Origin of the sequence: Actinosynnema sp. NPDC020468, from assembly GCF_040642015.1 — a bacterium.
GTDB lineage: Bacteria > Actinomycetota > Actinomycetes > Mycobacteriales > Pseudonocardiaceae > Actinosynnema.
The window spans coordinates 1-57,315 of record NZ_JBFAEO010000029.1 but is presented as its reverse complement, the minus strand read 5'-3'; the positions used below and the strand labels follow the sequence as shown (position 1 = coordinate 57,315).

The 57,315-nt window shown below is 71.2% G+C and carries 51 protein-coding genes and 1 pseudogene (1 of these 52 only partly in view); 20 read left to right on the top strand and 32 right to left on the bottom strand.

Going from position 1 to position 57,315, the window contains the following annotated elements; translation table 11 throughout:
* Positions 1–311, bottom strand: the 5' end (the start) of a protein-coding gene (locus AB0G50_RS21450) for a CoA-transferase (protein ID WP_360111298.1). 454 nt of this gene lie to the left of the window's left edge; 311 of the gene's 765 nt are visible here — the first part of the coding sequence; it begins with the start codon at positions 309–311; the stop codon falls past the left edge of the window.
* Entirely contained in the window at positions 308–1,159 is an 852-nt protein-coding gene (locus AB0G50_RS21445) for a CoA-transferase (RefSeq protein ID WP_360111295.1), read from the bottom strand. Before AB0G50_RS21445 ends, AB0G50_RS21450 begins: the two co-directional genes overlap by 4 nt.
* Positions 1,160–1,257: 98 nt before the next feature.
* Between AB0G50_RS21445 and AB0G50_RS21440 the strand changes: the two genes are divergently transcribed.
* Positions 1,258–2,007 carry an enoyl-CoA hydratase-related protein gene (locus tag AB0G50_RS21440; RefSeq protein WP_360111292.1) on the top strand — a complete coding sequence of 250 codons (750 nt, stop codon included), beginning with the start codon at positions 1,258–1,260 and terminating at the stop codon, positions 2,005–2,007.
* A 16-nt stretch (positions 2,008–2,023) separates the two neighbouring features.
* Here AB0G50_RS21440 and AB0G50_RS21435 read toward each other — a convergent pair whose 3' ends face one another.
* Genes AB0G50_RS21435 through AB0G50_RS21425 form a run of 3 tightly spaced genes read right to left on the bottom strand, consistent with a single transcriptional unit; the run spans position 2,024 to position 4,853 of the window.
* Positions 2,024–2,776: a TIM barrel protein gene (locus AB0G50_RS21435; RefSeq protein ID WP_360111290.1), complete on the bottom strand. Its 753-nt coding sequence runs from the start codon at positions 2,774–2,776 to the stop codon at positions 2,024–2,026.
* Entirely contained in the window at positions 2,773–3,636 is an 864-nt protein-coding gene (locus AB0G50_RS21430; protein ID WP_360111287.1) for an SDR family oxidoreductase, read from the bottom strand. Before AB0G50_RS21430 ends, AB0G50_RS21435 begins: the two co-directional genes overlap by 4 nt.
* Complete coding sequence (locus tag AB0G50_RS21425) at positions 3,633–4,853, bottom strand: ABC transporter substrate-binding protein (RefSeq protein WP_360111284.1); 1,221 nt, start codon at positions 4,851–4,853, stop codon at positions 3,633–3,635. The genes AB0G50_RS21430 and AB0G50_RS21425 overlap by 4 nt, the downstream gene beginning before the upstream one ends.
* 270 nt (positions 4,854–5,123) lie before the next feature.
* On the opposite strand from AB0G50_RS21425, the gene AB0G50_RS21420 reads away from it, so the two are divergent.
* Positions 5,124–5,708 carry a TetR/AcrR family transcriptional regulator gene (locus AB0G50_RS21420; RefSeq protein ID WP_360111281.1) on the top strand — a complete coding sequence of 195 codons (585 nt, stop codon included), beginning with the start codon at positions 5,124–5,126 and terminating at the stop codon, positions 5,706–5,708.
* 41 nt (positions 5,709–5,749) lie between these two features.
* Here AB0G50_RS21420 and AB0G50_RS21415 read toward each other — a convergent pair whose 3' ends face one another.
* From AB0G50_RS21415 to AB0G50_RS21405, 3 genes are read right to left on the bottom strand one after another with little or no spacing between them, the layout of a single operon-like run.
* Positions 5,750–6,466 carry an ABC transporter ATP-binding protein gene (locus tag AB0G50_RS21415; protein WP_360111278.1) on the bottom strand — a complete coding sequence of 239 codons (717 nt, stop codon included), beginning with the start codon at positions 6,464–6,466 and terminating at the stop codon, positions 5,750–5,752.
* Positions 6,463–8,262 (bottom strand): branched-chain amino acid ABC transporter ATP-binding protein/permease, encoded by a 1,800-nt coding sequence (locus AB0G50_RS21410; protein WP_360111275.1) that lies wholly within the window; start codon positions 8,260–8,262, stop codon positions 6,463–6,465. Before AB0G50_RS21410 ends, AB0G50_RS21415 begins: the two co-directional genes overlap by 4 nt.
* Before the next feature lie 3 nt (positions 8,263–8,265).
* Positions 8,266–9,123: a branched-chain amino acid ABC transporter permease gene (locus AB0G50_RS21405; RefSeq protein WP_360111272.1), complete on the bottom strand. Its 858-nt coding sequence runs from the start codon at positions 9,121–9,123 to the stop codon at positions 8,266–8,268.
* Positions 9,124–9,241: 118 nt separating this feature from the next.
* Here AB0G50_RS21405 and AB0G50_RS21400 point away from each other — a divergent pair, with 118 nt between their 5' ends.
* Complete coding sequence (locus tag AB0G50_RS21400; protein ID WP_360111269.1) at positions 9,242–10,252, top strand: phosphotransferase family protein; 1,011 nt, start codon at positions 9,242–9,244, stop codon at positions 10,250–10,252.
* A 9-nt stretch (positions 10,253–10,261) separates the two neighbouring features.
* Here the strand turns inward: AB0G50_RS21400 and AB0G50_RS21395 are convergent, their stop codons facing one another.
* Together AB0G50_RS21395 and AB0G50_RS21390 are read right to left on the bottom strand one after the other, a co-directional pair.
* Positions 10,262–11,932, bottom strand: a complete 1,671-nt coding sequence (locus AB0G50_RS21395; protein ID WP_360111266.1) for an alpha/beta-hydrolase family protein — start codon at positions 11,930–11,932, stop codon at positions 10,262–10,264.
* A gap of 33 nt (positions 11,933–11,965) precedes the next feature.
* Positions 11,966–12,343 carry a hypothetical protein gene (locus AB0G50_RS21390; RefSeq protein ID WP_360111263.1) on the bottom strand — a complete coding sequence of 126 codons (378 nt, stop codon included), beginning with the start codon at positions 12,341–12,343 and terminating at the stop codon, positions 11,966–11,968.
* A 98-nt stretch (positions 12,344–12,441) separates the two neighbouring features.
* Between AB0G50_RS21390 and AB0G50_RS21385 the strand changes: the two genes are divergently transcribed.
* Positions 12,442–14,241, top strand: a complete 1,800-nt coding sequence (locus AB0G50_RS21385) for a hypothetical protein (RefSeq protein ID WP_360111260.1) — start codon at positions 12,442–12,444, stop codon at positions 14,239–14,241.
* Positions 14,242–14,273: 32 nt separating this feature from the next.
* Here AB0G50_RS21385 and AB0G50_RS21380 read toward each other — a convergent pair whose 3' ends face one another.
* Positions 14,274–14,840 (bottom strand): dihydrofolate reductase family protein, encoded by a 567-nt coding sequence (locus AB0G50_RS21380; protein ID WP_360111257.1) that lies wholly within the window; start codon positions 14,838–14,840, stop codon positions 14,274–14,276.
* A 172-nt stretch (positions 14,841–15,012) separates the two neighbouring features.
* Here AB0G50_RS21380 and AB0G50_RS21375 point away from each other — a divergent pair, with 172 nt between their 5' ends.
* Complete coding sequence (locus AB0G50_RS21375) at positions 15,013–15,420, top strand: RidA family protein (RefSeq protein ID WP_360111255.1); 408 nt, start codon at positions 15,013–15,015, stop codon at positions 15,418–15,420.
* An 85-nt stretch (positions 15,421–15,505) separates the two neighbouring features.
* Here AB0G50_RS21375 and AB0G50_RS21370 read toward each other — a convergent pair whose 3' ends face one another.
* The 3 genes from AB0G50_RS21370 to AB0G50_RS21360 form a co-directional block, all read right to left on the bottom strand.
* Positions 15,506–16,045, bottom strand: a complete 540-nt coding sequence (locus AB0G50_RS21370; RefSeq protein ID WP_360111252.1) for an AAA family ATPase — start codon at positions 16,043–16,045, stop codon at positions 15,506–15,508.
* Positions 16,046–16,131: 86 nt separating this feature from the next.
* Positions 16,132–16,449 carry a hypothetical protein gene (locus AB0G50_RS21365; RefSeq protein ID WP_360111249.1) on the bottom strand — a complete coding sequence of 106 codons (318 nt, stop codon included), beginning with the start codon at positions 16,447–16,449 and terminating at the stop codon, positions 16,132–16,134.
* Positions 16,450–16,596: 147 nt separating this feature from the next.
* The gene (locus tag AB0G50_RS21360) at positions 16,597–17,556 is read right to left on the bottom strand and encodes a 2-dehydropantoate 2-reductase N-terminal domain-containing protein (RefSeq protein ID WP_360111246.1); all 960 of its coding nucleotides are present in this window, start codon (positions 17,554–17,556) and stop codon (positions 16,597–16,599) included.
* A 90-nt stretch (positions 17,557–17,646) separates the two neighbouring features.
* On the opposite strand from AB0G50_RS21360, the gene AB0G50_RS21355 reads away from it, so the two are divergent.
* A complete protein-coding gene (locus AB0G50_RS21355; RefSeq protein ID WP_360111243.1) occupies positions 17,647–18,243 on the top strand; it encodes a TetR/AcrR family transcriptional regulator in 597 nt (198 codons plus the stop codon).
* Positions 18,244–18,585: 342 nt separating this feature from the next.
* Entirely contained in the window at positions 18,586–21,087 is a 2,502-nt protein-coding gene (locus AB0G50_RS21350; RefSeq protein ID WP_360111240.1) for a hypothetical protein, read from the top strand.
* Positions 21,088–22,053: 966 nt separating this feature from the next.
* Here the strand turns inward: AB0G50_RS21350 and AB0G50_RS21345 are convergent.
* From AB0G50_RS21345 to AB0G50_RS21325, 5 genes are all read right to left on the bottom strand, one after another.
* Positions 22,054–22,617, bottom strand: a complete 564-nt coding sequence (locus AB0G50_RS21345) for a hypothetical protein (protein WP_360111237.1) — start codon at positions 22,615–22,617, stop codon at positions 22,054–22,056.
* 156 nt (positions 22,618–22,773) lie between these two features.
* On the bottom strand, positions 22,774–25,146 hold the full coding sequence (locus tag AB0G50_RS21340; RefSeq protein ID WP_360111234.1) for a tetratricopeptide repeat protein: 2,373 nt from the start codon (positions 25,144–25,146) through the stop codon (positions 22,774–22,776).
* Positions 25,143–25,502, bottom strand: coding sequence for a hypothetical protein (locus AB0G50_RS21335; protein ID WP_360111231.1), 360 nt, complete (start codon positions 25,500–25,502; stop codon positions 25,143–25,145). The genes AB0G50_RS21340 and AB0G50_RS21335 overlap by 4 nt, the downstream gene beginning before the upstream one ends.
* A 353-nt stretch (positions 25,503–25,855) precedes the next feature.
* Positions 25,856–27,478: an IPT/TIG domain-containing protein gene (locus tag AB0G50_RS21330; protein ID WP_360111228.1), complete on the bottom strand. Its 1,623-nt coding sequence runs from the start codon at positions 27,476–27,478 to the stop codon at positions 25,856–25,858.
* 275 nt (positions 27,479–27,753) lie between these two features.
* A complete protein-coding gene (locus AB0G50_RS21325; protein WP_360111225.1) occupies positions 27,754–28,272 on the bottom strand; it encodes a hypothetical protein in 519 nt (172 codons plus the stop codon).
* A 424-nt stretch (positions 28,273–28,696) separates the two neighbouring features.
* Between AB0G50_RS21325 and AB0G50_RS21320 the strand changes: the two genes are divergently transcribed.
* Positions 28,697–29,521, top strand: a complete 825-nt coding sequence (locus AB0G50_RS21320; protein ID WP_360111397.1) for a DUF72 domain-containing protein — start codon at positions 28,697–28,699, stop codon at positions 29,519–29,521.
* A gap of 83 nt (positions 29,522–29,604) precedes the next feature.
* Here AB0G50_RS21320 and AB0G50_RS21315 read toward each other — a convergent pair whose 3' ends face one another.
* Positions 29,605–30,189 (bottom strand): hypothetical protein, encoded by a 585-nt coding sequence (locus AB0G50_RS21315; RefSeq protein ID WP_360111222.1) that lies wholly within the window; start codon positions 30,187–30,189, stop codon positions 29,605–29,607.
* Between the two features lie 886 nt (positions 30,190–31,075).
* Here AB0G50_RS21315 and AB0G50_RS21310 point away from each other — a divergent pair.
* Positions 31,076–31,771: a tetratricopeptide repeat protein gene (locus tag AB0G50_RS21310; RefSeq protein ID WP_360111219.1), complete on the top strand. Its 696-nt coding sequence runs from the start codon at positions 31,076–31,078 to the stop codon at positions 31,769–31,771.
* A gap of 190 nt (positions 31,772–31,961) precedes the next feature.
* Here AB0G50_RS21310 and AB0G50_RS21305 read toward each other — a convergent pair whose 3' ends face one another.
* Complete coding sequence (locus AB0G50_RS21305) at positions 31,962–33,872, bottom strand: hypothetical protein (RefSeq protein ID WP_360111216.1); 1,911 nt, start codon at positions 33,870–33,872, stop codon at positions 31,962–31,964.
* A gap of 731 nt (positions 33,873–34,603) precedes the next feature.
* Entirely contained in the window at positions 34,604–35,206 is a 603-nt protein-coding gene (locus AB0G50_RS21300) for a TetR/AcrR family transcriptional regulator (protein ID WP_360111214.1), read from the bottom strand.
* An 87-nt stretch (positions 35,207–35,293) separates the two neighbouring features.
* Here AB0G50_RS21300 and AB0G50_RS21295 point away from each other — a divergent pair, with 87 nt between their 5' ends.
* The 3 genes from AB0G50_RS21295 to AB0G50_RS21285 all read left to right on the top strand — a co-directional run bounded on the left by AB0G50_RS21295 (position 35,294) and on the right by AB0G50_RS21285 (position 38,196).
* The gene (locus AB0G50_RS21295; RefSeq protein WP_360111211.1) at positions 35,294–36,076 is read left to right on the top strand and encodes an MBL fold metallo-hydrolase; all 783 of its coding nucleotides are present in this window, start codon (positions 35,294–35,296) and stop codon (positions 36,074–36,076) included.
* A gap of 26 nt (positions 36,077–36,102) precedes the next feature.
* Positions 36,103–36,948 (top strand): SDR family oxidoreductase, encoded by an 846-nt coding sequence (locus tag AB0G50_RS21290; protein ID WP_360111208.1) that lies wholly within the window; start codon positions 36,103–36,105, stop codon positions 36,946–36,948.
* Positions 36,949–37,062: 114 nt separating this feature from the next.
* A complete protein-coding gene (locus tag AB0G50_RS21285) occupies positions 37,063–38,196 on the top strand; it encodes an epoxide hydrolase family protein (protein WP_360111205.1) in 1,134 nt (377 codons plus the stop codon).
* A 418-nt stretch (positions 38,197–38,614) separates the two neighbouring features.
* Here the strand turns inward: AB0G50_RS21285 and AB0G50_RS21280 are convergent, their stop codons facing one another.
* Positions 38,615–39,118: a MarR family transcriptional regulator gene (locus AB0G50_RS21280; RefSeq protein ID WP_360111202.1), complete on the bottom strand. Its 504-nt coding sequence runs from the start codon at positions 39,116–39,118 to the stop codon at positions 38,615–38,617.
* A gap of 91 nt (positions 39,119–39,209) precedes the next feature.
* Between AB0G50_RS21280 and AB0G50_RS21275 the strand changes: the two genes are divergently transcribed.
* Positions 39,210–39,746 (top strand): dihydrofolate reductase family protein, encoded by a 537-nt coding sequence (locus AB0G50_RS21275; RefSeq protein ID WP_360111199.1) that lies wholly within the window; start codon positions 39,210–39,212, stop codon positions 39,744–39,746.
* A gap of 200 nt (positions 39,747–39,946) precedes the next feature.
* On the top strand, positions 39,947–40,600 hold the full coding sequence (locus AB0G50_RS21270) for a hypothetical protein (RefSeq protein WP_360111196.1): 654 nt from the start codon (positions 39,947–39,949) through the stop codon (positions 40,598–40,600).
* On the opposite strand, the gene AB0G50_RS21265 is transcribed toward AB0G50_RS21270, so the two are convergent.
* Complete coding sequence (locus AB0G50_RS21265; RefSeq protein ID WP_360111193.1) at positions 40,597–41,109, bottom strand: DUF6790 family protein; 513 nt, start codon at positions 41,107–41,109, stop codon at positions 40,597–40,599. The genes AB0G50_RS21270 and AB0G50_RS21265 overlap by 4 nt on opposite strands.
* A 56-nt stretch (positions 41,110–41,165) precedes the next feature.
* On the opposite strand from AB0G50_RS21265, the gene AB0G50_RS21260 reads away from it, so the two are divergent.
* Entirely contained in the window at positions 41,166–41,579 is a 414-nt protein-coding gene (locus AB0G50_RS21260; protein WP_360111190.1) for a MarR family transcriptional regulator, read from the top strand.
* Positions 41,580–41,606: 27 nt separating this feature from the next.
* On the opposite strand, the gene AB0G50_RS21255 is transcribed toward AB0G50_RS21260, so the two are convergent.
* The 5 genes and pseudogenes from AB0G50_RS21255 to AB0G50_RS21235 all read right to left on the bottom strand — a co-directional run bounded on the left by AB0G50_RS21255 (position 41,607) and on the right by AB0G50_RS21235 (position 48,813).
* Positions 41,607–42,404, bottom strand: a complete 798-nt coding sequence (locus AB0G50_RS21255; protein ID WP_360111187.1) for a leucine-rich repeat domain-containing protein — start codon at positions 42,402–42,404, stop codon at positions 41,607–41,609.
* A gap of 133 nt (positions 42,405–42,537) precedes the next feature.
* On the bottom strand, positions 42,538–44,295 hold the full coding sequence (locus AB0G50_RS21250) for a hypothetical protein (RefSeq protein WP_360111185.1): 1,758 nt from the start codon (positions 44,293–44,295) through the stop codon (positions 42,538–42,540).
* A gap of 43 nt (positions 44,296–44,338) precedes the next feature.
* Positions 44,339–45,199 (bottom strand): annotated as a pseudogene (locus AB0G50_RS21245) (hypothetical protein); the annotation flags it as partial.
* Between the two features lie 92 nt (positions 45,200–45,291).
* Complete coding sequence (locus tag AB0G50_RS21240; protein WP_360111182.1) at positions 45,292–45,705, bottom strand: hypothetical protein; 414 nt, start codon at positions 45,703–45,705, stop codon at positions 45,292–45,294.
* A gap of 378 nt (positions 45,706–46,083) precedes the next feature.
* Complete coding sequence (locus AB0G50_RS21235) at positions 46,084–48,813, bottom strand: choice-of-anchor P family protein (protein WP_360111180.1); 2,730 nt, start codon at positions 48,811–48,813, stop codon at positions 46,084–46,086.
* Between the two features lie 258 nt (positions 48,814–49,071).
* Here AB0G50_RS21235 and AB0G50_RS21230 point away from each other — a divergent pair, with 258 nt between their 5' ends.
* A complete protein-coding gene (locus AB0G50_RS21230) occupies positions 49,072–50,319 on the top strand; it encodes an FAD-dependent monooxygenase (RefSeq protein WP_360111177.1) in 1,248 nt (415 codons plus the stop codon).
* Here the strand turns inward: AB0G50_RS21230 and AB0G50_RS21225 are convergent.
* Complete coding sequence (locus tag AB0G50_RS21225; protein ID WP_360111174.1) at positions 50,316–51,080, bottom strand: helix-turn-helix transcriptional regulator; 765 nt, start codon at positions 51,078–51,080, stop codon at positions 50,316–50,318. The genes AB0G50_RS21230 and AB0G50_RS21225 overlap by 4 nt on opposite strands.
* Before the next feature lie 88 nt (positions 51,081–51,168).
* On the opposite strand from AB0G50_RS21225, the gene AB0G50_RS21220 reads away from it, so the two are divergent.
* Positions 51,169–51,939 (top strand): TSUP family transporter, encoded by a 771-nt coding sequence (locus tag AB0G50_RS21220; protein ID WP_360111171.1) that lies wholly within the window; start codon positions 51,169–51,171, stop codon positions 51,937–51,939.
* Here AB0G50_RS21220 and AB0G50_RS21215 read toward each other — a convergent pair whose 3' ends face one another.
* Positions 51,940–53,148 carry an acetyl-CoA C-acetyltransferase gene (locus tag AB0G50_RS21215; protein WP_360111168.1) on the bottom strand — a complete coding sequence of 403 codons (1,209 nt, stop codon included), beginning with the start codon at positions 53,146–53,148 and terminating at the stop codon, positions 51,940–51,942. It lies immediately after the preceding gene.
* Positions 53,149–53,174: 26 nt separating this feature from the next.
* Positions 53,175–54,770 carry a FadD3 family acyl-CoA ligase gene (locus AB0G50_RS21210; protein ID WP_360111165.1) on the bottom strand — a complete coding sequence of 532 codons (1,596 nt, stop codon included), beginning with the start codon at positions 54,768–54,770 and terminating at the stop codon, positions 53,175–53,177.
* A gap of 119 nt (positions 54,771–54,889) precedes the next feature.
* On the opposite strand from AB0G50_RS21210, the gene AB0G50_RS21205 reads away from it, so the two are divergent.
* Genes AB0G50_RS21205 through AB0G50_RS21195 form a run of 3 tightly spaced genes read left to right on the top strand, consistent with a single transcriptional unit; the run spans position 54,890 to position 57,200 of the window.
* On the top strand, positions 54,890–56,044 hold the full coding sequence (locus tag AB0G50_RS21205; RefSeq protein WP_360111162.1) for an acetyl-CoA C-acetyltransferase: 1,155 nt from the start codon (positions 54,890–54,892) through the stop codon (positions 56,042–56,044).
* Positions 56,041–56,787, top strand: coding sequence for an SDR family oxidoreductase (locus AB0G50_RS21200; protein WP_360111159.1), 747 nt, complete (start codon positions 56,041–56,043; stop codon positions 56,785–56,787). Before AB0G50_RS21205 ends, AB0G50_RS21200 begins: the two co-directional genes overlap by 4 nt.
* The gene (locus tag AB0G50_RS21195; RefSeq protein WP_360111156.1) at positions 56,784–57,200 is read left to right on the top strand and encodes an acyl-CoA thioesterase; all 417 of its coding nucleotides are present in this window, start codon (positions 56,784–56,786) and stop codon (positions 57,198–57,200) included. Before AB0G50_RS21200 ends, AB0G50_RS21195 begins: the two co-directional genes overlap by 4 nt.
* Positions 57,201–57,315 lie beyond the last annotated feature (115 nt).

Sequence of the window (57,315 nt, the reverse complement as noted above, 5' to 3'; positions counted from 1 at the left end):
ACGTCGAGCTGGCTCGGGATCATCATCACGTGCCGGCTGCCGTGCCACACCAGGTCGAAGATCGTCCGGAACGGGACCCACGCCTCCAGGTCGCCCTCGGGCCGGGTGCCGACCGCCCACGTGCCGCCGACCAGCCGCGACTCGCCGTCGGAGATCATCAGGTCCGGCGCGTAGAGGTGTCTGGCCAGTCGGACCCCGATCGCCGGGATGGTGCCGAACGCGCTGGCGAGCACCTCGCCGTCGTCCCGGAACGCGTCCACGACGGCGGTCACGCACACCTCGGCGCGGGTCGCGGTGCTGTCCCCGGTCATGCCGGCACCTCCAGGTTCGGGATCGGCCACCGGGACTCCGGGCCGGTCAGGTAGCGCCGTTCGAACTCGCGCCACGACTCCGGGTCGCCCGCCGCGCGCACGTACTCGCGCTGGAACTCCTCGTCGCGCTCGTAGTCCGGGGTGCACGAGGTGAAGTGCGCGCCACCGGGCGCCTCCACGACGCCGGTCACCGCCATCCGGTTGATCCGCAACGTCGCGGGGTGCGCGGTCGCGGTCAGCTCGGCGGTCGGCACGACCTTCTCGCAGGACACGAACGCCTGCTCGGCCGCGAGGCAGTACAGGTCGTCGAAGTACGGGTCCGGGCCGAGGAACTGGGCGTTGCCGGCCGCGTCCGCGCGGTTCATGTGGACCAACGCGACGTCCAGGCGCAGCGCGGGCATCGCGACGAGTTCGTCGCCGCCGTACGGGTCGGCCACCGTGCGCAGACCCGGGTTGTAGGTCATGACGTCCGAGCCGAGCCCGGCCCGGGTGGGCAGGAAGGGCAGCTTGAGGGCCGCCGCGTACAGGCCCCACTGGAGCATTCCCTCGTCGTACTCGGCGACCTCGATCGAGCCGGACTGGCGCGCGGCGCGGAAGTGCGGGTCCAGCGCGATGGAGTCCAACGACACGAACCCGAACACCAGCTTGCGCACCTTGCCCGCCGCGCACAGCAGGCCCACGTCGGGTCCGCCGTAGCTCACCACGGTCAGGTCGGTGACGTCCGACCGCAGCAGCGCGCGCACCAGGGACATCGGCTTGCGCCGGGAACCCCAGCCGCCGATGCCGACGGTCATGCCCGAACGGAGGCGGGAGATCACCTCCGCCTCGGTCATCCGCTTGTCAGCCATTCGTGTCCGCCTCCCGTCGAGCGCTATGTAGCAAGCGCTTGGTTGGGTACCGTACCAGGTAGGCACCCGCCGTCAAGCGATCCGCACCGGAGGCACGAATGTCCTTGCTCACCACCGCTTTCGGACCCGTCGCGGTGTTCACCGTGGACCGTCCGGAAGTGCGCAACGCGTTGGACCGCGGCACGTTGACCGCACTCCACACCGGACTGCTGGCCGCACTGGCCGACCCGTCGACGCGCGCCGTGGTGATCACCGGCTCGGGCGACCGGGCGTTCAGCGCGGGCCTGGACCTGCGCGCGGTGGCCACCGAGGGGATGCCGGACCCGGCGCTCAGCCCGGTGACCCTGCTGCGGTCCGGGTACGCCAAGCCGGTGGTGGCGGCGGTGAACGGCGCGGCCGTGGGGGGCGGGTTCGAACTCGCGCTGGCGTGCGACCTGCGGGTGGCGGCCGAGCACGCGGTGTTCGGGCTGCCCGAGGTGAGCCGGGGCATCGCGGCCAGCGAGGGCGGCACCGACCTGCCGCTGCACCTGCCGTTGGCCGTGGCGCTGGAACTGGGGTTGACCGCCGACCCGCTGACCGCACGTCGTGCGCACGAGTTCGGCCTGGTCAACCGGGTGGTGCCGGCCGGGGAGGAACTGGCGGCGGCGGTCGCGCTGGCCACCCGGATCGCCGAGCACTCCCCCGCCGCCGTGGCCGCGACGAAGCGGTTGATGCGCGCCTCGGTGACGGCCGACCCGCGGGCGCAGCGGGCGGCGAACGTGGCGGCGACCGCCGAACTGCTGGCCGGACCGGACGCGGCCGAGGGCGCGCGGGCGTTCCTGGAGAAGCGCCCGCCGCGCTGGGCCTGATTCCCCTGGACGTGACTCACCGGACCCGCGCGGCGGTCCACGCCACCGCGCGGGTCAGCGCCGACCGCGGGCCCTCCGCGTCGATGGCCGGACCGGTCAGCTCGACGTCGACCACGCCGTCGTAGCCCAGTGCCAGCACGTCGGCGAGCAGTCGGTCCAGCGGCAGGTCGCCGTCACCGGGCACCCAGCGGTTGGGGAACGTCAGCGTGCCCGGCTTGAAATCGCTCACCTGCACCAAGGCGATCCGGTCGAGGTGGGCGGCCAGGGTGTCGCGCAGCCCGGACTCCTGCCAGCAGCAGTACAGGTCCACGCACAACCCGATGCCGAGCCGGTCGGCGACCGCCGCCGCGTCCCGCACCGAGTGGGTGAAGCTGAGGTCGCACCGGACCGACAGGGTGTTCTCGATCGCCAGTCCGACGCCGGCCGCGCGGGCGTGCGCGACCACGGGCGTCAGCCGCTCGACGAACCGGTCGGCGGCCTCCTCCCAGCGCAGCGCGCCGGACGGTCCGGACGTCACGTAGACCAGCGGCGGACCGAGGTCGATCGCGTCGACCAGCGCCGCGCACTGCGCGTCCCAGCCGGCGTCGTCGGTCGGGTCCGCGGTGAACGGGTGCACCAGGTAGGCCGGCGGCAGCGGTGCCTCGGGCAGTCCACCCGCGACCTTGGCGGCGGCCAGGCCGAACGCGTCCGCGCCCGTCTCCGGGTACAGCGCGAGTTCGTCGGCCAGGTCCCAGGACGCCGCCGCGATGCCGTGCACGCTGATGATCACGAGGGCACCCGGCGCAGCCCGAACGGTTGGCGCACCGACCGCAACGGGCCGTCCACCGCGTCCTCCACGGACGCGACCGTCCACTCCGGACAGCGCGCGACCGGTTCCAACACCGCCGGCCGGGACATCAGCATCAGCTCGTCGCCGTGCAGCCGGAGCACCTGGCCGGTCACGTGCGCGCGGTCGGACAGCAGGTAGACCACGAGCGGCGCGTTCACCTCGGGCGTCAGGCCGTCGTTGCGGGTGTCGGTGCCCCGGAACGCCGCGTTCACCTCGGCCATCGCGGTCTGCGCGTTGGGCGACACCGCGTTGACCCGCACGCCGTGCGCCGCCACGTCCTGCGCCCAGGAGGCGGTCAGCGCGGCCACCGCGGCCTTCGTCGCGCCGTAGACGGCGGACGCGGAGTTGCCCGCCTGCTCGCCCGACGTCACGTTGACCACCGCGCCCCGGCCGCGCGCGACCATGTGCCGCAACGCGTGCGTGCCGCAGGCGATGGCGCCGAACAGGTTCACGTCGACCAGTCGGCGGGCGTCGGCCTCGGACTGCTCGTGCGGCCAGGACAGCGCGAGCACGCCGGCGTTGTTGACCAGCCCGTCGATCGCGCCGAACTCGGTCACGCACCGCTCGACCAGCGCGCCCGCCGCGGCCCAGTCGGAGATGTCGGCCGGGTGCGCCACGGCCCGGACGCCGAGCGACCGGGCCACGGAGGCGGCCCGGTCGGCGTCCACGTCGTTCACGACCACCGAGCCGCCGTGCGCCACCACGGCGCGGGCGTAGGACTCGCCGAGCCCTCCGCCCGCGCCCGTGACGACGACCGCGCGACCGGCCAACGCGGTGTGCTGCGCCCCGGTTGGGGTCATCCGGCGTACCGGCCGTCGCTCAGCACCGAGGCCGGGACGACCGCCACCGTGGCCGGGTCCACCGCCGGGCCGTGCGACTTCGTGGTGAAGGTGTAGTTCGCGAGCGCCCACCGGCCCTTGGTCGACGGGGTGAGCTTCTCGAGCCACTCCGACTGGACCTTGGCGTCGGTGATCGTCTTGGTCTCCTCGGCGGCCTTCGCGGCCAGCATGACGCTGTCGTAGGCGAAGTAGGCGTTGAGCGGCAGCGTGATCGTGCCCTCCTTCTTCAGCGCCGCCAGCATGTCGTTCAGCGCGTCCGGGTTCGGGCCGCCCGTCGTGCCCACGGCCGCCGCGAGCACCTGCACGAAGACGTTCTTCGTGGCGTCGGTGCCGACGAGGCCGTCCGGCGCGCCCTTGGTCAGCAGCGAGGTGACCGCCGAGGTGGAGTCCGCGACGAGCGGGACGTCCGTCCAGCCGATCTTGACCCGGCTCTGGAGCACGTAGCCGACCGACGCGCCCGCGCCCTGCATGAAGACCAGGTCCGGGTTGCCCGACCGCAGCCGCTCCAGCTGGGCGGTCATGTCGAGGTCCTCGGCGGCGTAGGTCTCCTCGCCGGTGAGCGTGACGCCGGCCGCGGCCAGCGCCTCCTTGGTCGCGGCGACGGTCGCCTGGGCGAACGCGTCCTTGCCCGCGATCATGGCGACCTTGCCCGCGCCGACCTTCTTCACCTGCGCCAGCAGGCCCTGGGCGAACGTGGCCGGGATCGGCGGGGTTTTGAACAGGAACGGGAACTTGGCCGGGTCGTCGAGCGCGTTGGCCGAACCCTGCTGGACCGAGAAGATCCCGGCCTCGGTGATGACCGGCGCCATCGGCAGCGCCTCGGCGCTGGTGTTGCCCGGCAGCACCATGTTCGGCTTCTGGCCGCTGTTGAGGCGTGCCTGGAGCTTGGTGACGGCGGTGGTCGGGTCGCCGCCGCTGTCGATGATCTCGAGCTCGACCCGGTGGCCGAGGATGCCGCCGTTGGCGTTGAGCACGGCCACGGCGGCCTTGGCGGCCTGGGCGGCGGCCTGCGCGTTGATCGCCGCGGGGCCCGCCTGGTTCTGGCCGACGAGCTGGACGATCCGGTAGGGCGAGCCGGTGTCCTCCGAGGTGGACGCCTGTTCCCCGGTGTCCGGCGCGCAGGCGGTCGCGGCAAGCGCGACGGCCACCACGAGGCACGCTCCCAGTCTCCTTGCCACGGACTGGCCTCCTTCCACCTGCCTGCCACCACGGTGTAGCAAGCGCTTGGTTGGCACCGTAGAAGCCCGTTGCCGCCCCGGTCAAGACCTGAGTGGACAGTCGGGACATCCGGGTCGGAACGGGTTCACGCACCGCGCCGGACGTGACACCATGTGCGACTGCCGGACTCCCGGCCCGATCGTCCCCGACCTGCGCCGGGTTCGCCCGATGTGGTAAAACAAGCGCTTGATTGGCGGTCGCGCGCGCGGCCCACCGAAGGGGGACACGAGATGCCAGGGTCGCAGGACCGAAGGACGGCCATCCTGGAACACGCGGCCGACCTGTTCGCCGCCAAGGGGATCGTGGCCACCACGGTGCGCGAGATCGCGGACTCCGTCGGCATCCTGTCGGGCAGCCTCTACCACCACTTCAAGTCCAAGGACGAGATGGTCGGCGCGATCATCACCTCGTACCTGGACGACCTGGCGTCGCACTACGCGGAGATCACCGCGAGCGACACCGCGCCGCGCGCGAAGGTGGCCGAGCTGGTGCGGGGCTCGCTGGCGGTCATCGAGGCCCACCCGCACGCGACGGAGATCTACCAGAACAGCGGCAGCTACCTGACGTCGCTGGAGGGCTACGACCACATCAAGGTCGTCGCGAACACCATCCAGAAGACCTGGATCACCGTGCTGGACGAGGGCGCCGCCCACGGCGAGTTCCGCTCCGACATCCCGGCCCGCGTGCTCTACCGGATGCTGCGCGACGCCCTGTGGCTCTCGGTCCGCTGGTTCAAGCCGACCGACGAGTACCCGATGTCGAAGTTCGCCGACGACTTCTGCTCCACCTTCCTGGACGGCATCGTGCCGCGCTGAGCCCGCGGGCCGGGTCCGCGGCGGACCCGGCCACCGTCGGCTCACCGCCCGAAGTAGGCCTCCGCGATCGCCTCCGGACCGTCCACCTCGGACGCCGGCCGGTCGAGCACCACGCGGCCCACGTCGAGCACCACCACGCGGTCCGCGTGCGGCAGCACGGACGCGGCGGCCTGTTCGACCAGCAGCACCCCGATGCCGGTCTGCTTCAGACCCGCCACCGTGTCCATCACCTCGGCCACGATCGCGGGCGCGAGGCCGCCGGACGGCTCGTCCAGCATCAGCAGCGAGGGCGAGGACATCAGCGCCTGGCCGATCGCGAGCATCTGCTGCTGACCACCCGACAGCGCGCCCGCCACCGCGTCCCGGCGCTGCGCGAGCACCGGGAACAGCGCGTAGATCGGCTCGAGCTCGGCGGTCAGCTTCCGCTTGCCCAGGCCCCGGACGTACCCGCCGAGCAGCAGGTTCTCCTCGATCGTGCGCCGCCGGAAGATCCGCTTGCCCTCCTGCACGAACGCGATTCCGGCCGCGACCCGGCGGTGCGCCCGCACGCCGGTCACGTCCTCGCCGCGGAACCGGACCACGCCGGCGTCCGCCTTGTTCAAGCCCGCGATGGCGCGCAACGTCGTGGTCTTGCCCGCGCCGTTGCGCCCGAGCAGGACGGTCAGCTTGCCCGGCAGCACCTCGAGCGACACGTCCCACACCGCCCGGATGTCGCCGTAGCCGGTCGCCAGGCCACGCACCTCCAGCAACGCGGTCACCGCTGCACCTCCTCGCGCACGCCCAGGTACTCGGCCAGCACCCGCGGATGGCGTTCGATCTCCGCGGGCGGCCCGCTCGCGATCAGCTCGCCCTGCGCGAGCACCCGGATGGTGTCCGCCAGGTCCAGCACGAGCCGGAAGTTGTGCTCCACCAGGATCACCGCCGCGCCCGCGTCCCGGATGGACCGCACGAGGTCGGCCAGCCGGGCGATCTCGTCCTCGTCCAACCCGGACGCGACCTCGTCCAGCAGCAGCACCGCGGGCCGGGACACCAGCGCCCGCGCCACCTCGAGCATCCGCCGGGTGCCCAGCGGCAGCGCGGCGGCCTCGGCGTCCGCGCAGTGCCCGAGGCCGGTGAGCGCGAGCACCGCGTCCACCTCCTCGTCCACCTCGCGGCGCGCCTTCCGGTAGCGCGGCAGGCGCAGGACGGACGACGGCATGCCCACGTACCGGGTGGTGTACGCGCCGGCGGCGACGGCCTCGCGGACCGTGACGTCCTCCGGCACGAGCGGGGTTTGGAAGGTGCGGGCGACACCGGTGCGGGCCACGTGGTGGGTCGGGCTGCCGGTGACGTCCCGACCGCCGACCCGGATCACGCCCGCGTCGGTGCGGTAGTAGCCGCAGATCATGTTGAGCAGCGTGGTCTTGCCCGAGCCGTTCGGCCCGATCAGGGCGGTGATCTCGCCGGGTTCGGCGGTCAGTGTCACGTCCGCGAGCGCCCGGTTGCCGCCGAAGCTCTTGCCGACGCCGACGACCTCCAGCCGGGCGCCCTCCAGCGGCGGCACGGCGCCCACGTCGTCCGGGACCGGGGTGGACACGTCCCAGCCGCGACGCCGGGACACCTTGCGCAGCAACGACTTCGCGATACCCGCGAGCCCGTTGGCGACCAGGGTGCCCGCGATGATCAGGAAGACGCCGTAGAAGACCTGGGCGAACTCCTCGAAGTCGGTGGACCGCAACGGCCCGTACTGCATCACCAGCGCGCCGAGGAACGCGCCGTAGACGCTCTTCGCGCCGCCCAGGATGCTCGCCGCCAGCACCGTGACGGCCATCGTGAAGCCGAACGAGTGCGGCGACAGGTACTTGTCCACGTAGGCGAACAGCGCGCCCGCGATCCCCGCCGGCACCGCGCCGACCGCGTAGGCGGTGAGCTTCATCCGGTACACCGGGATGCCCAGCGAGGAGGCCAGCACCGGGCTCTGCCGCAGCACCTGGAACGCCACGCCGTGCCGCGAGGTGACGAGGTTGCGCAGCACCGCGAACCAGGCGACGGTGATCACCGCGACGACCACGTAGAAGCCCACGGTGGACAGCTTCGAGCCGAACAGCCGCGGCGCCGGGATGCCGACCATGCCGACCGCGCCGCCGGTGTAGTGCTCCAGCAGGTCGAGGAACTGCGGCACCAGCAGCACCAGGAAGAACGACGTCATGGCGAGCGACCAGCCGCCGAGCCGCAGTCCGGGCACGCCTGACACCAGCCCGACCACCAGCGCCGCCGCGGCCGCGATCACCACCAGCAGCGCCAGGTCGTTGACCCAGTTCATCGCGAGGTAGCCGGTGAGGTAGGCGCCCGTCGCGTACATGGCGGCCTGGCCGAGCGCGAGTTCGCCGGTGTAGCCGAAGCTCAGGTTGAGGCCGCTGGCGATCAACGCCATCACGCAGGTGAGCAGCAGCAGTCGCCTGCTGTCCGCGCTGATCCCGAGCCAGGGCGCGGTGATCAGCAGGACGCCGAGCACCAGGGGCAGCACCCAGCTCGGCACCCGCCGCAGCGCGGGCACGATCCGATCGAGCGACACGGTTCAGACCACCCTTTCCCGAACGGTCCCGAACAGCCCGGTCGGCTTCAGCAGCAGGATCAGGACGAGCACCGCGAACACCGCGATGGTCGGGAACTGGCTGCCGAGCCAGCGACCGGCCAGCGACTCGACCAGGCCGACCGCGAACCCGCCGACCAGCACGCCGGGGAAGCTGCCGAACCCGCCGATGGCGACGACCACGAAGCCCTTCAAGGCGAGCGCCGCGCCGAGCGTGGCCACCGCGAACGTCTTGGGCCCCACCAGCGGTCCGACCAGCCCGGCCAGCACGCCGCTGAACACGAACGCGCCCAGCGCGAGCCTGCGCACGTCGATGCCGCGCAACCGGGCCGCGTCCCGGTCCTCGGCCATCGCGAGCAGCGCGAGCCCGGTCAACGACCGGCGGCTGTAGACGATGATCGCGGCGGTCACCAGCACGACGCCGACCACCAGCGCGATCTCCACGACGCTGACCCGCCCGCCGAGCAGGGTGAGCGTCGTGTCGGGGAACGGCGAGGGCACCTGGAGCACGTTGTCGCCCCAGATCAGCCGGGTGACGCCGTCGAGCAGGGTCGCCATGCCGAGCGTGGTGACCAGGTGCGCGTGCATCCCGGTCACCGGCCGGATGGCGACGAACTCCTCCAGCAGCGCGATCAGGCCGACGCCGACCGCGCAGATCAGCAGGATGAGCACCACGGGCAGGTCCGCGACGACGAGACCCCAGTAGGTCACGAAGATCGCGAACATCATCAGCTGCGCGTGGGCGAAGTTGAACGTGGTGTACGCGATGAACACGACGTTGTAGCCGAGCCCCACCAGGGCGTACACCGCTCCGATCGACAGACCGGACCAGATCGCTGTCATCGAACACCACCTTCATTGGTGACCTCGCGGTTCGAGCACTGTAGCCCACCAAGCAAGCGCTTGGTACCCTCCAAACGCGAACTTTTGTCCGATCCGCGATCCCCCGACTGGAGCACAGATGAGCGCACGACACCAGCCCGGGTTGTCCGATCTCCTGACCGGGTGGTTGCGCGACGCGGTGCCCTCCCTGGGCTCCCCGCTGCGCTACGACCGGCTCCCCGGCGGCCGCTCGAACCTCACCTACCTGGTGAGCGGACCGTCCGGCCGCGCGGTGGTCCGCCGGCCGCCGCTCGGCGCGCACCCGGGCAACGCGCACGACGTGCTGCGCGAAGCCCGCCTGCTGTCCGGGCTCGCGGGCGCGGTGCCGGTGCCGGCCGTGCTGGCGACCTGCGAGGACACCTCGGTGCTCGACGCGCCGTTCGCGGTGCTGGAGTTCCTGGACGGGCTGGTCGTGCGCGAGCCGTCGGACGTGCCGGCCGCGGTCGCGTCGATCGGACCGTCCCTCGTGGACACCCTGGCGGCGCTGCACGCCGTCGACCCCGAGCGCGTGGGCCTGGGCGGCCTGGTGTCGCGGAAGGATCACCTGTCCCGGCAGCTGGCCCGGTGGTTCGGCAACTGGCGCCGGACGTCGATCCGGCCGCTGCCGGCGTTGGAGCGCGCCCACGACGTCCTGGTGCGCCACGTGCCGCCGCAGCTGCGGACCGCGATCGTGCACGGCGACTACCGCCTGGACAACTGCGTGCTGACCCCGGAGGGCGAGGTGCGCGGCGTGCTGGACTGGGAGCTGACCACCGTCGGCGACCCGCTGGCGGACCTGGGCCAACTCCTCGTCTACTGGGCCGAGCCCGGCGACACCGACACGGCCCTGCACACGCCGCCCACGGTCGTGCCGGGATTCGCCACGCGGTCGGAGTTGCTCGAGCGGTACGCCCGCTCGGGCGCGTCGGTGGCCGGCGTCGAGTACCACGTGGCGTTCAACTGGTGGAAGACCGCGTGCATCGTGGAGAACGTGTACACCCGCGTGAAGTCCGGCGACCTCGGCGCCACCGACCGCTCCCCCGACTCCTTCGCCGCCCAGGCCGAGCGCCTGGCCGACCGGGCGTGGCGCGAGGCGTCGGCGTTGCGCTGACACCCGCGGTCAGCGGGTCGCCGCGTACCGCTCGGTGTCGGCGGCCGTCCAGTCGGGCGGGGACAGGATCGTCACCCACGCCTGTGCCGCCTCGCCCGGGCCGTAGTGGTGGCCGTGCCCCGGCGGGACCGAGCTCGAGAAGACCATGTCCATGGTCAGCTGCCAGAACGTGACGGCCGGGAGCCAGGTCATCTGCGGGCTCACGTCGGGGCCCCGCGGTTCGGCCAGCCAGTCCGGGCGACGGGTCAGGAGTCGGGGCGACCACCAGACGACCGGATCCGTGGCGTGTTGCAGGTAGACGACCCTCGCGGGCGCCGTGAGGTCGTTCGCGCCCTGGGCGAAGCGCACGTCGTCACCGGTGAGCGGCAGGCGTTCCGGCGAGCCGGGTTCGCGGTCGGCCACCAGGTCGCGCCACACCTCCGTCGAGTTCGGGGTGCCTACCCACAGCGCGCCGGACGTGCGGGCGGTCATGTCCTGCGGACCGCTGAACGCCGCCTGGCCCCCGAAGGCGCCGAGGCTCTCGCCGAACGCGACCAACCGGGGCCTCCGCGCGACCGGATGTCGTTGCCACGCCGCGTAGACCTGGTCGAACAGCTCCTTGCCCGCGTCCCGCGGCGCGGCCCGGTCCACCACGAACGCCGCCCAGCTCGGCAGGTACGAGTACTGGAGCGCGGCGATGGCCGTGTCGCCGCCGTTGACGTACTCCAGCGACTCGGCGATGCCCGGGTCGACCCAGCCGGTGCCGGTGGTCGTCGCCACGGCCAGCACGGCCCGGTCGAACGCGCCCGTGCGGTCGAGTTCCGCGACGACCAGCGCGGCGACGTCCTTCAGCGACGAGGCGGACGACAGGCCGCCGTACGCGCGGATCGGGGTGAGCGCGGAGCGACCGGTGAACGCGGCGATGTCGGCGGCGGTGGGTCCGCCCGCGACGAACGACCGCCCCTCCTTGCCCAGCGACTCCCAGCCGACCGGCGACGCCGGCGAGCCCGTGCGCTCGGCGGCGACGGGCCGGACCACGCCGGGGAAGTCGCCCCGGTCCGACACCGCGGCGAAGGCGTTGACCGCGGCCAGGAACCCGCCGACGAGACCACCGTCCACCAGCAGCACCGCGGCCACCGCCACCACCACGACGGCCACCAGCCGCGCGACCCGGGCGGACACGTACCGGCCGCAGAACCCCGCCACCCTCCGGGACGCCACGACCAGCAGGTTCCCCGCGGCGCGCAACGCCACCGCCACCAGGACCGCGACCACCAGCACGAGGACGTAGTAGGAGCGGGCGTCGGTCTCGACGCCGACCAGTTCGCGCACCTGCTCCTGCCACCGCGCGCCGAGGATCAACGAGGCAGGCACCCACACCGCGGCGAGGAACCCCAGCAGCACGTTCCCCCGGTACCGCGCGAGCGCCGACCACTCCGGGTGGAACCCGAGCCTGCGGACCAGCCGGGAGCAGGCCACCCCGAGCAGGTAGCCGGTGACCGTGCAGATCCCGGTGGCGACGCCCTGGAGGTACCACGCGCGGGGCAGCAGAGAGGGTGTCGTCGACCAGCCGAAGAACACCAGCGCGAACACCAGGCCGACGGTGTCGGCACCGCGCCGGTACCGGAGCAGGGCCGCGCCGATCCGGCGGGCCCACTGGACGGCGGACGTGACGGCCTCCTCGGTCGGCGGATGACCCACACGGTAGGTCGGACCGCCGGCACCGGCAGGGCGTCATCCCGGGCTCCTCCCGGACGTCACCTGAACCGGTGAGAGGTGTCGGGCCAGGTTCCGCGCGCCGACCAGGACCACCAGGCCGAACGCGGTCAGCGGCACGAGGCGCCACCACGGGTCGACCGGCCAGGACAGCACCCAGTTCGCCGGCACGTCCACCAGCACCACCGCGAGGCCGAGCCACACGCCGACCGGCCTGCGGACCGCCACGAGCAGCGCCACCAGCGGGTCGATCGCGGTCAACGACACGAAGAACACCTGCAACCACCACGGCGCGTAGGTCGCGTACACGTCGAGGCCGCCGCGGATCAGGTCGGCGGTGTGGGTCACCGCGCCGATCGAGAAGCCGATCACCCACACCCGGCGCAGCGACGACATGATCACAGTGTGCCGTCCGGGGTGACGCCGCCGGGGCGCACGCCCGCCGTGGTGCCGTCCGGGTGAAACGTCCGGGACCGGCCGGGGGATGTGGAGGTGTGCGCACGCGGTGGTGGGTGGTCCTGGTGGTCGTGGTCGTCCTGGTGGCGGCCGGAGTCGTGGCGGTGTGGCGGTTCGGGGGTTCGGGCGGCGGCGCGGAGGCGTCGGCGGTGGTCGGCCCGAACGGGGTGGTACTGGAGTACGAGGGGATCACCGTGCGCGGACCGGCCGGGGTCGCACCGGTGGGCACGCGGCTCAGCGCCGGCAAACCCGGCGCGGCGAGCGGGTCGGCGCTCGACTTCGCGACCGCGGTCGGCGACGGGATCGCGTTGGACCTCGGTGGCGCGCAACCCGCCGCGCCGCTCACGATCACCATGCCGCTGCCCGATTTCCCCGGCGGGGACACGGCCGGCGTGCTGGTGACGCGGCCGTCCGGCGCGACCGACACCGTGCTGGTGCCGGCCACGTACTCGGCGGCGGACCGGACCGTGACGGCACAGGTGCGGCACCTGAGCGATTTCTGGGCCGCGTTCGCGCCGTTGTCGAAGTTCGTGGACGTGATCGGCCGGACGACGACCCAGGCGCTCGGCATCACCACGCCGCGCCCGGACTGCGCCGGGAAGGACGTCGCGGCGCCCGACGGGTCGACCATCGCGGTGAGCGGCGTCGACGCGGCGGAGGGCGCGTCGCCGACCGTGTGGCCGTGCGTGGCGGTGGACGGCGACGACCTGGTGCTGACGTTGACCTCGAACACCCCGCTCGCCTGGCAGACCACGCCGAAGCCGGGCGCGACGCTGGTGCGGCCCACCACGACCGACGTGTCCAAGGGCGTCACGATCGCGTTGTTCCAGACGCTGACCGGCCGGCCGGACCAGGAAAGCCTGCTGCCGCCCGGAACCTCGCTGTCCTACCGGTTCCCGCTCACCGCGCTGCCGGCCGAGGTGACCGGTGACGACCACCCGATCGCGCTGCTCGGCATGGTGCTGCTGCTGGGAGTCGACCTGGTGCTCAAGACGTTCGGCGTGGACAGCAAGGGGTTGCTGCGCACCGCCGAGACGGTCGGGTGCGTGGCCGACGCGTTCGGCGCCGCGACCGCGAAACCGGACGAGGAGGCCGTGGCGGCGATGATCCGCGCGGTGTTCTCGTGCGCGGGCAAGATCGGCGAGGCGCTCACCGGCGCGGCCCTGGTGCCGTTGGAGATCGTGCTGACGTTGTTGGGCAGCGCGGTGTCCCTGCTGGCCGGCAACCTGATGGGCATCCTCGCCACGGCGCTGGGCGTCGACAAGTTCACCGTGAAGGTGGCCCGCACCGGCGTCCCGACGACGGTGGTGAACGTGGTGGCGGCCCGCGCCGGGCAGCCCGCGGCCGGCTACACCGCCGGGCCCAGGTCCTCGGCACCGCTGGACAACTGCTTCCCGTCCTCGGCGGCGGTGACCCCGGACATCGTCTCGTGCGGCGCGACGGCGGCGGGCGCGGACGTCTGCTGGATCGCACCGGACCGCCGGGGGCTGCTGTGCGGCACGAACCCGTGGGAGAAGAAGCTCCTCTCCTACACCGCCGACAAACCCCTCCCCCGCACCGCACAACCCGACGCCCCCCGGCCCTGGGCCCTGGAGCTGTCGGACGGCTCCCGCTGCCGGCTCCGCAACGGCGGCGCGTGGCCGGGCCGCGCGGACGGCTACGCCGGCGCCTACAGCTGCACCGGGCCCACCGAGTTCGTGCTCGCCGACTCCGACACCGCGGTCGACCGCTCGGGTCCGGTGTGGACGGTCCTGGTCGGCGACCTCGGCGCGGACAACCCGGTGTTCCCGCCTCCGACGACGATGTCCGTCACCACCGCGTACTTCGCCTCGACCTGAACCCGTCCCGGTCGCGGTCGTCGGCCGGTCCGCTAGTCGCGGACGGACCGGTAGCGCAGGAGGACCGCACCCGAGCCGAAGGTGCGGTTCTCCACCAGTTCCAACGTCAACCACCGGGTCAGCGACGGGAAGAACGGCGTGCCGCCGCCGATCGCGACCGGCGTGACCAGCACGTGGAACTCGTCCACGAGACCGGCCTGGACCAGGGGCGCGGCGAGCGTGGCGCCGCCCACCTCCATCAGGCCGTCGGTCTCGGCCTTCAGCCTCCTGGCGGTCTCGACCACGTCACCCCGTTCCAGCCTGGAGTTCCAGTCGACCGAGTCGAGGGTCCGGGAGAAGACCACCTTCGGCATCGCGAGCCACAGCCGGGCGTACTCGGCCTCCACCGGTGGCACGTCGGGCGCCTGGCCCGCGGTCGGCCAGTGGGCCGACATCAGCTCGTAGAGCCTGCGCCCGTACAGCGACAGCGCGACCTGCCCGGTCCGGTCGTTCCAGTACTGGTGCAACTCGTCGTCCGGCGTGCCCCAGCCGAGGTCGCCGTTCGCGTCGACGGTGTAACCGTCCACAGAGACGTTCATCCCGTAGGTCAGCAATCCCATGGCGGTACAGACTGCCGGACCGCGAGGAGCCCATCGCGTCGCCACGCCGGCCGGGCACGTCACCTCCGCGGTGGGCCGCGCTGCCCGATCGACGGCGGGAGCCGGTCGTGCGATCGGGCCGGGAGGCGACGGGATAGGGTTCCGCCCAGCCCGACCTAGATGAGGAGAACTCATGATCCGGCGTTGGAACCCCGAGACCGTGGCCGCGCCCGCCGGGCCGTACAGCCACCTGGCGCACGTGTCCGCCGACCACGACGTGGTCGTGCTCGCGGGCCAGGTCGGCACGCTGCCCGACGGCAGCCTCGCGGGCGAGGACTCGCTGTCCCAGGCACGGGCCGTGTTCGCCAACATCGAGCGCCTGCTGGAGGCGGCCGGCGCGGAACCCGCGCAGTTGGTGAAGCTGTTCAGCATGGTGTCGGGCACCGAGCACCTGCCCGGCTACCGCGCCGCGATGACGGAGACGTTCGCCCGCTGGTTCCCCCACGGCGACTTCCCGCCCCAGACGCTGATCGTCGTCGCCGCCCTGGCCGCCCCGCCGTTGACCGTCGAGGTCGAGGCACTGGTGGCGATTCCCCGCTGACCCCGGTCGGGTCCGCGGTCCGGCGGACTCGCGCGACACCGACGCGGGCATCGGCGGCACGCGGGTCCGCCGCCGATGCCCGCGTCTAGGCGCGGTGGTGCCGAGCCGCCGCGAGCACGACGTGGGCCCTGCCGGCAAGCGGCCCGTCGAGTTCCACCACCGGGACGTCCGGCCAGGCGTCCAGCGGGTCCGCGTGGACCAGGTCGAGCAGCGCGTCGTTCGTCGCCGACCGGAGCCCGGGCAGTTCGGCGCCCGGCAGCGTCCGCTCCGTCTCCGGCGTGATCACCGTGACGACCAGCAGGTCCAGGCTCGCGAACACCGACCGGAGCACCTCGGCGTCGACCTCGCCGGCCGGGTCGCGGCCCAGCGCGGCCAGGTAGGCGAGGTAGTCCACCGGCGTCCGGTCGAAGACGACGTCCGGCGACGACGTGCCCAGGCACCGCACCGACCGCGCCAGCATCGCCCGGTAGTCGTCGACCGACGGCGGGAACCCGAACTCGTACCCGTCCTCCTCGAGCAGGTGGTACGGCTCGTCCTCCAGCACGTGGCCGGGCAGACCCGCGCACACCACCTCGGCCAACGTCGTCTTCCCCGTGCCGTGCGCACCGGAAATCCCGATCCTCATCCGCGCTCCCCCGCCCCCGGTCGCCGCGGTGATCCTACGGACCGTCGACCTCCGGCGGTGTGCCCATCACTGCCGGGTGGTGGACGTCAGCAGGCCCGGACGATGGCCGAGTGGGCCTTGGGGCTGAGGTCCAGGATCTTCACGGTGCGCTGACCCGCGGGCACGCGGACCAGGTAGGTGCCGGGGTCGACCGGGTACGAGAAGTAGCTGCCCGCCGGCGCGGCGCCGGTGCCCGCGATCTGCGAGCCGTCGGTGCGGTGGATCGTGGTGGGTACCGCCTTGCCGCAGTTGTTGGAAATGATGATCTTGCCCTTGGTGGCGGCGGTGGCGGAACCCGCGCCGAGGGCCGAGATGACCAGACCTGCCGTGGCCAGAACGGTGACAACGCGCCGGGTGGTCGTCATGGTGCTCCTCCGGGTGTGATGGGACTCTGCCGCAAGGTAGCGACGGGCACGGTCGCGTACTGCCGGTCGAACAACCGACAGCGCGGCGGGTGGGCGGGTGATGTCGATCTCGCGCCGACCTCCTCCGGGGTGTCCCGGCACGCCCGTTCAGCCTGTCGCCTCTCGGGCGAAGTGCGGTTCCGCCGCCTCCAGTCGCGGCACCCGGATGCCCAGCCGTCGCGCTTCGGCCAGGGTGTCCCGGCAGACCTCACGCGGCTCCTCGGCGTCGGGGTCGGTGTGTGCCGCCACGCTCGCGCGCGCGAGCGCGACGTGAGCGGTCAGCCAGGCGAGCACGGGTGCCGTCAGCCAGGTGGGAGCCCGGAACAGCAGCACGCCGCCCCGATGACGCCGCAGGTCGACGCCGCGTGCCTCCAGGAGCGGCAGGAGTTCGCGGCCGGTCAGCAGGCCCTCGCGCAGGTCGCCCGACGCCCCGGCGAGCCGGGACAGGGAACCCAGCCGCAAGCCCTGGGAGAGCAGTCCGGCGTCCGACACGAAGTGGACCCACAGCCAGCCGCGGAAGTCGGGCCGCTCCTTGAGCCGGAGCCCGGCCTCGCGAAACGCTTGGCGCACAGCCTGTTCCCGGTCGGTCGGGGGTTGGCCGAGGGTGCCGAAGAGGACCGACGGCAGCAGCGCCCCGCGGAGCACGCCGTCCGCGTCGAAACCGCCACCGGCCTGCGGAAAGCCCCAGGCGACCCGGTCGAGCGGGAGTGCGCCGATCGCGGCCGCCGGCTCGGTCCAGACGTTGCCGAAGACCAGCACCGTGGCCCGGCCGACGCGCGGGGCCAGAAAGTCCGTCGCCTCCGGGAGGCGGTGGTGCGACACGCTGAGCACGATCAGGTCGAAGTCGTGGTCCGGCTCCAGCGCCTCGCGGTAGCGCACCGGCCACTTCTCCACCACGCGTTGCCCCCACACCCGGCGACGCGCGTCGAGCAGGTCGAGGTCCACCACGTCCCCGTACGTCGCCGCGCGGCCCGGCCGGACGTAGAACTCGACGTCGTGACCGGCCCGTTCCAGGGCCCAGCCGTAGATGGTGGCGATCACGCCTCGGCCGAACATCAGGATCTTCACGCTGCACCTCGTGGGGTACGATCGATCTGGAGGTCATCTCCATTTGCCAAAATATGGAGATAATCTCCATATGTCAACGCGAGGTGGCGCATGCCCGTCGACAAGCCGCTGCGGGCCGACGCCCAGCGCAAGCGCGAGGCCCTGCTCGCCACCGCTCGCGAGGTCTTCGACGCCGGCGACTTCTTCGACCTGCGCTTCGACGACTTCGCCCGCTTGGCGGGGGTGGGCACCGGCACGCTGTACCGCCACTTCCCCACCAGGGAGGCACTGGCCGAGGCGGTCTACCGCGATGAAGTCGCCGCACTGGCCGCCCACGCCCACCGGCTGCGGGACACGCTGCCCGCGGCGGAGGCTTTGGCGACCTTCCTGCGCGGCGTGGTCGACCACATCGCCGCCCACCAGGGCCTGGCCCGGACGCTGGCCACGCTCATGGCCGATCGCTCGGGTGCGCTCGCCGAGGGCAGTCGCGCACTGGAGGACGCCGTCACCGACCTGGTGGCCGCCGCCGTGCGGGACGGCGCGGTTCGCGACGACGTGGACGCCGGTGCCGTGATGATGGCGCTGCACGGCATCGGCGCGGCCCACGACCGGCCCGAGTGGCGAACCGAGGCCGACGGCGTCATCACGCTCGTGCTCGACGGGCTCCGACGCCGGCGACCCGCTCGTGGCCAGGAGAGCGCGAGGTGAAAGCCCGCCACGACAGAACGAGATCCGTAATTCGGCGGTTTTGGTGCGATTCACGGCGGCATAGGCGTCACGGTCGAGCAGTAGGCGCATCCCCTAGGGCATGATCGCGGCATGCACGAGCCTTCTCGGCGGTCTCGCCCTGACACTGAGGATGTAGGCCCGCGAGGAGGTGAAGCGACACCACACGGCGGCGAAGGCGTTCAACAGGTGGCGCACGCCTCTTCCGGAGGCGCTGTGGTGCAAGCCGCGGGTGACGTGAATCTGTGGACCCGTACATCGGTGCGGACACGTTACCGGCACCAGGTCGAGCGGATCGCTCCCGCGGAGTTGGTCGGCCGCGAGGTGGAGCTCGCCGAGTTGGCGGAGTTCTGCACGGACCCGGCGACCGCCGGTTCATACCGCTGGTGGCGGGCAGGTCCGTGGGCCGGCAAGTCGGCGTTGATGGCGACCTTCGTGCTGTCCCCACCAGCCGGCGTGCAGGTTGTTTCTTTCTTCGTCACCGCCCGTTTGGCAGGCCAGTCCGATCGCAGCGCGTTCGTGGACAACGTGCTCGAACAGTTGGTGACGCTGTTGGACGAGCAGCTGCCGCCTTTTCTGACGCCGGCAACCCGAGAGGCGCATCTGCTGGGTTTGCTCGATGACGCCGCGAAAGCCTGCACAGAGCGCGGGGTGTCGCTGACCTTGATCGTCGACGGCCTGGACGAGGACCGCGGTGTCACCACCGGTCCGGACGCGTACAGCATTGCGGGACTGTTGCCGTCCAGGCTGCCCCCGAACATGCGCGTGGTGGTGGCCGGACGCCCGGACCCGCCTGTTCCCAGCGATGTCAATCCCGATCATCCACTACTGGATCCGAAGATTGTTCGGGTGCTGCGACCATCACCGCAGGCACGGTTGTTGCGGACGCAGATGGAGAACGAACTGCTGAGCCTGCTGGACGGAGCGGAAACAAGTCGGGACGTGCTGGGATTGCTCACCGCCGCAGGCGGTGGTTTGACCGCGGAAGATTTGTCGAACTTGAGCAAGCAGCAATTGTGGCGGGTCGAACGACAACTCCACGCGGTTACCGGGCGCAGTTTCACCCGCCGCAACAGCCATTTGAGCTCCGAATCCGCACCCGAGGTGTACCTGCTAGGACACGAACAACTCCAGATCACTGCCCTGGACATGTTCGGAGCAATGCAAATCGGCGAGTATCGAAGCAGAATTCACGCGTGGGCTGCCGAATTCGCCGACGCAGGCTGGCCCCACGACACGCCAGAATACCTTTTGCGTGGTTATCACACGATGCTGTTGAGCACAGGCGACCTCGACGGCGCGACCGACTTGTGCATCGACCGCCGCCGACACGACCGACTTTTCGCCGTTACCGGCAACGACAATACTGCCTACACCCAGATTGTCGCCACACTGGATTCCCAGATTGCCCACGATCCGGTGAATATTGTCGCCACTGCACGTTTGGCACTACATCGTGACCGTTTCTACGACCGCAATAGCAATATCCGCCCCGAGCTACCCATGGCATGGGCAGACTTGGGTCGTCATCCTCGCGCCGCAGGCCTGGCTCGTTCCATAACCGATGCAAAAGATCGCAGCGATGCTTTGAGGTATGTCGCACTGAGATCGGCCGCAGCCGATCACCCAGAGTTGGCCGCCGAATTACTCACCGAAGCAGTCGGCGCCGCCAATACGATCACCAGCGACAGCAACAAGTCATTCACATTGAGGCTCCCGATAAATCCGCTTACGGAGATCAGTGGGCACGACAAGGCGATTGCGATCGCCCGCTCGATCACCGAACCAGGCCATCGATGCGACGCCCTGTCAACGGTTGCGAAGGCGCTGAGCAACGCCGACCACCAAGAGCTGGCAGCCGAATTACTCACCGAAGCAGTCGACGCCGCCAATACGATCACCAGCGACAGCAACAAGTCATTCACATTGAGGCTCCCGATAAATCCGCTTACGGAGATCAGTGGGCACGACAAGGCGATTGCGATCGCCCGCTCGATCACCGAACCAGGCCATCGATGCGACGCCCTGTCAACGGTTGCGAAGGCGCTGAGCAACGCCGACCACCAAGAGCTGGCAGCCGAATTACTCACCGAAGCAGTCGACGCCGCCAATGCCATCACCAGGGGCAGCGGCAAGTTATTCGCAGTGAGGCTCCTGGCAAGGCCTCTTGCGGAGATCAGTGAACACGACAAGGCGATTGCGATCGCCCGCTCGATCACCGAACCAGACCATCGATGCGACGCCTTGTCAAGGGTCGCCAGAGCACTGAACAACGCCGACCACCAAGAGTTGGCCGCCGAATTACTCACCGAAGCAGTCGACGCCGCCAATACGATCACCAGCGACAGCAACAAGTCACTCATATTGAGCTTCCTGATAAATCCGCTTGCGGAGATCAGTGGACACGACAAGGCGATTGCGATCGCCCGCTCGATCACCAAACCAGACCATCGATGCGACGCCCTGTCAAAGGTCGCCAGAGCACTACCACCAAGCGCTGGCAGCCGAATTACTCACCGAAGCAGTCGACGCCGCCAATGCCATCACCAGGGGCAGCAGCAGGTCATTTACATTGAGGCTCCTGACAAGGCCTCTCGCGGAGATCAGCGGACACGACAAGGCGATTGCGATCGCCCGCTCGATCACCAAACCAGACGATCGATGCGAGGCCTTGTCAAAGGTGGCGAGAGCGCTAAACAGCGCCGACCACCGAGAGCTGGCAGCCGAATTACTCATCGAAGCGGTCGACGCCGCTCGCGAGATTACCAATACGCAATTCCTGTGCAGCTCACTGGCGGCACTTGCAGAAACGCTGACCGAAGTTGATCGGCGGGATACCGCATTCGACCTCCTTGCCGAAGCGGCAGAAACTGCCGCATCTCTTACTGATACCAAAGAATCGGGATCTGCTTTATGGCAACTGTGTATTCCCATGGCGAGAATCCGGGGTCATGACAAGGCAGTCGAACTGGCACGTGCTATCGTCGAACCAGATTATCGCGGCCGCGCCTTGATAGCGGTCGCGCTCGAGCTGTCCAGAGCGGATCGTCAAGATCTGGCGGCCGATTTACTGGACGAGGCGATCCAAGTCGCCCATGCCGGCGTAGAGCCTGAACAGCAATATCAGGCCTTGGCGACGACAGCCGAAGTTCTGGCGAGCGCCGGTCGTACCCAACAAGCGATTAGTACAGCTCGTTTCATCGCCGAGCCGGGCCACCAGGCCAACGCTTTGACGACAGTGTCCAAGGCGCTGACACGGAGCGGCTATCACGACTTGGCAATCGAGATTCTGAATGAGGCGGCAGGCGTGGCCGGCCTCGTCGCCGACCCCGACCGTCAGGGCCCCATTCTTGGGGCAATAGCCGAAGCGCTCGTGACCGCGGGACGAGTTGAGCGGGCGGTCGCCGTTGCCCGGTCCATCACCGATTCAGGCCGTCAGGACGACACCCTGAAGAAAATAGCAGAATCACTGGCGACAGCGGGAGAGGTCGAGCAAGCGATCGACGTGGCCCGGTCCATCTCCCAGCACGAAGAACAAAGCTCGGCACTGATGGCGCTGGCAGAAATCTTGCTCCAAGCCGGAGATGCGCGATCCGCCGTGCGAACGGCGGCACTGGCTCTTCAATCCAGCCGATGGCACGTTGCCTTGAACTTCCTGCATCGGGTCTCGGCCGACAATTCCTTGCAGATTATTGACGAATCGATGAAACAGTAGGACAAGGCTGTCACCTCGACGGGTTTTCACAGCCCTCTCCGCAGGGCGCGATGGCCGGGTTGTCGGCACGGCACCGTTCACGCCTGGAGCCCGGCGGCCTCGAGCAGGTGGGCGGATTCGTAGTCGCGCAACTTCGCGGCTGTCAGCAGGGCGGTGTCGGCGAGCAGCCGGCTCACCAGATCCGCGTCGGCGGTGAACGCCGCCCGGCACTCGGCCCGTTCGGGGTGGTCCTCTTCGCGGCCGTCGATCGCCAGCGACCAGGCGCTGTCGGGATCGGTGGGCCTACAGAGGCCGGCGGCCAGGAGCACCAGCTCGAACAGTTCGTTCCGCCGGGGCACCGAGGGATCGGCCACCAGGCGCAACAGGAACGGCACGACCGCCGGCATCGCGGCACCGATGCGCATCGGCCCCGCCATCACCAGACTCCCCAACACCCGCTCGGCCTCCTCGGCCGCACCGGCGTCGAGCAGGCCGCGCAGCACGACCGGCACCTCCCCCGGACATCCGGCGATCGCCGCCCACGCCACGTCCTCGCACCCCGCCAACGCGGGGTGCGTCGCCCCCTCCCCCGCCAGGTGCGGGTACGCCGCCGCCAGCGCCCCGACCGCCGCCGCCACCGCCGTGTGATCGATCCGGCACACCTCAACGCCCCTTTCCCCCGACGAAACGCGACACGGGAACCTCCACCCGACCGACGCCCCGCGTCACCCGACGAACATCGTCCCGACATCGGCCGAGAAGCCGCAAACCAGTTGCCCGGTCAGTCGAATCGTCGACACCCGGCGGTGGGATCCGCGTTAGTGGGAAGGTCCGTCCGCCTTCCGGTAGAGGGCGAGTTTGGCACGTGCCGTGAGGGTGTCCGGGTGCTGTTCGCCGAGCAGGCGTTCCCGATCCGCCAACACCTGCTCCTGGATGCCGATCGCGTCGGCGACGCGACCCGCCCGCTGGAGAGTGGCCGCGAGGTTGGCCCACTCCGTCAGGATGTGCGGGTGCTGCTCGCCCAGTAGCCGTGTCCTGTCCACGATCACCTGCCTTTCGATGGTGATCGCTTCGTCCGTGCGACCCGCCTGCCCGTACGCGTTGGCGAGGCTGCCCCGCGCCATCAGCGTGCCGGGGTGCTGCTCGCCCAGTAGTCCCGCCATGTCCACGACCAACTGCTCCAGGATGGCGATCGCGTCGTCGGTGCGACCCGCCTGCCCGTACGAGGCGGCGAGGTTGTGCCGCGCGTCCAGGGTGTCCGGGTGTTCTCTGCCCACCAGGTGTTCCATGTCCACGACCAACCGCTCCAGGATGGCGATCGCGTCGTCCGTCCGACCCGCCTGCCCGTACGAGGCGGCAACGTTGAGCCGCGCGGTCAGGGTGTCCGGGTGTTCCTCGCCCAGCAGGTGTTCCCGAGTTGCCGACACCTGCTCGTCGATGGTGATCGCGTCGGCCATGCGACCCGCCTGCCCGTAGGAGGCGGCGAGGTTGCCCCAGCAGGTCAGCGTGGACGGGTGGTGCGGGCCCAGCAGCCGTGTCATGTCCACGACCAACCGCTCCTCGATGGTGATCGCGTCATCCGTGCGACCCGCCTGCGAGTACGAGACGGCGAGGCTCCCCCGCGCGGTCAGCGTGTGCAGGTGCTCCGGGCCGAGGATGCGTTCGGATCTTGTCATGGTGTTGTGCCAGTAGGTGATGGCCGGGGCCTGGAGTCCGGTGTGGAGCAGGCCGTTGCCCGCCTCGTAGAGGAGCGGGTGGCCGTCGGGGTGCCAGAGGAGGTCGCCGGCGACGGTGGCGAGGGTGGTGGTGTTGGCGATCAGGGTGGTGAGCAGGTCGGTGGTGGCGCGGTCGTTGTCGGGCCACAGGTGCAGGAGGGCGTCGGCGGCGGCGCGGGCGACGGTGGCGGGGTCGGGGGTGGCGGTTTCGCGGGTGGCGCGGGCGGTGAGGGCGTGGATGCGCACCGCGTGGTGGTCGGCGGCGGGGGTGTGGACGAGCAGGCCGTAGCGGTGCAGTGTGCGCAGCGCCTTGCGGGCCTGCTCGGCGGTCACCGGGCCGTCGTCGGACGGGCGGGTGCGGTGGGCGGTGAGGTAGTCGGTGACCGGCGGGGTGGCCCAGAGCGTGTCGGGGTGGCCGTCGGGGTCGCAGACCGCGGCCAAGGCCAGGGCCGGTCGGGCCAGCCCGACCGGGGGTCGGGTGTCGGCGGCGTCCAGGGACAGCAGGAGCGCGACGGCCACCGGTCTGCCGTAGGCGTCCGGGTCCACCCCGGCGGGCATCAGCTCGTCCAGGCGTTGGTCTCCGGCGGTGTAGCGGGCCAGGTAGGCCGCGCACGTCACGTGCTGGTCGAGCAGGTAGGCCGCGGCGTGCGACAACGCCAAGGGCAGGTGCCCCAACGCGTCGGCCAACTCCGTCGCCCGGTCTTCGAGCAGGTGGGCGCAGTCGTCGCCGGTGAGCCGGTCGCGCAGGTACCGGACCGACTCGGCGGGGGTGAACGTGTCGACGTCCACGCGTCGACGCCCGGATCCGGTGAGCGCGGCCTCGCGCAACCGGGTCGTGGCCAGCGTCCACCCGCCCTCGCGGTGCGGCGGCCACAGGCCGGTCAGGTGGGCGGAATCGGTCACGTCGTCGAGCACGACCAACCAGCTGCGGTCGGTGGTGCGCAGCCACTCGGTCAACGCCTCGGCGTCCGCGGCGGGGTCGGAGCCGTCCGCGCCGGGCGCCCCGACCCGCAGCGCCGCGGTGGCGTAGGCGGTGATCACCTGCTCCGGTGTCGAGGCGTTGACCCACACCACCAGGTCCGCACCCTCGGCGACGGCCCGTTCGGCGAACCACGCCGCCAACTGCGACTTGCCGACGCCGCCCCCACCCGCCAACACCCGCGTCCCCGCTCCACCCCGGCCGGCGGGCTCCCGGCCTTCCTGTGTCAGCACCACGTCCTCGCCGTGGCGACGCGCGGCCAGCACCCGCTCCCGCACCTCGACACGCGGCTGGAACGCCGAGGCCAACGGCGGCGGCGATCCCACCACCACCGGCCACACCCGCCCCGCAGCGGGCGGATGGTGGTGATGCTCGACGCGCACGTCACCCATCACCCCGGTGTTCGCCACACCGCCGTTGTCGGCCGTGGCCGCACCCGAGTCGTGGACCTCCACCACGTCCCGCGCCCCTTCCGGCCGGGGCTCGCGTGCGGTCACGAGCGCGGACGCCGGACGCCGGTGTTGGCCACCGACCCCGAGCCGTTCGCGACCGCCTTCCCCGACCCGGTCACGCGGATCGCCCCCGTGCCGTCCCGCGCGGTCTCGACGCCGGTGTTCGCCTCACCACCGCCGGAGGCCTCGGCACTCCCGGAACTCTCCACGACCGTTCCGTCCGACTCGTCGCCCTTCGACGCCACCGTGCCCCTCTCGCCCCGCCCGCCACGCGCCGGCGGCAGCAGGTACGGCGCCACGAGCGCCGCCACCGCCACCACGCCGCCGATGCTGCTGCCCACCTTGTCCGCCTCGTCCAGGCCCACCACGAACAGGTACACCGCCAACCCCGCCACGATCACACCGAAAACACCACGCCCCACCCACCGAATGCCACGCGGAGAAACCACAACCCACCCCCACTGAACACGACCGACCCGGCCGGCGCCGCGAACTCCTGCCGCCCGCGAAGGCACCGGTCGACACAGGTTCCCGCACCCGACGTTTCGCACACCCCGGGGCACGCATTACACCCGCGTCCGGTGTGACGGGATTCGCCCTGCCGGACGGAGAAGGGCTCAGGTTCGCGTCGGCGTTCGCCGACCTCGGCGTCGCCGTGGAAACTCCCGACGACGAACGTGACCGGGCGCGCCGTCCGCGGAGACGGCACGGCGGTGCGCGGACGGGTCGTGCGCGCACCGCCGTGCGGACCGGGTCAGCAGCCGGTGGTGGTGTCCGTGCCGTCGACGGTGCAGGTGTCGGTGCCGAGGCCGCCGTTGGCGGTGTCGCCGCCGGTGCCGTCCTGGACGTCGATGGAGTCGTTGCCGTTGGAGCCGCTCATGATGTCGGTGCCGCCGAGGCCGCAGATGACGTCGTTTCCGTTGGTGCCGTTGAGGGTGTCGTTGCCGGGGGTGCCGGTGATGGTGCACCCGAGCGCGTTGTTCACCGTGGTGGACTGCGCGGCGGTGTTGTCGGCGGCGTTGGGGTCGTTCTCGGTGGCCGACGCCGTCGAGGTGGCGGTGATGGTGCCGGTGGTCGACGGGGTGACCGTGATGGTCACGGTGGCCGTGCCGGACGCGGCGACGGCGCCGAGCGAGCAGGTCACGGTGGGCGCGCTGATCGTGCAGGAGCCCTGCGAGGTGGCGGCGGAGTCGATGGAGCGCGCGGTGCCGGACAGCGTGGTGGACACCGAGACCCCGGTCGCGGCGGCCGGTCCCGCGTTGGCCGTCGTGACGGTGTAGGTGTAGGGGTCGCCGCCGAGGGCGACCGGGTCGGCGGAGTCCGCCACCGTGACCGACACGTCCGCGTCGGCGTAGGTGTACCGGTCCGCGGTCGAGGTCGCGCTGGTGCCGCCGACCGCGGTCACGGTGACGTCGACGGTACTGACGGCGTGGGCGGGTGCGACCGCGGTGATCGAGGTCGGGCCGACGACGGTGTACGAGGTCGCGGCGGTGGTGCCGAACAACACCGCCGTGGCGCCGGTGAACCCGGTTCCGGTGACGGCGACGGTGGTGCCGCCCGACGGCGGGCCGGTGGCCGGGCTGAGCGCGGTGACCCTGGGTTGGACCACGTTCGCGGTGGTCAGGCCGTAGGGCCCGGAGCCGACGCCGAAGGTGGAGGTGTCGGTGTTGGTGGAGGTGTCGATCACCGACACCGTGTCCGGGCCGATGTTCGCGACGTAGGCGCGGCTGCTGTCGGGACTGACGACCACGCCCGCCGGGATGGCCCCGACGGTGACCGTGGTGGTCAACGTGGTGGTGGCGGTGTCGATCACCGCGACGGAGCCGGAGCCGTACCGGGCGACGTAGGCGGTGGCGCCGTTCGGGGCGACGGCCACTCCGGTGATCTGGTCGGAGGGCCCGCCCACGGTGGCGGTGACCGTCGCCGTCGCGAGGTCGACCACGGAGACGGTGCCCGCCCCCAGGTTGGCCACGTACGCCGTGGCGCTGTCCGGCGTGATCGCGACGGTGACCGGGATGGAGCCGACCCCGACGGTCGAGGTCACCGCGTTCGTGGCGGTGTCGATCACCGACACCGAGTTGGAGCCGGTGTTGGCGACCACGGCGCGGGACCCGTTCGGCGCGATCGCGATGCCGAGAGGGCCGGACCCGACTGGGGTGGTCGTCACGACGCTCGCCGCGGCCGTGTCGACCACCGCGACCCCGCCGCCGTTCCTGGTCACGTACAGGAAATCGCCGTCCGGGGTCGCGCCGACGACGATCGTCCCGACCACCGCGGACGTGGCGGCGTCGTAGGCGGTCAAGGTGTTCGAGCCGCTGTTGGCGACGTAGACGAACGGATGCCGTTCCACCGCCGCGGCGGCCGGCTGGGCAGTCACGGCCAGCGAGGCGCCCACCGCCACGGCGGCATCGCGGAGCTTTCCACTTCGTGCGCGCGGCACCGGCAACACTCGCGAAATACGAACGCGCGAAGATAATCGCAGTGCGTGGGCGAATTCCCACCCGGACCCACCGCACCGTGTCCGGCGAAGTCGCCTCCGCGGTGCCGGACAAGCATCATCCGCCCCGCACCGACGGTCAGGTGCGACCGGGCACCCGAAGGAGTGGTCGATCCCGGCGAACGAGTGACTCCGGAAAGACGAGATTCCGTGCGTCAGGTGATCTCGAGGGCGACCACACCGGAACGGCCGGCCAATCCGGGCGCGTACAGGCAGGCGAGCAGGTTGACCGCGGGCCCGATCACGACCATCACCGCCGCGGCGCCCGCGAACAACCCGGCCGTGACGGAGCCGGTGAGGGTGACGACCGTCGAACCGCCGACCGTGGTGACCGTCCGGTCGTAGGTGAAAACACTGCTCTCACCGGTGTTCCAGTGGAACGTGAGCACCGCGCTGTCGGACTCGAGCAGGTCGAGGCACGACGCGGACCTGGTCGCCGTCCCCTCGCTGAACCCCGCGGTCAACCCGGGCACGGTGGTGGACGAGCACGGGGCGAGGACGTGCGAGAAGTGGATGGTCTGAACCGACGGCTGGAGAACGATCCCCGGCGAATAGGTGACCGTTTGCGTACCGGCACAAGTCACACCGCCGGTGTCGGCCACCGCGACGGCGGGCGCCAGGAAAAACCCCGCCACCACGGACGAAACCACGGCCAGGACAACGAATCTTCGCATCACGCGCTCCTTCGATCACGATGGGAGGTGACGGTAGATTCCTATCACGAGCGGCGCACCCGGAAACCCACCATTCAGGTCTGCGCCACCACACTCGAAATCACACAGAGTGTGCGGTAAGACCCGTCGATTCCACGGTAATCCATTCACCGGCGAACCAATTCACGCGACGAGGCCGCTCGCAACCGCCCGCGAACCGGGCGACCACCCGCGCCGGGCGGGGCTGGACGTGGAGAATGCGACCGCTCACCGCGGCATGAGAGTGCATTCCGGGTTGTCCGATGTGGTGGTCGCGGGCATTGGACTACGATCTCCGAGGCTGGAGCGGATGTCCGGTTGCTGCTGTCGATTGGACCCGCGTGCTGTCTTCACTCCCGCGATCGATGGAGTTGATGGGGTGGCGTGTCTTCACGTCGGCTGCGCGATGTGGTCCCACAAGGCGTGGCGGGCGCGGTTCGTGCCGCGGTCGTTGCCGCCCGGCGAGCGCCTGCGGGCCTACGCCGGTTGGTGCAACGCGGTCGAGGGCAACACCACCTTCTACGCGACCCCCGCGCGGGACACGGTCGTGACGTGGGCGCGGCAGACCGGTCCCGGTTTCCGCTTCGTGGTCAAGCTGCCCAAGATCGTCACGCACGAGCGCCGGTTGGTCGGTGTCGAGGCCGAGATGCGGGCGTTCCTGGACGCGGTCGAGCCCCTCGGCGAGCGGGCGGTCCTGTGGACCCAACTGCCCGGCTCGTTCGGCCCCTCGGACGTCGACGCCTTGGCGCGGTTCCTGCGCAGACTCCCCGCCGACCGTGAGCGCGCCGTCGAGGTGCGCCACCCCCGGTTCTTCACCGAACCCGGCTCGACGTCCCTGCTGGAGTCCGTGCTCGCCGACGCGGACGCCGAGTGGATCCCGTTCGACACCACCGTGTTCTTCCAGAGCACCCCGGCCAGTGACGCCGCCCGGGACGCCTGGGCGAAGAAACCGCGACTGCCGCGGCGGACGCGGGCGCTGACCGACCGGCCGATCGTCCGCTACCTGGGCGGCGACTCGGTCGAGGAGACGGTCCAGGGGTGGCAGCCGTGGGTCGCGACGGTCGCCGACTGGCTGCGCGAGGGCCGGTCGCCGACCGTGTTCCTGCACACCCCCGACAACGACGACGCACCCGCGCTCGCCCGCCGGTTCCACGACGACGTCCGAACACTCGTACCCGACCTCGACCCCCTGCCCGAACCCGAGCCCGTCGAACCCGCGACCCTGTTCTGAAGCGATACCGCAACCGCGCGGGACACCCTCCACAAGTCGCATCGCGACCACTGGCCTCGTGCCCCCGCCGGTGGGCGGGTTGTTCAGAGGCCGAGGGGGTGGTGTGAGAGCCAGTCCGCGTGGTTCTGCCTCAGGGTGTCCCGTTCGCCGGTCGTGGGCAGGAGTACGTCCGCGCCTCCGTCGTAGGGGTGGTGGACGCGGTCGAAGGACAGGCTGGTGATCATCACGTCGTGGGCGGTGTCGTCGGCCGCGGCGCGGAGCAGGTCGTCGACGAGCCCGGGCCGCCATGGCCTGCGGGCGACGTGGAGGTGGGTGTAGGTGATGAACTCCGGGTCCGTCTCGGTCTCGTCGGTGGGTACGGACGTCCAGTAGCGGGCATCCGGGTTCAGGCTCGCGTGCCGGTCCGACAGTCCCGGCGGGCGGGGCGTGGTCGACCAGTCGGAGGTGACGATCCGGACCTCCTGCCCGCGGAACAGTTCGTCCAGGACCGTGTTGTAGCGGTGGAGCACGATGTCGTACTCGGTGTCGTCGTCGGGATAGCGCTTGGACCCGGGCAGGCTGTGGAAGCGCACCCATCGGTCGCCGTGGGCGTGCTTCAGGGTGTCGGCCAACGGCGGGCACCCTGGCCACCGCCGCCGCCACAGGGAGGACAGGTCCTCCTCCGACACGCGATCACCTTCCCGGACCGGTAGTCGACTGGGACCCGCTGAACCTACGCGCGAAGACATGACGCACGCAGCACGTTTATCCGCTCCTCGGCAAAGGCGCACGTCGAATCAGCTGCCCTGTCCGCAGCACGAGCGGATGTTCGTCCGGTCTCGAAGTGGTGGTGTCGGCAGTTGTGCGTTGTGTCCGGTGGCAGTGCCGGATGTGGTGACGGCCGGTGGTTCTGGCATAGGGGCGGATGGTGGCGGGGGGACGTGACCTTTGCGCAGGCGCCGGTGGTGCCGGCGATGGAGGCCGTGGCCGCCGCAGTGGGCGTGGGCCGTGTGCCGGTGGGTTCGGGTGTGTTCGTGGGCCGGTCGGGCGAGTTGGCACGGTTGGACGCCGCTGTCACGGGTTCGGGTGGTCGTGCGGTGGTGGTGGCGGTACACGGTTTGGGTGGGGTGGGGAAGTCGACGTTGGCGGCCCGGCTCGCCGAGTTGCACGCGGACAGGTTTTCGCCGGTGTGGTGGGTGATCGCGGATTCGCCATCGGCTGTCGAGGCGGGGGTGCGGACCTGGCGGTGGCGGTGGCGTCGGAGGTCGCAGTGTTGCCGGTGGAGCAGCGGGTGGAGTTGGGCATCCGGTGGCTGGGCCCGCCACGACGGGTGGTTGGTGGTGTTGGACAACCTGACCACCCCGGCGGACGCGGCCGGGGTGTTGGGGCGGGTGCGGACGGGCACGGTGGTGGTCACCAGCCGCCAGGCTCGTCTGGTGGTGGCGGAGTGGTCGGACGCGGTCCTGCCGGGAGTGGGTGACCTGTGCGCGGAGTTGGGGTTCCTGCCGTTGGCCGTCGAGCAGGCCGGGGCCTACATCGCCCAGAACCGCATCACTCGACAGGTTCCCGGCCCGGATGTTCACCGCGACCGGGGAGGGCGGCGACGCGCGACGCACGATCGCCCGGGTCTGGCACGTCACCCTCGACCACCTGACCGACACCCCGCTCGCGGGAACGGTGTCGCGGGTGCCGGCTTGGTGGGCCTCCGACCAGGTCCCACGCGACTTCCTCGCCGGCCTCGGCACGGAACCCGACATGCACGAGGCGTTGGGCCGTCTGGCCGCGCACAGCATGATCAGCCTGACCGGGTCCACTGTGTCGGTGCACCGCCTGGTACAGGCCGTCACCCGCACCCCCGCTGACGAAGATCCCCACCGTCTGCCCGGCGACATCGCCTCCGCACGCGACACCGCCACCACCACCCTCGCAACCGCCCTGGACGGTCCTGACCCGTGGTCACCGGCGGATTGGCCCACCTACCGCCTGGTCCTGCCCCACGCCCGCGCCCTGCTGGACCACACCACCACCGACACCGCCACCACCCACCACGCCCGAGCCACCCACAGCCGGCAACGCCTCCTCGGGCCCGACCACCTGGACAGCCTGACCTCCCGCAACAACCTCGCCGTCGCCTACGGGTCCGCCGGTGACCTGGGCAGGGCGATCCCGCTGCACGAAGCCACCCTCACCGACTGTGAACGCGCCCTCGGACCCGATCACCCCACCACGAAGATCATCCGACAGAACCTGGGCCAAGCCCGCCGAACCTGATCAACAACTCCGTCGGCGCGACTGGTGTCCGTTCCGCCTGAACCCTTCGGGGCAGGAGCGCGTTGAGCTGCGGTCCGAAGGCTTGGTCCGGGCGTGGGTGCGCCGGGTTGTTCGGGTCTGGTTTTCGGATCGCGGGATTCGGTGGTCGACAGCCCTGTCGCCGCAGTGTTGGGCGTCGGTTGGGGTGTCGTCAGGCGGGTTTGCGGATGAGGCCGGTGTAGGCGGCGACGGTGAGGGTGGCCAGTGCCCAGACGAGGGCTTGCAGTGCCCACAGCAGGTAGGTGAAGGCCTGGCCCTTCCGGCTGCTGGTGTCGAGGTCGCAGCGGGCGCGCAGGCCGGTGGCGCCCAACGGCAGGCCGCGGTCGATGCCGAGGCCGATGAGTTCGGCGGTGGAGCACGGGACGCCTGCCGCGGTGGTCGGGGTGGTCGGGGGCGTGACGCGTTCGGCGGCGTGGTGGTCTGGCCGGGTGGGGACTTGTCCGGCGGTGTAGCCGGTGGCTCCGGCGAGGAGCAGGACGGTGAGCAGTGCGGTGACGAGGCGGTGGGCGCGGTAGCCGTAGCGGCCCAGCCGGCCCCACAGCCGGTGCCGTGCGCGGGCGAGGTGTCCGCCGAGGGCGTCGGGGGCGCGTCGGCGGAGGTCGTCTTGTTGGGTGATGAGGATGTGGCGGGCGTTGTTGTCGTGTCCGGCGGCGCGTTCGACGGCGGCGAGTTGTTGGTAGGGCTGGGGCAGGTAGCCGGGGGTGTGGTGCACGAGCAGGTGCAACCACTGCCGCCACGAGATGCCCCGAAGCTGAGGGAACACCAGCCCGTGCACGACGAGTCGGCGGGAGCTGTCCGGGCAAGGACGAGGGCCTGATGTCCGGCCGGCCCGCGGACACACCAGCACGGCGGGAAGGAACAACGCCGCGTCCACCGTGGCCTCCGTCAACACCAGCAGCGGTCCGGACTCGTTGGTCAACCGCGTTCCGGTCAAGTCGGCTTGGCCGCCGATGTGGGCGCTGAGCAGTCGTAACGCGCCGTCTTCACCGCTGCCGGTGAGGTTCGCGTCGCGCAGGAACAGGATGCCGTCGGTGCGGACGCGGTCGGCGTGCAGGGCGGGGCCGGTGGTGTTGGTGACGGCGGTGCGGTCGAGGTCGAGTTGGCCGCCGATGTGGGCGCTGAGCAGTCGTAATGCGCCGTTTTCGCCGCTGCCGGTGAGGTTCGCGTCGCGCAGGAACAGGGGGCCGTCGGTGCGGACGCCGTCGGCGCCCAGGGCGGGGCCGGTGGTGTTGGTGACGGCGGTGCGGTCGAGGTCGAGTTGGCCGCCGATGTGGGCGCCGAGCAGTCGTAACGCGCCGAGTTCACCACTCCCGGTGAGGTGCGCGCCGTCCAGCGACAGGATGCCGTCGGTGCGGACGCCGTCGGCGTGCAGGGCGGGGCCGGTGGTGTTGGTGACGGTGGTGCGGTCGAGGACGAGTTGGCCGCCGATGTGGGCGCCCAGCAGTCGTAACGCGCCGTCCTCGCCGCTGCCGGTGAGGTGCGCGCCGTCCAGGAACAGGTCGCTGTCGGTGCGGACGCGGTCGGCGTGCAGGGCGGGGCCGGTGGTGTTGGTGACGGCGGTGCGGTCGAGGTCGAGTTGGCCGCCGATGTGGGCGCCGAGCAGTCGCAACGCGCCGAGTTCACCGCTCCCGGTGAGGTGCGCGCCGCCCAGCGACAGGTCGCCGTCGGTGCGGACACTCACGGCGTCGACGGCGGTGATCGTGCTGTGGCGCAGGTCCACCTGGCGGAGTCGGGCGTGCCTGCAGGTGATGCCGTCCGGTAGTGAGCAGGCGAAGAGCGCGAGGCCGGTGACCGCGACGACGTGGTCCAGGTCCAGCTTTCCGACCACTCGCACACCCCGGATGAGTACGCCGCGGGGATCGAGTTCGCCGCGGCGGCCCATCAGCAGTTCCCGGATCAGTTCCGCCCGCACCCGCAGTCCCGGGTCCTCGGTGTCGGCGAGTTGCTCGGGCGTCAGGTCGGTGTCGGGTCGTGTCCAGGTGCCTCGGCAGGCGGCAGCGATGACCGCTTCCTCCACAGGGCTGAGGTTGTCCAGGACGGGCGGCGTCTGCGAGTCGCTCACCCGCCAACTGTGGATCACGCGGGTCTGCGGTGGTAGTCGGCCGTCGGGGTGTTCCGGTTGTGGATCGCCTACCGGACACCGTGACGTCCGGGGCTGCTCCCCGCCGGTCGAGGTGTTCCCCGAGCTTGTTCCGCGGCTCGACCGCGTCGACCACCTCGTAGCGCCGGCCCGGCAACGCGCACGCCCGCGCCGTCGCCTTGAACGCCACCCGGTCGCGCGATCCCCACAGCGGCCCGAAAGGTAGGTCCGAACACCCGAAGCGTGGCCCGAACGGTAGATCCGGAATCCGAAGAGTTGGCCCGATCCGGACAACTGGCGATCTCTGCCGTCGCGAACGTCCGCTCATCGGCAGAACAGCGTGTACGTCGAGCTGCCCGCTCTGCGGCATGAGCGGATGTTCGTTCTGCCGTGGAATGTCGGTGGCGGCGGTTGCCCGGTGGTGGGCGATGGACAGGTGCGGGTGCGGGGTGTCCGAGGCCGTCGGGGTCGGTGGTGTTGGTCGGGGTGTTCCTGCACGGGTTGGACGGCCAGGTGCGCCGGTCGCCGGGCTCACCGGCCCTGGCGATGGACACTCGCCATTTCTGTGGACGGGTGCCCGGCGGCACGACCGCGTCACTCCCGGGATCCGGGCCGTGAACAACTCCGCCGACACCCGGCCCCGCTCGCGTCGGATCGGAGGTCGACCCGCAACACAGGGGGAAGGGGCCGGGTTTGCCTGGTCTGGCGCGTGGTCAGCGCTGGTCCAGTGCCCGTTCGATCGCGCGGCGGGCGTAGGCCGCGGCCGCCCGGTCGTGCTGGAGCTGCATGGCCGCGTTCAGCGCCAGCCCGGCGGCGATGATCTCGAACAGCGCCTGGTCGACGTCGAACCCGGCGGGCAGCTCGCCGTTGTCCACCGCCGCGGTCAGGTCCGTCCGCAGTCGGTCCCGCCAGCGCGCCCACACCTCGGCCACCGCGTCGCGGACCGGGCCGGGCCGGCCGTCGTACTCGGTGAGCGCCGCGGTCATCAGGCAGCCGCCGGGCAACAGGGGGGCCTCCAGGTACCCCACCGAGTTGGCGCACACCGCACGTAGTCGCCGCAGGCCCGGCGGCTCGGCCAGCGCGGGCTCGACCACCCGGTGCCAGAAGTCCACGAATGCCTTGTCCACTGTGGAGATCTGGAGCGTCTGCTTGGTGCCGAAGTGCTTGTGCACCCCGGACTTGCTCATCTCCAGCTCCTCGGCGAGCCGGCCGATGGTGATGCCGTCCAGCCCTTCCTCGGAGGCGATCTCGGCGGCGCGGTCGAGGATCCGGCCCCGGGTGGCCTGCGCCTCGGCCGCTGAGCGTCGCGGTGACATGCGACGAGGATAGCGTACGCACGTTCGCTATTGTTTAGCGGACGCCCGTACGCTAACTTCCGTCACGACCACAGGGAGGAGCACCGGATGCGGACGCGACGACTGGGCTGGGCCGGGTTGGAGATCGAGGCGGGCGGCGAGCGGCTGGTGATCGACCACGTGCGGAATCTGTCGCCCGTGTTCCCCGGCTGGAAGGCAGGCGAGGGCCTGGTGGCACCGAGCGGACCGGTCACCGCCGCGCTGCTCACCCACCTGCACCGGGACCACGCCGACGTGGCCGCGCTCGCGGGCGTCCTGGCGCCGGGGGCACCGGTACTCCGACCGGCGCCCGGCCACGGCGACGACGAGGACAACGTGACGACACTGCCCGCCGAGCGCGAACTGACCCGGCACCGGATGGCCACCGAGGTCGTGGACGCCTGGTGCACCCGCGAGGTCGGCCCGTTCCGCGTCACCGCGATCCCCGCCGTCGACGGACTGGGCGACCCGCAGCTGAACTGGGTGGTGCGGGCCGACGGGCAGCAGGTCTTCCACGGCGGCGACACGATGTTCCACGGGTACTGGTGGCTCGTCGCGCGCCGGTTCGGCCCGTTCGACGCGGCGTTCCTGCCCGCCAACGGCGCGGTGGTCGACGTGCCGCACCTGCGGCCGCCGAGTCCCCTGCCCGCCGCGATGGACCCGGAGCAGGCCGCCGCGGCCGCGACGATCCTGGACGCCCGGTACGCCGTGCCGATGCACTACGAGGCGGAACAGCCGGACAAGAACCCGGGCTACGTCGAGGTCTCCGACCCGGAGGCGGAGTTCCGCGCGCACGCCGGACAGCGCGCACACGTACTGCCCGTCGGGGAATGGCTGGACCTGGCCGCATGATCGCAACCCCGCGGTGTGGCTCCGACATGGACGTAGCGGGCTCAGGACAAGGGAAGGGACTCCGGGTGAGTGCGGAGAGCAGGGTCGTCGCGGTCACCGGCGGCGGTACGGGGATCGGCGCGGCGGTGGCCCGCCGCTACGCGACCGAGGGCGCGAAGGTGGTGGTCCTCGGACGGCGGCGCGCACCCCTGGAGAAGGTGGCGGAGGACACCGGCGCGCACGTCATCGCGTGTGATGCCGGCGTGACCCCGGACGCGGAGAACGCGGTCGCGGAGATCGTCGGCCGGTTCGGACGGCTGGACGTCGTGGTCGCGAACGCCGGCGGGCACGGGCTGTCGTCGGTGACCGACACCGACGACGAGGAGTGGGAACTGGCGTTGCGCTCGAACCTGTCGAGCGCGTTCGTGTTCTGCCGGGCCTCGCTGCCTTCGCTGGTGGAGTCCGGGGGGCAGGTGGTGATCGTGTCCTCGTTGGCCGGGTTGTTCGCGGGTCCCGACCTCGCGGGGTACACCGTCGCGAAGCACGCGCTGATCGGCCTCACCCGGTCGATCGCCCGGGACTACGGCCCGCGTGGCGTGCGGGCGAACGCGGTCTGCCCCGGTTGGGTCCGCACCCCGATGGCCGATGGCGCGATGGACCGGTTCGCCGAGGCGGCGGGGTTCGCCGACGGGCGCGACGAGGGCTACCGCCGGGCGACCGCCGAGGTGCCGCTGCGACGCCCGGCCGAACCGGACGAGATCGCTTCCGTCGTCCGGTTCCTCGGCTCGCCGGAATCGTCGTACATCACTGGCGCGGTATTGGTCGCCGACGGCGGCGCGCACGCGGTCGACCTGCCCACACTGGCCTTCGACCGCGTCGGCACGGACACCTGACGCGAGCCCCCGACCGGCCCCGGACCGCGGTCACCGGAGCCGGCACGGGCCGCGCCGGCCAAGACGATCGAGCCGCCCGGCGAGGACGGCTTTCCGCGAGTGCGAGGAGAAACCGTGGTTCCCGACAGGCCCGTGCTCGAGGTCACCGATGCCGAACTCGGCGAGTTGCGGGCTCGGCTGGCCGCCACGCGATGGCCGGCTCCGTGGCCGGTGACCGGCTGGACGGCGGGAACCGATCCCGGTGAGTTGCGGCGACTGGTCGCCTACTGGGCGGACGGCTACGACTGGCGCGCCCAGGAAGCCGTCATCAACGCGCTGCCCCACCACGTCGCGGACATCGCCGGGACACCGGTGCACTACCTCCGTTTCGACGGCGAGACTCCGGACGCCCTGCCGATCGTCCTGACCAACGGGTGGCCCAGCTCGTTCCTGGAGTTGACCGACCTCGCCCGGCGACTGGCCACCCCGTCCGAACACGGTGGTCGCGCGGCGGACTCGTTCACCGTCATCGTCCCGTCGCTACCGGGATTCGCCTTCTCCCCGCAACGGCCTTCGCTCACGGATCACGTGCAGACACACGAACTGTGGCACTTGCTCATGCGAGAGGAACTGGGTTTCGCCCGGTACGGGGCGCACGGCACGGATCTGGGCGCGGGCATCACCTCCCGCCTGGCCGAAGCCCATCCCGACGCCCTGGTGGGCATCCACTTGGCGGCCGTCGCCAGTCCGGTCGCCTACGACGTCGAGAGCGTCACCGCGCAGGAGCGCGCCTACCTCGACTCGGTGGCGACCTGGTCGACGGAGGAGGGCGCGTACCAGCACCAACAGAGCACCCGGCCGATCACCCTGAGCTACGGGCTGGCCGACTCACCGACAGGGCTGCTCGCGTGGATGATCGAGAAGTACCGCGCGTGGAGCGACTGCGGAGGTGACCTGTCCTCGCGGTTCAGCGACGACTTCCTGCTGACGCAGGCGTCGCTCTACTGGTTCACCAACGCCATTTCGACCTCGTTCCGGCCGTACTACGAGTACCGCGAGAACCTGACGCGCAAAGTCGAGCGGATCGATGTGCCCACCGCCGTCGCGCTGTTCCCGGCCGACCTCACCCTGCCGCCACGCAGTTGGGCGGAGCGCACCTACCGCGTCACGAGGTACACGGAGATGCCACGCGGTGGTCACTTCCCCGCACACGAGGAACCCGACCTGCTCGCTCACGACCTCACCGACTTCTTCCGGCCACTTCGGTGAGAACCGGAGTGTCGGACACTGGAGCTGAGGGATACCCGACCACCGCGCGGGACGCCCTCCACCACCGGAAGGTCGATGCCGTCGGCCCGCACTCGGCGAGACACCGACAAGCCATACGTGTTCGACGCGGCCCGCTCGCCTGCCCGCTTCTCGGCAAAGGCGCGCGTCGAGCCAACTCCTGTCTGCGGCATGAGAGTGCGGTGGGTGACCGTTCCCAGAGGCTAGGCGGGGGTGTTGTGGCGTAGCGCCTGGCGGGGGAAGCGGTCGTGGACGACCGGGCCAGGCCGGTCGTCCCGGCAATCTGGTGAAGGCCCGATCATGACGTCATCCTCGCTACTGACCGGTCCGGACCCGCTCACGTCCGCGGCGAGTGGTCGAGGCGTCGGTGCTCACAGCGGCGTGCCACCGCTCGGGTCGCTCAGACATCCCGGTCCTTGACCGTGCGCAGCAGGGTGTACATCGCGTCGTCGAGTTGTCGCTGCTGCCGTTCGGACAGCCCGGACAGCAGCGCCGCCTCGTTCGCGGCGTGGTCGCTCAGGGCCGCGTCGACGGTCGCCATGCCCTTCTCGGTGAGTGTGACCAGGAAGCTGCGACGGTCCTCGGGATCCAGCCGACGGGTGATCAGGCCGGCCTGGTCGAGCCGGTCGAGGCGGTTGGTCATCCCCGCCCGCGACAGCATCAGCTGCTCGGACAGCGCCGACGGGGTCACCGCGTAGGGCGGCCCGGACCGGCGGATCGCGGCCAGCACGTCGAACTCCCCGTTGCGCAGGCCGTGGCGGGCGAAGACCTCGTCGAAGGAACGGTTCATGATCGTGGCGAACCGCGTCACCCGCGCCAGGACCTCGACCGGCCACAGGTCCAGGTCGGACCGCTCCCGCCGCCACTGCCCGATCACGTTGTCCACCTCGTCGCTCTCACGCATGCCCCCATCATACCGTTTGACACGGAATAGTTCGACGTCGTACTGTCGTGGCATCGAACTACATTCCCGGTAGACCACCCTGGAGGACGTCATGCGCAAGATCGTCGCGAGCCTGTTCGTGTCCCTTGACGGCGTGGCCGAGGCGCCCGAGACCTGGCACTTCCCCTACTTCGACGACGAGATGGGCAATGCCGTCGGCGCCGCCATGGCCGACTCGGGCGCGATGCTGCTCGGCCGCGTCCAGTACCAGCAGTTCGCCGCCTACTGGCCGACCAGCGAGGACGAGGTGGCCGACATCATGAACAACCAGAAGAAGTACGTCGTCACCAACACCCTGACCGAGGCCACGTGGAACAACACCGAGATCATCAGCGGTGACGTGCTGGACCGGATCACGACGCTCAAGTCCACGGCGGGCAAGGACATCGGCGTGACCGGCAGCCTCACCCTCGTGCGATCACTGCTCACCGCCGGACTTCTCGACCGGCTGCAACTCTTCGTCCACCCGATCGTGCTCGGCAAGGGCGCCCGGTGGTTCGACGACCTCGACACCGTCGAACTGCGACTGGCCTCGGCCGAGACCTTCTCCACCGGAGTGATCCACCAGACCTACACCCCGGCCGCCTGACCACGTCCGCCGGTTCGCCTTGTTCCTGACGATGTTCCGACCGAGCGGTAGAACTGCTTCCGGCAGGGCACGCAGATGGGGACGGCACAGCCGGGAAGAGTACGAGGACGGCCGCTTGTAGTGCCGGACAGCAGAAGCCTGTGCGGTGGGCCGATCCGAGTTCGGGCACTCGGCTCCACCGGCCACAGTAGACTTCGGTGGTGGCGAATCGTTCCTACCTCTACAGCCTCAGCGACGAACCGACGTCCTACGCGGACCGGCCCGAGACGGTCGGTGGTTTGGCGGAATGGGCGTACGACGTTCCGTTTTCCTACCGCGTCCTCGTGTCCTGCGGACCCAGGCTGTGTGCTTCCCTCATCTCGGACGGGTTCGAGGACGACGATCCCCAGGACAAGACCCCGCTGTTCGGGATCATCGGCGAGTTCGACGCGGGTCTGGCGCGGTTGAAGAAGTTCGGGGACGCTGCTCGGCTCGTCGGCTCGGCCGCGCTGCGGGACCAGCTCGATCGGACCGAGGAGTTCCTCCACGGGCACCGGAACCGCTTCGTGTTGTTGGAGACCGTCGAGTTGGACTGCATGGAGACGTCCGAGGCCGATGCGCTTCGCGAGCGCGTCGAGCGGGAGATCGCGCGGTGCCGGGAAGTCGGCGCCGCGATCGACGCGCTGCCCGACACCGCGGCGGCCGCCGCCGTGGAACTGGAGAAGGCGGCCGGGCCTTTCCGCGGGCTTGTCTTCGGCGACGACTTCGACAACGTCCGCGACCGCCGGACCACCCACCCGATCGGCCTGGGCAGCTGGTCCGAGGTCCTCTACTTCTCGCTGTGGAACAAGGCGGAGTTCGAGGCGGCGAACTAGGAGGCGTGCGCGAGCGGTGCCGCCAGGCGGCGGGACCGCACCGCCAGGATGATCATGACCGCCGGGATCAGGACGTCGTTGACGATGACGCCGCCGGTGTTGCCGGGAGCGTGGTCGCCGTTGGCGAACCACTGGTAGACGTGGCCGATCGCGGCTCCCCACAGGAACATCCCGCCGCCGAGGCCGATGGTGATCCGCTCGCGGGCGGACGCCGAGGCGGCCCGGAAGCCCATGACGGCCAGGGCCAGGTTCGCGAAGGCGATCTCGACCATGAAGGGCGTCCGCCCGAAGCCGATCACCTCGGCCATGGCGTCGGGGACGGTGAGGAACGCGACGGTCATCCACAGGCTGCCGATGCCGAAGGCGCCGATGGCCCACCAGCGCTGCCAGATCTCCAGCGCCTCCTGGCGCGACGGGGCGTGACGGGCCCGCAGGAACGCCCCGATGGCCGGTACCAGGATCCAGATCAGGGGGAAGGCGGACTGGGCGACGTACGAGAAGGTGCTCATGACACCAGTCTTACCTAGTTAATATTAAGGAGTCAACACTGAGGTAGGCTGAGGTGGTGGACGACGGACTCGCAGACCTGCTGCACCGCGTGGTCATGCTGCTGGGCGAAGAGGCCCGGCGGCGCCCCGAAGGTGCCCTGACCTACAGCCGACTCCGACTGCTGGGCACGCTGGAGGAGATCGAACCGACGACGCAGCACCGCCTCGCGCAAGCCCTGTCGGTGTCCGACCCGGCGATCAGCCGGGCGCTGCGGCCCCTGGAGGCGGACGGCCTGGTGCAGGTCACCGTCGACCCCGACCACGCGCGGCGACGCCTGGTCCGGCTCACCGACGCGGGCCGAAAAGCCTTCCACGCGGCCGGGAAGTCGCTCTCCGAGGAGTTGCGCGCCGCGCTCGTCGCGGCCGGTTTCCCCTACGAGCGCTACCTCGAGGACACCCTTCGGCTGGCCGAGATCCTCGCACCGGACTGAGCCCCCCGGTCGCCCGTGGCCGGCGCGCTACCTGTCGACGGGCTGCACGAGGTCCGGGCCGCCGGTGTGCGGCGTCGGGACGTAGCCTCGTTCCGGCTCCGGCAGGGCCGCCACGCAGTCCGCGGAGCACGCGTTGACCAGCAGCGGCAGCACGTCGGTGCCCACCCGGCGGGAGAGCCAGACCTGGTGCAGCTCCCGGTCGACCGGACCGACGCAGACGCCGCAGGTCCGCACGGCGGTGGCGCCCCACACGCCCGGGTCGAGGTCGGTGAAGTCCGCCTCGTCGGCGCGCGTCACCGGCCGCAGTGCCGGGAACGGCGGCCGGAACTTGAAGTTGCCGTAGAGGGCGCGGGTGCTCACCGTGCTGTCGGCGAGCTTCGCGCACCGGGTGATTTCGTAGGGGTACCAGTGCAACCGGTGCGAGGTGTAGGGCTCGAACACCTGGAGGTCGGCCATCGCCCCGATCTCGGGTGGGATGCGCACCAGGTTCGTGCCGTAGAGGAGAAGGCGCGTCACCGCGGTCAGCTTCGCGATCGTGGGCGGCAGCGTGACGACCTGCCGCCGTTCCGCGGCGCTCATCTCCCGGAACGGGGCGAACTCCGTCCGACCGTCCGCGGCGGCCTCGTCGATCAGCGTCAACAGGCGCCGCCAACCCGCCGCCGTGTGGTCCTGCACGTCCTGGTGGAACGAGGCGCTCGCCGTTCGGGTCAACGCCGAACGGCCGAGGCACTGGCACAGGTCCCGGCCGATGTCAGCCGACGTCGGTCCGACCGCGCCCGCGAACCGGTTGTGGAACACCTGTGGTGCGTTCTCGTCCGTCGACACCGGTACAGCGTATCGATGATGATCGGCAGCAGGCACCCACCGGGACAAGCACGTCGACGGTGCGGGCCGTTCGTGGTCTCGTTGCCCCACCGCCGCTACGAGGCCACAAGAAAACCTGGACGTCGTGACGCGGTCACGGGCAGACGGGTCGTTCGTCTACGCCGGGCAGGTACTCGCGCCACTCGTCGCCGGTCAGACGGAGACTCGGTTCGGCGCAGATCCGGGTGATGACCCGGTCGACGTCCAGATCGATCCGCCGCACCTCGTGGCCGACGGCGACGACGTAGTCATCGAACCGAGGTCGCCGAACAACGGGATCCGCCATGACGAAACCGGGTTTGATCGAGTTCAGCAGTTCGGGGGGCGCCGCGGAGTCGACCCGCCAGAACTGCACCTCATTGCGATTGTCGGGGAGGATCAGCACGTGGTCGTCGTCCGTGAACGAAAACGACGACGGGCGGCCGCGGAATGCCACTTCCCCCCACGGACGCGGACGTTCCGGGTCCCGTACATCCCACACGCGCGCCCGCCCGTTCTCCGGGGCGACGCCGAGGAGAAACCCGCCCTCGTCGCTGAACCCGATCTGGTACCTGGCCGACTCACCGAAGGAGATGGTCGCAACGGGTTTCAGGGTCGCGGCCTCGGTGACGGACCACAGGCCGACGGAGGAAACGTGATCGCCTTGCTGACACGCGATGGCCAGTAGCCGTCCGCCCGGATGAACGTCCGCGAAACCATGGTCGCACGGGACCGCGATCCGGCGTGGGCCGGCAGATCCGGACAGGTCCCACGCCACGATGGGCGTGTAGTCCTCCTCGGGCGGAACCGTCCCTCCGTCGTAGCCGACGACCACCCCACCATCCGCGGAAACCCCACCCATCTCCATGTTCAACGGCAGTGTGGCGCGAAGTCGTGGCGCGGCCAGGTCCGAGATGTTCCAGACCTCGGTGGTGGACCAGCTGGAAAAAATCGCGACCGAACCGTTGACGAACTTCAGGTTCGAGGATCCGGGAGCCGGCCTGAACCGGGCGTCGGGAACCAGGCGGTCGGCCTCCGGGTGCCACAACTCCACATCGTCCTCAAAGTTGTTGATCATGACTTCGCCGTTGTCGGCCACCGCGAAGTACTGTCCCGTGCCGAACTGGGGGCCGACGCCGTTCAACTGCAACCGGCCGAACGCGGCAAAGGCACTGAGGAGGGCATCCCGTGTCGCCGGCGTCGGCGCCACGCGGTGCGCGGCGTGCGCCAACTCGACCGCTGTGACCGGATCGTCCTTGAGCAAGACGCCGGTGCGGAGTGCGGCTTCTTGAGCCGCGGCCCTGATCCGCGCTTCGTCCGCGCGTTGTCCGGCGACCACCACAATGGCGACCGTGGACGCCAGCACCAGCACGAGGGCGCTGAGGGCCGCGACGAGTTGGTTGAGACGCCGGGTACTTCGCCGCCGGGCTGCCTGCTCCTCGTGTTCGACGCGCAGACATGCCTCGAGGAAATCGCGTTCCCGGTCGTTCAGGGTCGACTCGGCTTTGCCCCGAGGCATGAGTGCGCGTGCTGTGCCGATTCTGTTGCCTCGCCACAGCAACGCGGGGTCACGGTCGTCGAGGTCCCAGGCGAGCGCCGCCTCCTCCAGCTTCTGCCGAAGCAGGTTGCTCGCGCGGTCTTCCTCGATCCAGTCCCTCATCCGCGGCCAGGCACGGATCAGGGCTTCGTGGGTGATCGTGACCGAGTCCCGCTCGCGAGTGAGCAGGCGGGCGTCGGTGAAGGCGTCGAGCAAGGCCGTGTCGCACGCGAGGTCCGCGATGGCCACGGTTCGACGGGTGTGGTCGGTGCTTTCGCCGATCTTCACCAGTCTCAGCAACAACGCGTGCGTGGCGGATTGGCCACCATCGTCCAATTCGCGGTAGACGCGTTCCGCCGTGGTGGCCCACCGCGTCGTGGATGCCGCCGGCGGCCCGGTAACCAGCGACGGTCAACACGTGGCCGTGGCGCTCGCTCCACGCCGCACGGAGCGCGTGCGCGAGCAGCGGAAGCCGTCCCGCCTCGTAGGGGGACTTCTCCGACGCTCCCAGATCTCGCAGCAGGAGGTCGACCAGCCCGGGCTCGACGTCCAAGCCCGCTTCGCGCGCCGGCAACACCACCGCCTGCCGCAGCTCCTCGACGGTCATCGGGCCTACGAGGACCTGTCCTCCCTGTAGCGCCCGCCGCAGCGACGGGTACTCGACGCAGTGCGTGTAGGCGTCGACGCGAAGCCCGTACACCACCAACGCCCACGAGTCGACCGCGGCGGCACAGTCGAGCAGCACGAGGAACCTGCGGCGCGCGTCCTCGTCCGCGCACAACGTGAACAGCTCTTCGAACTGGTCGACCACGAGGACCACCCGCAGGCCCGCCAACCGCGCGCTCAACGCGTCGGCGAACTCCGTGGGCGAGGTCATCCATCCGAGCACCTCGTCCACAGCGATTCCCACCGCCGAGGCGACGCCGGTCGCCAGCGCTTCCACCGGTCGGTCGGTGGGGGTGATCATCACCTGGGGCCACCGGGTCGAGCCTGCCACCGGCAACGCGCCTCGGTCCTTGATCGCGGTGAGCAGTCCTGCTCCCAGCAGCGACGACTTGCCCGCTCCCGACGGGGCGACCACGATCAGCGGGCCACCCTCGTCGAGCCGTTCGGCCGCCCGCTGCACCAAGTACGCCGTCACCGCGTCACGCCCGAAGAACCACCGCGACTGCTCCACCCCGAAGGCGGCGAGGCCGGGATACGGGCACTGCGCGTCCGGGTTCGGAGACGCCCGCCGCACGCCGCCGTCGTGGTGGACGTGGACGTCCCGGCCGGCGATGGCCGCCCGTGCGTGGCCGAACAAGGTGGCACGCACGGTGGCGTCGTCGTTGCTCACGACCCGGTGATGTGCACGTCACGGCCGGCCATCGTGACGCGACTGTGCCCGAAGGCCTGAGCGGTCATGGTGACGGTGCCGATCGCCGCGTCCCCCATGCCCTGCTCTCGGGTCCACCCTGCCAGCAGACGGCGAAGTTCCGTCGACACGCGCGGATCCTCGGCGGCGAGGCGCCGCAGTCTGCTCCGCCACTCGCTGACGAGATCGGCCAGCGCATGCCGGTCACCGGTCTCATGCGCCACCAACGCCGCAGTGCGGGTGTCGACCATCTCCGCCTCGATGGTGGCACCCCGCTCCGGATGAACCTCGCGCCACAACACTCCGATCGCGGTCACGACGTCCTGCCACGCGCCGGTTGTCAACTTCTCGACGACCGTCGTCGCGGCCGCCGACGTCAGGTCGGTTTCCACGTTTCCCTTCCGATTGTTTCCCCGATGGTGACAGGGCACTGAACCCCGGTGGCACCCGTAGACGCGACGATTCACCGCTTCGCAGTAGTCGCGCCGTTGACAAACGCTCCCGGATCGGCACGAATGGGGACACACCACGATCCCGCGACGATGCCGCCTCCCCGACCTCCCACTCCTCGGCACGAGTGAGAGTTCGTCGCATACCCGGAGCCGAACAATCCCGATCCCCTGCCCGGACCTGCTCGACAGGTCGATCGGTCATGGCGCGGTGGTCCCGGCCTCAGGACGCCCGAATGGCGCCGTCACCAGTGGTTCGTGCTCCACCAGCGGGGATCCCGGTGGGCGGCGGGTGTTCGTCCACCGGGATCCGGTGCGCGGTCAGCAGTTGTGGATGTCGCTGGAGCTGGAGCCGATGACGACGTCGATCACGGTTCCCGCCGCGGTCAGGTGCAGGGCGTTCACGGTCAGGCCGTGGTCCGCGCCGGGTACCGGTAGTTGCTCGTTGAGGATCAGTCGGGTGCCCGCGCCCAGGTCGATGCCGGAGTTCGGTGCGACCCCGGTGTCCACGGGCAGCCCGCCGACGGTGAGCGCGGCGATGGTGACCGAGCCGGTGGCGGCCGCGCAGGTGCTCGTGGACACCGAGCGGAGTGCCGTCGCCTTGATCACCGGCAGGCCCGGGATGCCGATCGACACGTCCTGCACGGTCGCCGTGCCGACGGACGTCCCGGGCGCGAGGGTGACCGTGACGTTCGGGCAGATCCCGTGCGCGGAGATCAGCAGGGTGGTCAGTGCCGCGGTGCAGGGGGGTGCCGCGGTGGACGCGGACGCCGTTCGGACCGGGCCGGTGTCGGGTTGGGGTGGCAGGCGCAGTGTCGCCAGGAGGAGGTTGACGTTCGCGGACAGGCCGAACGCCCGGCCGGTCAGGTAGTTGAGCCTGCCCGTCGCGGACGCGTTCGACGGCAGGTAGAACGGGTCGCCGGCGAAGACCCCGGTCACCGGGACGGTCGCGGCCTCGTTCAACGGTTGGGCAAGCACCGGGACGGCGCACCGGGCGACGCCGGCCGCGTCGGTGGCCGCCGTGCAGGACTGCCGGGTCGACCCGGTGCCGGCGGTCAGTTCGACGGTCGCGCCGGCGATCGGGGTGACGCCGTCCTCGGCCAGGATCGCGGCCAGGGTGGCCGGAGTGCCGTTGGCGAACTTGAGGGCCCCGTTGTAGGTGAGGGTCGTCTGCTCCCGGGTGACGGTGAAGGCGACGGTGTCGGTGGTGGCCTGGTGGACGGCGTCGCCCGCGAACGTGGCCGTGAGCGGGTAGACGCCCGCCGCCTGGGTCGGGGTGATGGCGCAGGACGCCTTCCCGGTCGCGTCCGTCGTGGCGGAGCAGACGTCGGTGGCGCTCGCGCCCAGCCGGAACGCGACCGCCTTGTTCGCGATCGGGGCGTTGTCCGCGCCGGGATCGACCAGCGTCGCGGACGTCGTGGCGCTGTCGTGGTAGTCGCCGGTGGTGGCGCCGTCGTACCGCAGCGTGCTGGTCAACGGCAGCACGCGGATCCTCCGGTCCTGGTCGAGGGTCAGCTCGGACACCGGCGGGGACGTGCCGGTGGTGGGGACGACGACCGTGTCCTTGGCGTTGTCGCCCGCACCCACTCCCCCGGTTTTGAAGTTCAGCCGCTGCCAGTCCGACCCCGTGCCCTTGAGGGTCTTCCTCTCCAGGTCGCCGTTGGCGTCGAAGCCGGTGAGCGCGCTGGCCGCAGTGCCGTCGCAGTCCCAGTCGACCGGGCTCAGGGTGCCCTGCACGCGCGAGCTGACCACGATCGTGCTGCCCACCCTGGTGCCGCACGAGTGCGTCGTGCCGTACCCGAGCGGGTTCGCGCCGAGGTTCACCCCACCCGGCTCGGTCAGCAGGTTCTCGTCCACGTCGGGCATCGGGGCGCGGGAGTAGTCGAAGACCTGTGTGCCGCCGCGGAACACCCCGCGCGTCGTGTACGCGTAGTTCATGATCGACGGGTAGTTCGGCTTGTAGTTGACGTTGTCGTCCTCGCCCTCCCCGCCGCTGTGGTCGAGACCGAGCACGTGCCCCAGTTCGTGCATGAACAAGCCGGTCTGGTCGTCCTGGCTGCCGACCCCGCCGGCCCGGGCGCCGAGCGAGACGACGAAACCGAGCCGGTCGGGGGGCGCGTACCCGGTCGTGTCGTCGCCGTTCGCGATCCAGGAGGCCGCGATGGCGTGGTGGAAGATCGGCAACCGGCCGGTGGGGGTGAAGTCCCGCTTCATCTGCGCGTAGAAGTCGTCCAGCCGGTAGCCGTCCTTCCTGTTGCCGGTGAGGAAGTCCCGCACCCACGGCACTCCGGTGTTGGCGCGGGACAGCGCGCCCCATTGCGCGCCGCCGGGCGTGAGGGTGCTGTTCTGACCCGAGTCGACGAGGAGGGTGACGCCGGGTCTGGTCGCACCGCGGTGCACGACCGGGTCCTGGTCGAACGCCCTGATCACGGCGTCGATCGCGGCCTGGCTCAGCCTCTGGTCGTGCGTGGCGTCGCTCATCGAGTCCAGCTGGACCAGCACGTTGGGCCGGGTCAGGGTGACGCCCATCTGCGGCAGGTCCACGAACTGCGCCGGCGCCCCGTCACCCGGGCCGATCGTGACCCCGAACCGCTTCCAGTCGTCGGGGATCCCGTCGCACGTCGTGGCGTTGCACCCGAAGGTGTCGAACCGGTCCTCGATCGTCCCGCCCGCGCCGAACCGGTAGCCCTGCGGCGGCGACTCCTCGAACGTGTCACCGCCGACGAAGGGATTGCTGTAGTGCAGGCTCAGGGTCGTGCCGGTGAGATCCAACCGGTAGGACAGGTGGAACTCCGTCCCGGTCGCGACACCGCACGATTCCGACGCGATGTCCACCGTCGCGCCGATCGGGATCTTCTGCGGCGGGGACGCAGTCCAACAGCCGTGGTCGAGATCCTGACCGGACAGCGTCAGTTCCGAGTCGGAGTCGTTCGTGAGGTGGACTCGGATGTCGCGCGTCGCCGCGGCCGCCGGACTCGCCGTGGCCGCCATGACCACGACCACGCCGACCAACGCGGCCAAGCCGCGCACCACCCGTCTGCGGTGTTCCATCGGTTCCTCCCCCAAAGCCGGTAGCCCCGCCCCTCGGGCACACCGCGCCCCCGAGGATCGCGTTCCCGGCAATGGTGGCACCGCGCCCGTCACCGACGCGTGGACCTTTCGGGCCTTTCACCGCGAACCGGACGAGTCCGGGTCGGGGGTGCGCGCGACACCGGCCGGCTCGGCGACGCCGCCCGCGGCCATCGGCGCGAGATCGTGCCGGACATCGAGGATCTCGTGGTTCCGCGCGGAGGAAGGACACCTCGACGGGTGGCCCGACCGTACGATGTGGACTGCGGATCCGAAGGGCGAGCGGGGGGCGCGGTGAGCGGGATCAGGGTGTTGGTGGCGGGGGCGAGTGTCGCGGGGCCCGCGGTGGCGCACTGGTTGCGTCGGCGCGGTGCCGAGGTGACCGTGGTGGAGCGGGCGCCGGAGTTGCGGCCCGGCGGGCAGGCGGTGGACGCGCGGGGGGTGGCCAAGGAAGTCGTTCGGCGGATGGGGTTGGACGCGGCCGTGCGGGCGGCTCGGACCGAGACCATCGGGGCGCACTCGGTGGACGTGGACGGGAACGTGCTTCAGACCTTCCGGGCCGAGGACGACGGGGGTGACGGGTTCATCGCGGAGATCGAGATCCTGCGCGGTGATCTGGCGCGGGTGCTCCACGACGACACCCGGGATCGGGTCGAGTACGTGTTCGGTGATCGGATCGTCGGGCTCACCCAGGACGCGGACGGGGTCGACGTGGTCTTCGCGGGTGGTGGTCGGCGGCGTTTCGACCTGGTGATCGGGGCGGACGGGCTGCACTCGGGGTTGCGGGAGATGGTGTTCGGGCCGCGGGAGCGGTTCGTCCGGCACCTCGGGCACGTGCTGGCCTTCTACAGCGTGCCCAACGAGTTCGGACTGGACCGCCGGCTCCTGGAGTACCAGGAGGGCGGGCGGTCCGCGTGCCTGCGGCCGATCCGGGACGCCACGCGGGCGATGGCCATGTTCTCCTTCACCTCGGCCGACCCGGGTGTGGACCACCGCGACGTCGCGGCCCAGAAGCTGCTGCTGCGGGAGCGGATGGCCGGGTTCGGGTGGTTGACGTCGCGCGTCCTCGCTCATCTGGACGACACCCCGGACTTCTACCTCGACCAGGTCGCCCAGGTCGTGATGGACCGCTGGTCGAGCGGACGGGTGGTGCTGCTCGGGGACGCGGCGTTCAGCGCGTCGCCGTTGTCCGGGCAGGGCAGCGGGCTGGCCCTGGTCGGCGCCTACCTGCTGGCGGGCGAACTGGCCGCCGCCGGGTGGGACCCGGAGGTCGGGTTCGCCGGCTACGAGCGGCGGATGCGCTCGTACGTCGAGGCCAACCAGGAGATCGGACGCCTGCACGCGCACAGCCGGGAGGGCGCGGAGCCGGACCCGGAGGCCGAGTCCGAGGCCGCCACCGAGGCCCTCTACGCGTTGGTCGACCGCGCGATCGACGGCGTGGACCTGCCCGACTACGCGGGGGTGCCGGACTCCGGGTCCGACTCCTAGCCGCGTTGGACCAGTTTGGACGGCGCCAGGCCGAACGACGCGGTGAACGCGGCGGTGAACGCGGCCGGTGAGGAGTAGCCGAGGCGGGCGGCCACCTCGGTGACGGTGTGGTCGCGAAGCAGCGGCGCGGAGGCCAGGAGGCGGGCTTTCAGGCGCCAGGCGGCCGGGCTCTGGTTCAACTCCTGGCGGAAGCGGCGGGTGAAGGCCCGTTCGCTCATCGAGGCGCGCGAGGCCCATTCGGTGTTGGTCACCTGGACGTCCGGTGTGTCCAGGTAGGCGCGGCACAGGGTGGCCAGGTCGGGCGAGGTGGGCAGCGGCACGTGCAGCGGCAGCGGGGCCAGGGCGGCGATCTCGTGCAGGAGGAGCGCGGCCACCGCGCCGTCGCGGCCGGCCAGGTCGTACTCCGGGGTGAACTCGACGGCGGCGAGGAGCAGTTCGCGCAGCAGCGGCGTCACGTCGACCACGCGGCAGTCGGCGGGCCACCACGGCACGGCGGCCGGTTCGACGTAGAGGCTGCGGGTGCTCACGTCCAGCATCCGCACCCGGTGCGGTGTGGCGGGCGGGATCAGGACGGCGCGGTCGGTGGGCACCGTCCACGTGCCGTCCGCGGTCTCCACGACCATCACGCCCGTCGCCCCGTACAGGAACTGCGCCCGGCGGTGGTGGTGCCAGTCCAGGACGTGGACCGGTGGGTAGTCGGTGCCGATGGGCAGCACGGCCCGGTCGACGCGGTCCACCTCGGCCAGGGGCACGTTTCTCACGTCGGTGACCCTAGTGGCCGACCAGCGAAAGAACTGTGCCGGGCATCGGATGCGCGTCCACGGCGAAACCTGGTGTGGTTCCGGGGTGATGTTCGCGCTGCTGATCGGCGTCGGTGTGCTCACCGGCGTGACGACCGTCGTGTTCGGCTTCGGCGGCGGGTTCGTGACCGTGCCCGTCGTGGTGTGGGCGAACGCCCGGCTGGGTGACGCCGCCCCGGTGACGGCGGTGGCCACGTCCGCCGTCGTGATGGTGGTCAACGCCGCGATCGCCACCGCGTCGACCCGTCCCGACGTGCTGCGCGAACTCCGTGGCAGCACTCGGCTTCTGGTCCTGCTCGCGGTGGGCGCCACCGGCGGCGCGCTCGCCGCGGCCCACGTGCCCGCCGCGCTCCTGCGCTGGGGTTTCGTGCTCTACCTGGTCGGTACGATCGCCGACCTCGCGACCAGGCCGGGTTTCCTGCGCCCGCACACCGACCCGAGGCCGCGGGGTCCGGTGATCGGCTCGGCGCTCGGGGTGCCGATCGGGGCCGTGGCCGCGTTCCTCGGTGTCGGCGGGAGCGTGCTGACCGTGCCGCTGCTGCGCCGCGCCGGCCACTCGATGGGTTCGGCCACCACGCTCGCCAACCCGCTGACGCTGGCGATCGCGCTCCCGTCCACGCTGGTGTTCCTGACCGCGACCGACCTCCCGACGGGCCTCGTCGACGTGCCCGCCGCGGTGGCGTTGCTGGCCGGCGCGCTCCCGGTGATCCTCGTTCTGCGCCGCAGGCCGCCTCGGATCCCCGACCGGCTGCACGCGCGGACCTACCTCGGGCTGCTCGTCGCGGTCACCGCGGCGATGGCGGTCACGAACCTGGTCTGATCAGGACAGCCGCTCGAGCACCAGCGCCATCCCCTGCCCACCCGCCGTGCACAGCGTGACCAGGCCGAACTGCCCGTCGCGCGCCCGCAGCCCGTTGATCAGCGTGGTGGTGAGCCGGGCGCCGGTCTGGCCGAACGGGTGGCCCAGCGCGATCGCACCGCCGTGCGCGTTCACCCGCTCCGGATCGAGCTTCAACTCCTCGACCACCGGCACGACCTGGGCCGCGAACGCCTCGTTCAGCTCCACCAGGTCGATGTCGTCGATCACCAGTCCGGCGTTGGCGAGCGCGCGCCTGGTCGCCTCGACCGGTCCCAACCCCATGATCTCCGGCGACAGCGCGGACACCCCGGACGACACCACCCGGGCCAGCGGCGTCACGCCCAACTCGGCCGCGCGCACGTCGGACAGCACCACGAGCGCCGCGGCGCCGTCGTTGAGCGGGCAGCAGTTGCCCGCCGTCACGGTGCCGTCGTCGCGGAACACCGGCTTCAACCCGGACAGCGACTCGACCGTCACGCCCGCGCGCGGGCCGTCGTCGGTCGACACCACGGTGCCGTCGGGCAGCGTCACGGGCGTGATGTCGTGGGCGAAGAACCCGGACGCGATCGCGGCCTGCGCCCGCTGCTGGCTCAACGCCGCCCACTCGTCCTGCGCCCGCCGGCCGACTCCGCGCCACCGCGCCACGTTCTCGGCCGTGTGCCCCATCGCCAGGTACACGTCGGGCAGTTCGCCGGACAGGCGCGGGTCCGTCCACTCCGGACGGTTCTCCGCGCTGCGCGCCATCGCCGCCGCGTACAGGGGGTTCTTGGTGTCGGGCAGGCCGTCGGACTTGCCGAGCGCGAACCGCGACACCGACTCCGCGCCCGCCGACACCAGCGCGTGGGCCTCCCCGGCGCGGATCGCGTGCAGCGCCATCCGGGTCGTCTGCACGCTCGACGCGCAGTACCGCTGCACGGTCGTGCCCGGCACGTCGTCCAACCCGGCGGTCACCGCGACCACCCGCGCCAGGCCGTAACCCTGCTCACCGGCGGGTTGCGCGGTGCCGAGCATCAGGTCGTCCAGCGTGTGCGGGTCGAGCTGCGGCACCTGGTCGAGCGCCGCGCGCACCATCGACACGGCGAGGTCGTCGGCGCGCACGCCGGTCAGCGACCCCTTGAACGCGCGGCCGATCGGCGAGCGGGCGGCGGCGACGATCACGGCTTCGGGCATGGGTGTCTCCTTGGTGGCAGGGGGTGTCAGGCGAGGCGGAACTTCTGGACCTTGCCGCTGGGCGTGCGGGGCAACTCGGCGACGAACGTGACGTGCCGCGGCACCTTGAAGTTCGCCATCGCGGCGCGGCAGTGCGCGACGAGGTCCTCCGCGGTGACCGTCGCGCCCGGTCGGGTGACCACGTAGGCGTGGCCGACCTCGCCCAGGCGCTCGTCGGGCACGCCGACCACGGCCACCTCCCGGACCGCCGGGTGCTCGCCGATCAGCCGCTCCAGCTCGGCCGGGTACACGTTGAACCCGCCGACCACGAACATGTCCTTGATCCGGTCGGTGATCCGCAGGTAGCCGTCCTCGTCCAGCCACCCGACGTCGCCGGTGTGCAGCCACCCGTCCGCGTCGATCGCGGCGTCGGTGGCGGCCTGGTCCTCGAAGTAGCCGAGCATCACGTTGTAGCCGCGCACCACGACCTCGCCCAGCGATCCGGCGGGCACCGGCACGCCCGCGGCGTCGACCACGGCGACCTCGGTGCCGGGGATGGCCCGGCCGCAGCTGGTGGACAGCCGCTCCTCGTCGGTGTCCGGCGGGCACACGGTCGCGGTGCCGCACGTCTCGGTGAGGCCGTAGGCGGTGATCACGTCCCGGAAGCCCAGGTCGGCACGCATCCGGCGGAGCAGCGGCACCGGCACGACGGTCGCGCCGGTGACCGCGAGCCGCACCGAGCCCAGGTCGAACTCGCCGAACCGGGGGTGCGCCAGGATCGAGCTGTACACGGTCGGCGCGCCGGGGAACACGGTCACCTTCTCGCGCTCGACCAGTTCCAACACCGACACCACGTCGAACACCGCGAGCGGCAGCATCGTGGCGCGGCGCAGCAGGCACGCGAGCACGCCCGCGCGGTAGCCGAAGCTGTGGAAGAACGGGTTGACCAGCAGGTACCGGTCGCCCGGCAGCAGGCCGCACATCGCCGACCACTGCTCGTCCACCAGCAGGTCCGCCCGGTGGGTCACCATCGCGCCCTTCGGGTAGCCGGTCGTGCCCGAGGTGAACAGGATGTCCGCGACGTCGTCCGGTTCCAGCGCCGCGATCCGCGCGTCGACCTCGGCCGCCGGCACCCGGTCGGCGGCGGCCAGGAAGGCCTCGAACGAGACCGCCGCCGGGTCGTCGGTCGGGTGCACGGTCACGACCGCGCGCAGGTGCGGCAGGCCGGGCGCGGGCCGCTCCGCGGTGGGCTCGCCGACGCCGTCGTCGCGCAGCATCGCGAGGTAGCCGTTGTCCAGGAACCCGTCGTCCAGCACGAGCAGCGAGGCGCGGACCTTGGCCAGCGCGTACCGGGCCTCGGCGCCCTTGAAGCGGGTGTTCACCGGCGTCAGCACGCCGCCGGCGGCCAGGACCCCGAGCGCCGCGACCACCCAGCGGGCCGAGTTCGGCGCCCAGACCGCCGCGCGGTCGCCGGGCTGGAGACCGTGCGCGATCGCGGCGCGGGCGAACCGGGTCACCTCCGCGTCGAGTTCCGCGTAGGTCAGCCGGACCGGGCCGTCCACCACCGCCTCGACGTCGGGCGCCTCGGCCGCCGCCGCGCGCAGGCACGCCGGGATCGTGGTGAAGTCTCCGGTGTCCGTCACGAACGCCTCCCGTGGCTCTGGCCGATCCGCCGGCGACCGGCGTCGAGGAGCGATCCTAGCCAACCAACCAAGCGCTTGCTAGTCTCGGCCTGCCCCGGTTGGCCGCAGAAGGGACGCCCATGACCGCCGCCTACATCGTCGAGGCCGTGCGCACACCCGTGACCAGACGCGGTGGCGCGCTGGCCGGAACACACCCCGCCGACCTGGGCGCGCACGTGCTCGCCGGGCTGGTGGGCCGGGCGGGCATCGACCCCGCGCTGGTGGACGACGTGGTGATGGGGTGCGTCGACACGGTCGGCGCGCAGTCCGGCTGCGTCGCCCGCACCGCGTGGTTGGCCGCGGGCCTGCCCGACTCGGTGCCCGGCGTGACCGTGGACCGGCAGTGCGGCTCGTCCCAGCAGGCCGTGCACTTCGCCGCGCAGGCGGTCATGTCCGGCACGGCGGACGTGGTGGTCGCCGGCGGCGTGCAGAACATGAGCGCGATCCCGATCTCCGCCGCCATGACGGCCGGCGAGCGGTTCGGCGCGGACGACCCGTTCACCGGCTCGGTCGGCTGGCGCGCCCGGTACGGCGCCGGGCCGGTCTCCCAGTTCCGGTCCGCCGAGATGATCGCCGCGAAGTGGGGGCTGAGCCGGGAGGACCTGGAGCGGTTCGCGCTGCGCAGCCACGAGCGGGCGCTGACCGCGATCCGCGAGGGCCGGTTCGACCGCGAGATCCTGCCGCTGGGCGACGCCGTCGTGGACACCTGCCCGCGCGCGGACACGTCGGCGGAGAAGATGGCCGGGCTGGCACCGCTCGAGGAAGGCGGCCGGGTCACGGCGGCCACCGCGAGCCAGATCTGCGACGGCGCGGCGGCGTTGCTGATCGTGTCCGAGGACGCGCTGCGCACCACCGGACTGACCCCGCGCGCCCGGATCCACCACCTGTCGGTGCGCGGCGCGGACCCGATCTGGATGTTGACCGCGCCGATACCCGCCACCGCGCACGCGCTGCGCAAGTCCGGGCTCACCCTCGACGACATCGACCTGGTGGAGATCAACGAGGCGTTCGCGTCGGTCGCGCTGGCCTGGCTCGCCGAGACCGGCGCCGATCCCGACCGGGTGAACGTGAACGGCGGCGGCATCGCGCTCGGCCACCCGCTGGGCGCGACCGGAGCACGGCTGATGACCACGCTGCTGCACGAGCTGGAGCGCACCGGCGGCCGGTACGGGCTCCAGACGATGTGCGAGGGCGGCGGCCAGGCCAACGTGACGATCATCGAGAGGTTGGGATGAGCACACCCGAGGGCCGGTCCGTCATCGTGACCGGCGGCGCGCGCGGCATCGGCGCGGCGATCACCCGGCGGTTCCTGGCGCAGGGCGCGCGGGTGCTGGTCTGCGGCCGCAACGACCCGGACGAGCTGCCCGAGGGCGCCGAGTTCACCCAAGCGGACGTGCGGCAGCCCGAGCAGGCGGCGGCGCTGGTCGCCGAGGCGGTGCGCCGGTTCGGCGGCCTGGACGTGCTGGTGAACAACGCGGGTGGCGCGCCACCCGCCGACACCGCGACCGTCTCGCCCCGGTTCATCTCCTCGGTGGTGGCGCTGAACCTCCTCGCGCCCTACTACGTCGCCCAACCCGCCTACGCGGCGATGCGTGAGCGGGGCGGCGTGATCGTCAACATCGGCAGCGTCGCCGGCCGCCACCCCGCGCCGCAGTCCGCCGCCTACGCCGCCGCCAAGGCCGGGCTCACCATGCTGACCCGGGCGCTGGCCATGGACCTCGCCCCGCAGGTGCGGGTCAACCAGGTCACCGTCGGCCTGGTGCGCACCGAACTGTCGCACCTGAGCTACGGCGACGAGGCCGGTCAGGCGCGGGTGGCGGCGACCATCCCGGCCGGCCGGATGGCCACGCCCGACGACGTCGCGACCGCCGTGCTGCTGCTCGCCGACCCGGCCGCGGACTACGTGACGGGCGCGGAGCTGGTGGTCGACGGCGGCGGCGAGTACCCGGCGCGCTGGCTGGCGGCGTTGCCGTCGTGAGCCTGCACCACCTGGACTTCCGGCTGTCCTACGCGGACTGCGACCCGGCGGGCATCCTGTACTACGCGGCCTGGTTCCCGTGGATGGAACGCGTGCAGACCGAGTGGCTCTACCTCAACGACCTGCGCCAGGACACCCTCCAGACCCGGTACGGCTTCCACACCATCACCCGGGCCGCGCGCTGCGAGTACCTGGTGCCGGTCACGCTGTTCACCCCGATCCGGATCTCCCTGTCGGTGACCGCGCTCGGCCGCACGTCGTTCCGCCGGGGGCTGGACATGGTCCGCCGGGACGACGAAGTGCTTGTCGCGCAAGGGGAACTCGCGCTCGTGACGCTGGACGGCGATGGCACCCCGATCCCGGTGCCACCGCCGTTGCGCCCACTGCTGGAGACCTCGCTCACCCCACGGTGATCACCCGGCGGCGCAGCAGCCAGGCGCCGCCGGACCGGGTGAACTCGTCGTCGTACGCGCCGAGGCCCACCACCCTCGGCGCGGTCGTCGTGTCCGCGAAGAAGCGCCAGTAGGA

What these genes read in the sequence shown, in the direction of transcription:
- AB0G50_RS21375 (WP_360111255.1), top strand. Translation starts at nt 15,013, where the DNA reads ATGATCCGGCGTTGGAACCCCGAGACCGTGGCCGCGCCCGCCGGGCCG.
- AB0G50_RS21365 (WP_360111249.1), bottom strand. Translation starts at nt 16,449, where the DNA reads ATGACGACCACCCGGCGCGTTGTCACCGTTCTGGCCACGGCAGGTCTG.
- AB0G50_RS21235 (WP_360111180.1), bottom strand. Translation starts at nt 48,813, where the DNA reads ATGGAACACCGCAGACGGGTGGTGCGCGGCTTGGCCGCGTTGGTCGGC.
- AB0G50_RS21275 (WP_360111199.1), top strand. Translation starts at nt 39,210, where the DNA reads ATGCGCAAGATCGTCGCGAGCCTGTTCGTGTCCCTTGACGGCGTGGCC.
- AB0G50_RS21440 (WP_360111292.1), top strand. Translation starts at nt 1,258, where the DNA reads ATGTCCTTGCTCACCACCGCTTTCGGACCCGTCGCGGTGTTCACCGTG.
- AB0G50_RS21420 (WP_360111281.1), top strand. Translation starts at nt 5,124, where the DNA reads ATGCCAGGGTCGCAGGACCGAAGGACGGCCATCCTGGAACACGCGGCC.
- AB0G50_RS21300 (WP_360111214.1), bottom strand. Translation starts at nt 35,206, where the DNA reads ATGTCACCGCGACGCTCAGCGGCCGAGGCGCAGGCCACCCGGGGCCGG.
- AB0G50_RS21320 (WP_360111397.1), top strand. Translation starts at nt 28,697, where the DNA reads ATGTGGTCCCACAAGGCGTGGCGGGCGCGGTTCGTGCCGCGGTCGTTG.
- AB0G50_RS21325 (WP_360111225.1), bottom strand. Translation starts at nt 28,272, where the DNA reads ATGCGAAGATTCGTTGTCCTGGCCGTGGTTTCGTCCGTGGTGGCGGGG.
- AB0G50_RS21215 (WP_360111168.1), bottom strand. Translation starts at nt 53,148, where the DNA reads ATGCCCGAAGCCGTGATCGTCGCCGCCGCCCGCTCGCCGATCGGCCGC.
- AB0G50_RS21380 (WP_360111257.1), bottom strand. Translation starts at nt 14,840, where the DNA reads ATGGGATTGCTGACCTACGGGATGAACGTCTCTGTGGACGGTTACACC.
- AB0G50_RS21205 (WP_360111162.1), top strand. Translation starts at nt 54,890, where the DNA reads ATGACCGCCGCCTACATCGTCGAGGCCGTGCGCACACCCGTGACCAGA.
- AB0G50_RS21220 (WP_360111171.1), top strand. Translation starts at nt 51,169, where the DNA reads ATGTTCGCGCTGCTGATCGGCGTCGGTGTGCTCACCGGCGTGACGACC.
- AB0G50_RS21310 (WP_360111219.1), top strand. Translation starts at nt 31,076, where the DNA reads ATGTTCACCGCGACCGGGGAGGGCGGCGACGCGCGACGCACGATCGCC.
- AB0G50_RS21370 (WP_360111252.1), bottom strand. Translation starts at nt 16,045, where the DNA reads ATGAGGATCGGGATTTCCGGTGCGCACGGCACGGGGAAGACGACGTTG.
- AB0G50_RS21200 (WP_360111159.1), top strand. Translation starts at nt 56,041, where the DNA reads ATGAGCACACCCGAGGGCCGGTCCGTCATCGTGACCGGCGGCGCGCGC.
- AB0G50_RS21295 (WP_360111211.1), top strand. Translation starts at nt 35,294, where the DNA reads ATGCGGACGCGACGACTGGGCTGGGCCGGGTTGGAGATCGAGGCGGGC.
- AB0G50_RS21265 (WP_360111193.1), bottom strand. Translation starts at nt 41,109, where the DNA reads ATGAGCACCTTCTCGTACGTCGCCCAGTCCGCCTTCCCCCTGATCTGG.
- AB0G50_RS21405 (WP_360111272.1), bottom strand. Translation starts at nt 9,123, where the DNA reads ATGACAGCGATCTGGTCCGGTCTGTCGATCGGAGCGGTGTACGCCCTG.
- AB0G50_RS21445 (WP_360111295.1), bottom strand. Translation starts at nt 1,159, where the DNA reads ATGGCTGACAAGCGGATGACCGAGGCGGAGGTGATCTCCCGCCTCCGT.
- AB0G50_RS21400 (WP_360111269.1), top strand. Translation starts at nt 9,242, where the DNA reads ATGAGCGCACGACACCAGCCCGGGTTGTCCGATCTCCTGACCGGGTGG.
- AB0G50_RS21290 (WP_360111208.1), top strand. Translation starts at nt 36,103, where the DNA reads ATGGACGTAGCGGGCTCAGGACAAGGGAAGGGACTCCGGGTGAGTGCG.
- AB0G50_RS21280 (WP_360111202.1), bottom strand. Translation starts at nt 39,118, where the DNA reads ATGCGTGAGAGCGACGAGGTGGACAACGTGATCGGGCAGTGGCGGCGG.
- AB0G50_RS21430 (WP_360111287.1), bottom strand. Translation starts at nt 3,636, where the DNA reads ATGACCCCAACCGGGGCGCAGCACACCGCGTTGGCCGGTCGCGCGGTC.
- AB0G50_RS21355 (WP_360111243.1), top strand. Translation starts at nt 17,647, where the DNA reads ATGCCCGTCGACAAGCCGCTGCGGGCCGACGCCCAGCGCAAGCGCGAG.
- AB0G50_RS21390 (WP_360111263.1), bottom strand. Translation starts at nt 12,343, where the DNA reads ATGTCGTCGCTGCGCCGGGTGTGGGTGATCGGCTTCTCGATCGGCGCG.